Origin of the sequence: Corynebacterium canis (assembly GCF_030408595.1) — a bacterium.
Lineage (GTDB): Bacteria > Actinomycetota > Actinomycetes > Mycobacteriales > Mycobacteriaceae > Corynebacterium > Corynebacterium canis.
The window spans coordinates 1,037,557-1,095,227 of the sequence record NZ_CP047080.1 but is presented as its reverse complement, the minus strand read 5'-3'; the positions used below and the strand labels follow the sequence as shown (position 1 = coordinate 1,095,227).

Here is a 57,671-nt window from a genome sequence, read left to right as displayed (position 1 = left end):
CGCACATGTGGGCGGACCACACGGCGGCCAGCGACGTAGCATTACGAGGCACAAAGGAGCAAGCATGAACACCTGGAAACTCTTGTGGAGGCTCTCCGGATCCGCCCGCACGGCCGCATTCGGAGGCGTGATTTTGCGCGTGCTGCAATCGCTATGCCTCGGCTTGGCATACAGCGCGGCGATCATGGTGGTGATGCGCATCGTAGCGAACGAACGTTTGAACTCAGGGCAAATCAGCCGCGCACTCCTGCTCTGCGCCATTTCCCTGGTAGGCCAATTAATCTGCGGATTCTTCGCCGCGCGACTGTCTTGGCTCGCTTCCTTCCAGGCCGTAGCGGAAATGAGACTCGCGCTTCTCGACCACATTCGCACGGTCCCCATCGCGTCGATAAGTCGTACCCGCAGCGGCGACCTCGGCACCCTGCTTAGCACAGACTTGCAAACCGTCGAAAATTTCCTTAGCGAAAGCTTTCCGCGTCTCGGGCAAGCAATCGGCCTTCCGCTCATCGTCATCATCGCGCTCAGCCTGCAAGACCCCGTACTCGGCATCGCGTTCGGAGCCAGCATCCTAGCGGCCCTCCCAGTAGCCATGTGGTCAGGCAAACGTATAGGCGAACTCGGCGATGAGCGCCAACGTGCACAAGCCGCCGCAGCCTCCCGCATGATCGACACCGTACGCGGCATGCCCATCCTCCGCGTCTTATCGACGCCGCGTGCCGTGCTCACCTACTTCAATGACGCCGTCGACGACTTCCGCCGCATCAGCGTCATCATGGTATACCGAATCGTCGTGCCCTCCGTCACCACATCATTAGTGATCTTCCTAGGCGTCCCGCTCGTGCTCAAAGTGGTGGGAGCGCGCTCGCTGCCAAACGAAGAATTCCTCCTCGCGGCTGCCGTGCTCGTGCTGGTATTAAACGTGTACCAGCCGCTGATCGGGATTATCGGCACCGCCGAAAGCTGGAGATTGTGCGAGGCCTCGCTGCGGCGTGTCCACGCGATCCTGCAAATCTCCGCCCAACCAACGCCCACCGGTGCCGCGCCGGAAATCACAGATACCACCATAGAGTTCGAAAACGTAAGCTACGCGTATCCTGACGGAACTCACGCCCTAAACGACGTTTCCTTTACCGTCCCAACCGGCAAAATGCTGGCAATCGTCGGCCCCTCCGGTTCCGGAAAAAGCACCCTACTGAACCTAATCTCCCGCTTCAACGACCCCACCGCGGGCACCATCCGCATCGGCGGTGCGAACATCACTGACATCCCATCCGAAAACCTATTCGACCTGGTGAGCGTAGTGTTCCAAGGCGTCCACCTGTTCCCCGGCACCGTCGCCCACAATATCGCCATCGGCGCTCCCGATGCCTCCAAAGAACAAATCATCGCAGCCGCGAAGGCCGCCTGCGCCGACGAATTCATCCGAGAACTTCCCAACGGATACGACACAATCCTTGGCGAAGACGGTGCCGGACTTTCCGGCGGCCAGCGCCAACGCCTCTCCATTGCCCGCGCCCTACTCAAGGACACTCCGATCGTGATCCTCGATGAAGCCACCTCCGCCGTTGACCCGGGTGCCGAGCTCGCGATCAACAAGGCCCTATCCGAACTCCTGACCGGTCGCACCGTAATCGTGGTCGCCCACCAACTTCGCACAATCACCGCCGCCGACGAAATCCTCGTACTTGACAATGGCTTTGTCCGCGAAACCGGAACGCACGAAACCCTCCTGAAACAGGACGGCCTGTACGCCAACCTTTGGCGTAGCCTCTCCCGAGCCGAAGAATGGACCATCAAATCCCAGCCCTAATCCACACAGCCGTAATTCACAAAGCCCCGAAACGGAAACGTCTTCCCGCTTTCCGACCGCCACAGCCGCCCATTGCCGAGAAAGATCATGCGCCACCCATTCTTCCATTCTAAGACCCTTTAAAGGCCCCGCCCATAGGCCACTATCCCCAATCGCAGATACACCCTAATTGTCAAGTGCACAACCTATCCCAAAAGCAAGAGTTGAACGGTGTCTACCGATATTTTTTACATCAAAATCCCGAAATCTGTGTAAAACATATCGCACCAGGCCACTCAGGCCGCCTCGGATGATGAAAATTACACTTAAATCCGCGTTTCGTGTGTAAAAAACTTCATGCGCAGCACACAACCTATCCGCGAGGGCCCCTCGGCGGCCATTTTGCCAGCAATCCACGCGGGAAATCGGAAGACCGCGCAGGACATCGGCGCACCATGTGGCGGATGTGGCGAAACTAGCTTTTCGTTGCAGGTGAGGCGAAAGAGATCCAAAGAGGAGGATGTGGCGGATTGAGTCGCCTGTGGCAGATGAGGCAGATCGAGCGGTCGGCCACCACAGCTTGGCAACCAAACAGTCTGGGAAGCAGCAGCCACCCCAAACGCCTCTCACCGGCGGGCGCGCAGCAGGGCGCAGCCAAAGTTGCAGCGCCACCTAGCCACCCCAAGCACCTCTCACCGGCGGGCGCGTAGCAGGGCGTAGCCGAAGGCGAAGCGGGGCGTGGGCACGTCAAAGCTTCGAGCAAGTTTGCTAATCGCGCCGATTTGGGCTCCCAATTCGGCGGCCGCACCGGCAAGCAAGTCGCGCTGCAGGGAAGAGGTGGATGTCGGCGGCATGGCGGCGGCAAATGCCATGGTGTCGGCGACGATATCGGGCGGCAATGCGACCCCGGCGCCGCGGGCGGCGGCTTCGACTTCGGCCATGAGGCAGCGGAGTTCGTGGGCAAGGAGTTCGTCGGCAAGCATGTCGCCCAGTGGCTTCCCGGTAAGCGCCCCTAGCAGGCTAAATGAGGAAACGAACATGGCTTTCGCCCAGATATCTTGCCAAATATCGGGATGCACCACCGCCGCCACCCCGGCCGCGCTGAGCCGCCGGGCGAATTCTTCGGCCAGCTCGCTCCGTTCGCCATCCCAGGTGCCAAAGGTGAGGGAAAGCGGCCCGCCGTGGAATTCCACCACCCCGGGCCCGGTGTGGTGCAGGAATCCTCGCACTACGCCGGGCCACACACGACCAGGTTCGCCAACTAGTTCTAAAGCCGCGTGGGGCGCACCGACCGCGTTTTGCAGGGTAATCACGGTCGCCCCAGGGCTCAACCCGGCCAACCCGGCGAAGGCATCCGTGCCGTCCAAAGCCTTCGTGGCTACGAGCACGATGTCACAGTCACCGGCGGCGGCGAGGGAAGGATAGGCGGGGATGGTAACGCGGCGCGGGGGATGCGGGACGTCGATAAGCGTCATGCCGGTTTGCTGCAGTACGTCGAGGGTTTCCCCGCGGGCGACTACGGCTACGTCTTCTCCTGCCTCGGCAAGCCGGCCCGCGAAGTATCCGCCGACGGCCCCTGCCCCTATAACCACGATGCGCATGGTTAAAGTCTAGCGTTTACCTGCGTTAACGGCGGCGCCGGGTTGCTGAGCCTAGCATGGGTCGCATGCCGCATTCAGAACCGTATATCACAGATGCTGCGTCTGTTTCCGCTGAGTTAGGCGTGGATCCGGAGGTTGGTTTGTCTGCCGCCTCCGCCGCCGAGCGCCTTGCGGAACATGGTCCCAACGAGCTCCGGGCGAAGAAGCCGGTGCCGCTGTGGCGCAAGATTTTGAAGCAATTCCAGGACCCGCTGGTTTACCTGTTGTTCGTCGCTATGGCCATCGCTTTGGCCGCGTGGTGGGCGGAGGGGGGTGAGAGTGTGCCCGTGGATACGATTGTTATTGGCTTGATCGTGTTGGCTAATGCTGCGTTGGGCTTTAGCCAGGAGTCGAGGGCGGAGTCTGCGGTGGCGGCGTTGGCTTCGATGACGGCCGCGACTTCGACGGTGTTGCGTGATGGCCGGCAGGCGCAGGTGCCGTCTGCGGAGTTGGTGCCGGGCGACGTGTTGCTGCTCGCTGAGGGCGACGCCGTGGGTGCCGACGCCCGCCTGGTCACCGCCACCAGTTTAACGGTACAGGAGGCCTCGCTGACCGGCGAATCGGAGGCCAGCACAAAGGATCCACGCACGTTGGAGGGCACGATCGCTTTGGGGGACCGCGCCAATATGGTGTTTAAGGGCACGGCGGTGGTGCAGGGCGTGGGCACCGCCGTGGTGACAGCGACGGGCATGGATACGGAGATGGGTTCCATCGCCGATATGCTCGATCGGACGGAGCAGGAGGAGAGCCCGCTAGAGACGGAGGTAGCCCGGGTTTCGCGGCTGCTGGGGGCGCTGGTGGTGGCGATTGCGCTGCTGGTGATGGGCACGCTGGCGGTGTTGTATCGCGTGGATTCGGCCGAGGACCTGGTGGATATTTTGCTGCTGGGGGTGTCGTTGGCGGTGGCCGCGGTGCCGGAGGGTTTGCCGGCGATTTTGTCGCTGGTGTTGGCGATTGGCGTGCAGCATTTGGCGCGCCGGAACGCGATTATGAAGAACCTGCATTCGGTGGAAACCTTGGGCGCGGCGAGCGTGATTTGCTCGGATAAGACGGGCACGCTGACCCGCAACGAGATGACCATTCAGCGGGTGCTTACCGACGCCGGGGAGGTCAAGCTTTCCGGCGTCGGCTATGACCCTGCAGCTGGCGGCGTGGAATCGGGATCGGAAGCCGCGCTCGAACTGGCTCGCGATGTTGTGTTTGGCGGCGCGGTGGCCAATAACGCCCAGCTGGACGCGGATGGGATTATCGGCGATCCGACGGAGGCGGCCTTCTTGGTGGCGTGGCCGAAGCTGGCGGATGAGCGGGATCCGGGCGCGCTGCACCGGCGGGCGGAGGTGCCGTTTAATTCGGACCGGAAGATGATGTCCGTGCTCACCGATACGCACGTATTTTCTAAGGGCGCGCCGGATGTGCTGGCGCAGCGCTGCGCCCGGCTGCAAACCGCGGCGGGCCCGGTGGAATTCAGCGCGGAGCACCGGCGGAAATGGGCCGAGGTGATCGAGGACCTTTCCGCGCAGGGCTACCGCACATTGGGCGTCGCTGGGGGCGATGCCGCCGGCGACGAGCTCGTGGAGGATGGCCTGACCTTCCTCGGCGTGGTGGCGATCATCGACCCGCCGCGCACGGAGGCGATGGCGGCGCTGCAGCAGGCGCACGATGCGGGGATCCGCACGCTTATGATTACCGGGGACCACCCGGCGACGGCGCACAAGATCGCCACGGATTTGGGGCTGACCAAGACGGATCACGCGCTTTCCGGCCTGGAGCTGGACCAGCTGGATGAGGAGGGTTTCCGCGCGGCCGTGCAGGAGGTGGATGTGTACGCGCGCGTCACGCCCGCCCATAAGCTGCGGATAGTGGATATGCTGCAGGAAAAGGGCGCCGTGGTGGCCATGACCGGCGACGGCGTCAACGATGCCCCGGCGTTAAAGAGCGCGGATATCGGGGTGGCCATGGGGATCACTGGCACGGAGGTGACCAAGGAGGCCGCAACGCTCATACTTGCGGACGATAACTACGCCACGATCGTGGCCGCGGTGGATCGCGGGCGCGGGATCTTTGACAATATCGCCAAATTCCTGCGCTACCTGCTCAGCTCCAATATGGGCGAGGTAATCACGGTGTTCTTCGGCGTGGTGCTGGCCACCTGGTTGGGTCTCAGCCAGCCGGGCTCCGAGGAGGTGGCGTTGCCGCTGCTGGCCACGCAGATCCTGTGGATCAACCTGGTCACGGATTCGGGCCCGGCGCTGGCGATGGGTGTGGACCCTGCCGACGAGGACATTATGAAGCGCCGCCCGCGCGACCCGAAAAAGCCGATCATCGATCGCGATATGTGGAAGCGGGTGCTTTTCGTGGGTTCGATCATGGGTGCGGCCACGCTGCTGACCATTGATATCTTCCTGCCGGGCGGTTTCGTCGAGGGGCACCACACCCTGGATACCGCCCGTACCGCCGGCTTTACCGCCCTGGTATTCGCACAATTGTTTAATGCGTTTAATGCGCGTTCCACGTTCCGCTCCGCATTCCACCGCATGTTCAATAACCATTGGCTGTGGGCGTCCGTCCTATTGGGCATCGCGCTGCAAGTGGCCGTGGTGAATCTGCCGGTATTGCAAACGGCCTTTGGCACCACCGCGCTGAGCTTGGAGCAATGGTTCGTGGCGATCGCGATGGCCTCGACGGTGCTGTGGGCGGAGGAATTGGTGAAAGTGGTGCGGCGGGCGCGGCGTCGAGAAGCGTAGTACCGCTGGAGTTCTGCGAGCTTGTACACTTCGGGTGAGCAAAGAACCTAACTACCCCTGGAGTGTGACCATGCCCGGAGGACTCGCGGCACTGTTGGACGATGTCGCCCTGATTGCAAAAACCGCCGCTGCCAGCGTCGATGATGTCGCTGCGGCGGCGGGACGTACCAGCGTCAAGGCCGCCGGCGTGGTAGTTGACGACGCCGCCGTCACCCCCCGCTACGTCCACGGCGTCACGCCCGCGCGCGAACTGCCCATCATTTGGCGCATTGCCAAGGGTTCCCTGTTTAACAAATTGGTGATCATTCTGCCGGTGGCGCTGCTGCTGAGTTGGCTGGCGCCCTGGCTGCTCACGCCGATATTGATGCTCGGCGGCGCGTACTTATGCTTCGAAGGATCCGAAAAGGTGATCGAGAAGCTCGCCGGGGAGGAAGAAAAGGCGGAAACCGCCATCGAATCGGGGCCGGACGCGGAAAACAAACTGGTCAAGGGGGCGGTGACCACGGACCTTATCCTCAGCGCGGAGATCATGGTCATTTCCCTCAACGAAATCGCGGCGGAATCGCTGGGCATGCGCACCGCCGTCCTCATCGCCGTGGCGTTCGGCATTACCGCACTGGTGTACGGCGCGGTGGCATTGCTGGTCAAAATGGACGATGTCGGGCTAAAGCTCGCCGCCCGCGAATCCAATGGCGCACAGGCGTTCGGCAAGGGCTTGGTCGCGGCGATGCCGAAGGTACTGACCACCATCGCGGTGATCGGAACCTTTGCAATGCTGTGGGTTGGAGGTCATATCCTGCTCGCAGGTTCCGCCGAATTGGGCTGGCATGCCCCCTATGATTTCGTTCACCATATGACGGAGGCGGTGGAACACCTCGGTGGATTTGTAATGTGGCTGGTAGACACGTTCTTTTCGCTGATCGCGGGGGCGATTATCGGCGGCGCGCTCGCTGGCATCATGCACTTTATCAAGCACCGGAAGCAGCAGCACTAGCACCCCATTTCACAGTCAAATCTAGTGTGTACTTCCCATGCATTAGAATTTCAGTAATAGCCAAGCCATCCATCATCCACCTAAGGACCACGGCACCATGACGCAGGACGCGCTGAGTTCTCCGAGCGAGATTGCTGAGCAGAAAACCGAATCAGATTTCTGGTGGCACCTTTCATTCGGTGCATTATTAGCGGCATCGGCGATAACCTTCGGACTGTGGGCTTATGGTTCCATCGGCCAAACCACCCACTACTGGGTTTTGGCCTTGACCATTATTTTTGGCCTGTTTATGGCCTTCAATATCGGCGGCAACGACGTGGCCAATTCCTTTGGCACCAGCGTGGGCGCCAAAACGCTCACCATGAAACAGGCGCTGGTTATCGCCGCTATCTTCGAAGTCGGCGGCGCCATCCTGGCGGGCGGCGAGGTCACGGAAACGGTGCGCAATGGCATCGTGGACCTGCACGGGGTGAACCTGCAACCCATGGACTTTGTGTTCATTATGATGGCCGCACTGCTCGGCGCGGCGTTGTGGTTGCTGATCGCCACGCAAATGGGATGGCCGGTATCCACCACACATTCGATTGTCGGCGGTATCGTCGGCGCGGCCGTGACCATCGGGCACCGCACCAATACCGGCGGCTGGAATATCGTGCAATGGGACCAGATTGGCGAAATCGCCATGTCTTGGATCCTCTCCCCGCTGCTCGGCGGCATCGTGGCGTACTTTCTGTTTTTGGCCATTCAGCGGGGGATTTTGGTGTATAACCAGCGGGCCGACGAGCAGCTGGAGGAGATCCGCCAGGAGCGCGCGGAGCACAAGAAACGCCACAAGGCATCCTTTGAACGCCTGAGCGAAATGCAGCAATTGGCGTACACCACCGCCATGGTGCGCGATGCGGAAATTTCCCGCCGCCGCGGCTTTGACCGGGCGGATTTGGAAAGCGACTACTTCCGCGAATTGTACGAGCTCGACGACCGCGAACAGAACGTGAATGCATTCCGCGCCCTGCAATTGTGGGTGCCGCTGCTGGCGTCCCTAGGCGCCATGATGATCACCGCGATGATGCTGTTTAAGGGGCTGAAAAACCTGCACCTAAACATCGATAACGTGGGCAATATCATGATTATCGGCATGATCGGCGCGGGCGTCTGGATGGCCGTACGTGTGTTCGCACGCACCATTCGGAACATGGAGCTCAGCCGCGCCACCTTTATCATGTTCAGCTGGATGCAGGTGTTTACCGCCGCCGCATTCGCCTTTTCGCACGGTTCCAACGACATCGCCAACGCCGTGGGCCCGATCGCCGCGATTCTCGACGTTTTGCACACCGGTTCTATTAACGCCAAGGCCGCCGTGCCGCCGATCCTGCTCGTATGCTGCGGCGTTGCGCTGGTTTCCGGGCTGTGGTTTATCGGCCGCAAAGTGATTACCACCGTGGGCTCCGGGCTGACCCGAATCCACCCTGCCAGCGGTTTCGCCGCAGAATTGGCCGCCGCGACCGTGGTCATGGGGGCGTCCGTTTTGGGCCTGCCGGTGTCTTCTACCCACATCCTGATCGGCGCGATCCTCGGCGTTGGCATGGTCACCCGCTCTGCGAACTGGGGTTTGATGCGCCCGATCGCATTGGCGTGGGTGATTACGATCCCCGCAGCCGCCGGCATCGGCGCGCTCGGCGTCCTGGTATTGCGACTGATTTTCGGGTAGCCGCATGTACTCCGACCTGCACCGAATCCTCGACTCGATCGAACAGCAGGTCGCCGAGCTCCGCGCGCGCATTGAACAACTCGAGGCAGACAGCGTATCGACGCCCCCGCCTCCCGGAGCGCAGCCTGTTAGCCCGGCGCTGGGTGGTGCGCAGCCGGTTGGTGCGCAGCCCTCGTCGCCCGGCGCGGCGTCGACACCCGCAGCGCCACCGGTCACGGCGGTGCATGCGCGGGCGTCTTTGCAGGCGAAGATCGAACTATTCGAAACTCGGTTCCAAGGCCGGCGGGATGTGTACGCCTATAAGTGGGAGCACGGGGATCGGAAGGGTTGGAGCCCTTCGGCGAAGTATCGCGGCAGCACCGAATACCGCCCGCTTACCGAATCCGTGTTTGATAAGCATTTGCGTGGGGAGCTGTTTATCGGGATTTATCCGATGCTTACCGACGACACCACCTTCCTGCTGGCCTGCGATTTCGATGACGCGCATTGGCGGGACAACGCCCGCGCCTATGCCGCCGCGGCCCGCGCGCTGGGTGTGGATAGTTTGGTGGAGATTTCTTCCTCCGGCGAGGGCGCGCACGTGTGGATTTTCTTCCAACAGCCGGTGGCGGCGCGACTCGCGCGGGGCTTAGGTTTCCGCATTTTGCGGGACGCGATGGCGCAGCAGCCGAACATGGATTTCTCAAGCTACGATCGCTTCTTCCCGGCCCAGGACAGTTTGCCAATACGTTCGAAAGGCCGGGGGCGCTTGGGCAACCTGATCGCCCTGCCGCTGCAAGGAAAACATCGCAAACAGGGCACGACGGTATTTGTAGACCCCGAAACCTGGCAGCCCTATCCGGACCAGTTTTCGCAGCTGGCGAGCGTCCAGCCGGTGGACTTTCATTCCTTGGAGTTCGAAGCCCCGGTCATCGGCCCCGCCGCTGATCTTGGGCGTGGTGGGGAGCTCGGGCGTGGCGGGGAGCTCGGGCCGCGGCCGAGGCGTCGGACGTTGCGCACCGATGCCACCGTGCGGCTGACCGTGGATTCGCACCTGCGTGTGCCGCTGGAGGACCTGCCCGCGCCGATCATCGCGGCGTTGAAACACTTGGCGTGCCTGCCCAACCCGGAGTTTTATCGCCGGCAGGCGCAGCGCTACAGCACCTTTTCCATCCCGCGCTTTGTGGTGCGCTTTCACCAGGAAGGCGATACCCTGACGCTGCCGCGCGGCCTTGTGGACGAGGCCACGCAGCTGCTGGAATCCGCCGGCGCCACCGTTACGGTCAAGCGAACTCGCGCTCGAAAACGCATTGAGGTGGGGTTCTTTGGCACGCTCCGCCCAGAGCAGAGCCGCGCGCTCAAAGATTTGCTGAAGCACCGGACCGGCGTGGTGGTGGCCCCGCCTGGCTTTGGCAAGACGATCCTCGGCTGCGCCGCCATCGCCGAACGCGGTCTTCGCACGGCCGTTCTGGTCAACCGCAAGGAGCTTATCGAACAATGGCGCACCAGCATGGCCGAATTCCTGCATGTGGAGCCCGGTCAGCTCGGCGGCGGAAAGCGCAAGCTCAGCGGCGAGATCGACATCATTATGATGCAGAGCCTGGCGCATCGCGACGCCGACACCAGTCCGCTGGACGCCTACGACCAGATCATCGTCGACGAGTGCCACGCCGTCGCCTCCCCCGCCACCGAGGCCGCGCTTGTGGATGCCCGCGCCCCGTATTGGCTGGGCCTCACCGCCACCCCGTTCCGAGCCGATCAAATGGACGAATTGATCACAATGCACCTGGGGCCGATCCGGCACACCGCGCAGCCCGAAACCTCCGCCGCCCGCCGCGTGATCGTCCGCACCACGGAATTCACCACCGAGGAACCTGCCGACGATGGCGCCTCCATGAACGCAATCTACCGCGAGCTCGGCGCCGACCCCACCCGCAACGAGCTCATTGTCAAAGACATTTGCGACGCCGCGGACAGCGGACGCACCTGCATCGCACTGAGCAATCGAATCGAACATTTGGAAAGCCTGCAAGAGCTTATCTCCGCCCGCACACAGGTGCCGGTGCACCTGCTGCACGGGCAATTGCCTCCGCAGCAACGCAAACATACGTTGGAGATCCTGCGCGCCAGCACCGAACCCTTTATCCTGCTGGCCATCGATAAGGTCGCCGGGGAGGGGTTTGATCTCCCCCAGCTCGATACCCTGTTCCTCACCGTGCCCGTGTCCTTTAAAGGGCGCATTATCCAACAGACCGGGCGCGTGACCCGCAGCGATACCCCCGCCCTGGTCTATGACTATGTGGACGAAAACGTCCCGTGGCTCAAACACATGGCCGGACGCCGGCAACGCACCATGTCCAGCGAGGGCTTCGAGCAAACCCAAGAGATGCTGGACCTCTAACCTGAAGTGCCGCTAAACTATCACATGTTCTAGGGCGACCACTGGTGCGGCTGGTGGTGGCCGCGGCGTCGCAAAGCAACCAACGAAAGGGTATTCGGATATGCGGACGGTTCGAATGTGTGCACTAGGCTGTGCAATCGTGGCGCTCAGCGCGTGTTCGGATTCCGCCAGCCATCGAACAACCGTGCCCATGACCACGGGCGGGCCCACCACCGCGGTGGGGTTTTCGCCGGCGCCGAAAACCTCGAGCAGCCTCCCCGAATCGGAGGAGCCGGAGCACCATATGCAGGGGGTTCCCAGTGAAAAGTTTATTATCGACGGCTTCCATGTCTTTGATTTCAATACCGGCGGCGACGCCGTGGGCCATTGCAAACTCATGAGCGATACGTTCACATGTTCGGGAATCCCCGAGGAGCGGGATGGGGACACAAACGAGGTGACGGTGGCCCCAGAGGGAATCGAATTCAGTATCGGTGGCGGCCCGTATACCGCGCAGGATCCGGTGGACCTGCAACCCGGCGAATTCATCGAGGTAGAAAGTGTACGTTGTTCGATGATGGACGCCAGCAAATTGATCTGCAGCGGCCCCGGCGGCGCCATCAGCATCAATGGCCCGGAACAAATCGTGCACGAAGAAACCGGCAATTAGCCCGCGAGCAGCAACAAACTCAGCGCCATAACCGCCATCCCCGCAACCACCCCATACACCGCAGTATGGTGGCGTCCGGTGGCTTGCGCGGTAGGCAATAATTCATCAAGAGAAACAAAGACCATAATGCCCGCGACCGCCGCCAATACAATTCCCATTGTGGTCGAACTAAGCCATGGCATAAGGAGCGCAAAACCGACGAGAGCGCCCAGCGGTTCCGCCAATCCAGAAAGGAACGTCCACAGCAACGCCTGCCCGCGCGAACCCGTGGCCTGGCGCAGCGGCACGGCCACGGCGATGCCCTCGGGGATATTGTGAATGGCAATGGCCACGGCGATCGGCACTGCGATCGTGGCATCCTCCAAGGCCGCGACGAAGGTGGCGAAGCCTTCCGGGAAATTATGGATCGCGATGGCAACGGCCGTCATAATGCCCATTCGCATCAAATTTCGACGCTGCGGTGGGTTGGCGTGCGGGCCATGATGCTGCGTGATTTGCGCGGGTTCGTGCGGGTTTACGGGCTCCGGAACCAGCCGATCGATGACCGCGATCAGCGCGATACCCAGGAAAAACGCCAGCACCCCGGCGGGGGCGCCTGCCGCGGACATGCCCTCGGGAAGGATCTCCACCAACGAAACATAGAGCATCACGCCCGCCGAAAACCCGAGCGAACCGGCGAGGAACGCATCGCCGGGGGTGCGGCGCAGCACGCTCACGATCCCACCGATACCTGTGGAAAGGCCAGCGAGCAACGTCAGCGAAAGCGCAAACCAAAAACCTGCGGGCATACCAACAGTTTAATATCAAGCTAAGCGTTGCGGGGCGCGGCGCGATCCACGATCACACGGGGGAACAAGCGCACGAATACCACCATGCCGACGAGCTCCACAAGCGTTTGCGTGACCACCCACCAGGGCAGCAAATGCTAGGGAATCCGGCAGCGCTAGGGCCAGCGGCAGCACCACCAGCGAATTGCGGGTAGAACTGGAAAACGCCAACGCGCGACGCTCGGGAGCGGCCTGCGCGGAGGCTTTACCCGCGATGCTGGCCAGGATGGGCATCAGCACCAGAAACGCAATATAGATGGGCACCACGCGCAACAAGGATTGCAGGTTGGCAAAGGCGGCGCCGAATTGGGAAGCGACCACCAGGAACAGCACCACCATCATGAGCGGCACCATCAGCGCTTCCATCCAACGTTTTACGGTGCACGAAAGCTCGTTATCATCGGTCACCTGGGTGAGGATCGAAAGCCCGAGCGGGATGACGATCAGCAGCAAAAACGCCTCCACGAACGGGCCCCACTGGATCGTATCAATGATCTTTGCGCTACCAAATAAGGTTAAATACACCGGCAGGAACACAATCTGCAGCAGCATTAATATCGGCGTCGCCGCAAGAATTCTGCTCCAACTACCGCGGGCCAGGCGGGTAAACACGATCACATAATCCACGCACGGGGTGAGCAGCACCAGCATCACGCCGATTAATAAAGCCTGGTCATCCACCAATTGGCGGGTCAGCACAAACACCACGCCCGGGACCGCGAGGAAGTTCAAGGCGATCAGGGTGACCATAAAGCGGACGTCCGCAAAGGCCTGGTGGATCCGCTGAAACGGGACCGCGAGGAAGGTGGCGTATAACAAGAGCATGAGCGCCACATAGATCCAGCCTTCGAAGAGCCTGCCGGGCAGCAGATAGCCGACGAGCGCACCGAGAAATATTGCAAACAAATACAGCGATACTTGGTACCGTTCCAGCCACAACTCCACCATGACTCCCTACCGTTTGCGCATCAAGCCCTCGGCAGCTCATCATAGTCGAAGGTTAATCATAATTGGCGAGTGTCCAAGCATTTATATATTCGTCGACGACATTGCCATGCCAGCACTCCGAACGTTCGTTCCAAGTTAGCCATTGCTGATTGACCGAGTCGAGGTTCTGATACACCGCCTCATCCACCAGCAGCGGGTGATCCGCGTGCGTCAACGAGGCTTGCGACGCCAATGTAGCGGCGCGGTTGATCACCTCACCGCTGTACACAGCACCGCCATTGCTTGGCGACAAAGCCAACGGGCGATTCATGCAAATATCGCCCCAGGCCAAACCGAAACCCACCTCGATCGGCGACAACTCCCGATATTGCAATTCCCGATTCAAAATTATAACCATGGAATGCGCCACTCGCGCGCAATAGAATACGCGATCAATATCCTCGCGCAGCGGCGTCCGAAATACCGCCCACATTTTATCCCCCACCACATTTACGTCCTGACAATGGCACTCCCCCGCACACACCGACACCATTTCACCCATAAAAGCGCTATACAGTTTTGCCACCGATGAAGAATCCATCAGCAAGGGCAAATCCTGCGAACTCCGAATATCCACAAACAGCACAGCTGCAGTGGCGGCGACGCCCTTATAAAACGTCAATGCGCTGGGCGTCGGCAAGGAATCTAACGTGGGATATTCCAATTCAGTTTGATCCAAAATGGTTCTTATCCGCTCCGCACCGTGCACAAAATTATGCGCTTTAAATTCAGGTTCCATGGGCGGGTCCCCTCGCTGTTCTCGTGCATTGCGTACCTAACATTCAATCTACGCCACGGTAGGGGAATTACAGCCAAAAACGGCACTATTGGCGAGTCGTGTCGCCGTCACACTCCTCCGAAATAACGTAATCACGTTCGATCCCCGCGGTAGCCCTGCCCCATTCGCTGGCCGCCACCCGCGCCTGATGCGCCTGAAACGCGGCGCGATCCACAAAACGCTCCGCAACATTAAACACCAGCGGATTCTCCGAAGCCTCGACCTCAAAAGATAAACAGCCTGGCTCTTGGCGGGTCAGGAACACATGCTGCGGCAGGTGGCGGCGCACCACGGCAGCCTCGGCTTCATTAGAACAAACAAGCTTGCCTTGTAATGTGACGTTGCGGCGCACCTGCGGACCTCCCAATACGATTACTTACCCGGAAAATATACCGAGAGGTTTTGGTGGGGCGGGGTATCGGCGTAGACACCTAAGCGAACATTGCGCTGCATGCGCCAAATATCCCAAGTGCCATAGATGGCGAAAAACAATTTGCACAGCGGCCATTCGCCAAAACGATAGTCGCGGGCCCGGACGACCCTCTTGCTGAGTTCAGGATGGATTCTTCGCAAATACATTCGCGCCTTCAATGCGTGGTGCGGGCTGGACACAAACTTTATCTGCCCAGCCCGTGCGATCAACGGTACGGCGTTTTGCACATTTTCCCAGGTGGTCATGGACCGCCCTTCCAGCGTGCAGCGGCCACGGTACCCAAGTTCTTTGACCGCATAGCGCGCCATCAACTCCGCCTCGGAAACACCGGTGCCCACGGTATCGCCGCCGCAAAAAACGATCCAAGCTTCCTCGGGGGCAACCGTGACGGAACGCAGCGCGGCGCGCACACGCCACCGGTTTAACGCGTTCGCCCGATGCGGATTTGCGTTGCGGTACCCGAGCACAATAACCACCTCGGGCCCCTGATCAGGGGCACCCAGTTTCCTCCGCGAAACCCACCAACTGATCGCCTCGCCCCACACAAGCAGGCCGGCAAACACAACAACGAACGATTTCATAGCGTTTGAATCACCGAACCAGCTTTGCCAAATGCGCCGTAAATACCGCAATCCGTATCACCCACCTGCAGATTCTTGTAATTGACGCTCCCATTTCCTATCAAACAATAGCTGGCGCGTTACCAAATTGCGATGTTTTACACGTGCCGAAATTATGCACGACAACTGCACGCACGAACACGATGCATAGCGTCCAATGCTCGGTCCCTCAGCCCTTCATAAGAAGCGAATAATTGCCCCCGCAGCAACGCCCACAACGCGGATAAAATGCACATGACCCGTCATGCAAGCACAATGGGAAATCATGGGTAGGTCCAAGCAATTCATCACACTCATCGCGTTTGCAGCTGCCGTTATCCTCGTTTTGGGAACCACCGTGTTCCTCACAACCAAAGACAATTCCAACCCAAAACACATCGCCGTGCCCACGTCCGAAACCACACCGGAGGCCACGGCGAATTCCACCGCGCGACACGCCGAGCCCCCGGCCCCAATGCGCGGCGTGACATTGGATTCCATTGAGCACTTGGATACCGCCGTACAACTTTTGGAATCCAGCCCAGAGCAACTCACGGTGCGGCTGGTCATGGACCCTGGCGAGAGCCTGGCCACCTACGATCGCGCAATCGACGCCTTGGATCCGCACGTGTATGTGATGGCGCAGATCCTTGATTCGGAGGAAATGTCCAAGTTCAGCGAGCAAGATATCCGAAAACGCACCCAAGAAGCCATCGACACTATCGGCGATAAGGTCGACGTATGGGAAGTTGGCAACGAGCTAAACGGCGCCTGGGTGGGATCTTCCCCCGCAGAGATTAATTCAAAGGCAGTTGCGGCATACGAGGTAATCAAACAAGCAGGCGGCAACACCGCAATAACCTTGAACTATTGGTCCTCGCACGATTGCTATTCCCACGATTGGGAGGCCACCCTACCCTACGCGCAACGCATGCCCGAAAGCCTGCGCAATGCGGATTACGTCTTCCTATCCATTTACGAAACCGCATGCAATCCGCCGCAGCGTCCCAGCGTTGCGGATATTGCGAAAACGCTGAATTCGCTCGGTGAGATTTTCCCGAACGCACGCCTCGGAATCGGTGAAACGGGGGTGCAAAACACCAGCGATGGCATGCCTAGCGACGGCACATTGGCCCAAAAAGAAGAGCTTGCGAATTACTACTACGGCATGCAATCCGAACTGGAGTCCGAAGTCGGCGAACGCTACGTAGGTGGCTATTTCTGGTGGTATTTCCATAACGATGCCGTGCAACCTGCTGCCGAACAAAAAACCGAATCATTATGGCCAACCATCCAGCGGCTCACAGCAAACCTGTAGCGCGACGGCGGCGGGTGCGGTCGGGGCGTCGAAAAGCGGGCGCCACAATGCAACAATTTTTGCAACAATAAAAGTATGCGTCACATAATTTGGGATATGGGCGGAACCCTCATCAACACCTACCCTGAGGTTGACGGCGTCCTGTGCGAAGCTGCGTTCGGTGATACCGAGCCCGAGCACCTGCGTTACGTGAAAACCTTGACCCGCCACTCAATCGGACATGCTATCGAAACATTGTCTGCCGAATGTAATGTCGATCCGCAAACGCTGGAGGACGCGCACTCGCGACTTAAGGAACGTTGGCGGACGCACCCCGCGCCGGTCATGGATGGGGCCCGCGAAGTAATGGCACGTATTAGCGAACTCGGCGGGCTTAACTTGGTGGCCACGCACCGCGACCGCACCAGCGCATCAGACCTGCTGAACGCGCACAACCTCGTCATGGATGACATGGTGTGCGCGCCCGACGGGTTGGAGCGCAAGCCGAGTCCAGCCATGAATCTGCTGCTAGCGGAGCGTCACGGCATTAAACCGGCGGAAATTCTGTGCGTCGGCGACCGGCCCATCGACGTCGTCGCCGCGCGCGCAGCGGGCATGACAGCGGCACTTCTGGTACGCCCCGGCACCTCCGTCACCCTGCCTGACGACGCCCCCGGCGCCCTCGTTGTCGCAAGTTTGCGCGACTTACTGACCCTCCTCGCCTAACGCGCTTTTCGACGCCGCGGCCAGCTGCGACACCCCGCACGGCCGCGGCTTTTTGGACGCAATATCGTGCTGCAAAACAGGTACACTGAACACGGAACGTGCCCCACCATCCCCTATTTTGAGGATCAAAATAATGCCCGTATGGGAAAAGTTCACCACCGTAGCCGAAATCGCACCGGAAACAATTGAACACTACCGCGAGCTGGTGCCGCCGCTCATCGTGCAGGCGTATACAGAGCACGGCACCGGTTTCATCGGCAACGGTCTACTGCGGCTTGTCGACCCCGCCTACGCCAGCGAACACCTCCGTGAAATCGCCCACGTTGGCGATCATGTGGTACCTATTCTCACCACCGCATTTGGCGACGTAATCTACTGGGTGGAGCCATTCTTTTTCCTCGCTTCCTACCGGTGGGGCGTGGTGGATATCCTCGCATATAAAGACGATAATTTTGTGCAATTGGTGACAAAGCAGGACTTCATCAACAACGTTCTTTCCGGGAAACTTTACGAACAAGCTGTGCAGCGCTTCGGCGGCGCGCCGGACCTGAACACCTGCTACGCGCACGTGCCGCTGCTCGGGCTCGGCGGGCGCGAGGACGTCACCATGCTGGATCCCTGCGATATGTGGATCCACCTGCAACTAATCCTGCAAACCTGTGGCTACCCGCGCGAGGTGTGGCGCGAGGAGACCCGACACGATTAGGAGTGTATTGGTTTTTGGAGTGTCGCCTGGGTAACGTGTGGTCCGCGTCGGGGATGGCCCTCGTAGGGGCTGGCCCGCATGGCGCGTGGTCCGCATCGGGGCCTCGCGGGGTTTCCAATGCAGGCAATGGAAAGCCGGCTTCGATGAGCAGGAGATCCTTGCAACGTTCTGCCTGGGGTAGGTTAATCGCCGTTGCAAGAATCGAATCGATGCGCTGGGCAAGCTTGAAGGCTTCGCCCCTCGGCCGCCCAATCGTGGGAAGATTGCGGCAGCACCCCGCAGGAAGCCGCAAATCAAAAGGTTGGGCACTTCACATGAAGTTTTTTACACACGAATCGCGATTTCTGTGTAATTTTCATCATCCTGGGCCGCCCAGCGCCGCCGCCGCGATATTTTTTACACAGATTCGTACCTTGCCATTGAAGATGTGAACTTTCGGAAGCTTCCCCGTGATGGTCATGGGGATGAGGAAGGAAGGTTCAAGATGTCTGTACAGATCCCTCCGGTAGATCCGGACCGGACGTTTACTGCGGAGCAGCGCCGGGAGATCGTGTTGGCCCATGCGGAGACCAAGCATGGTCTGAAGGGAGAGTTCCTCCGGGCGGCCGGGGTGACGCCGCGGCAGTTGTATTTGTGGCGGCGGCAGCTTGCGGCGGGCACGCTCGACATCGGGTTAACACCGCGAGAAAATATTCCTATGAGTGATGAAAATATCGTGGAGTTTTCTCGGCTGACACAGCGCAATCAGGAGTTGGAGGCGCTTAACGCCGAGCTGGGGGCGGAGCGTGCGAAGCTGGAGACCGAGCGCGCGAAGTGGGAGACTGCGCGCGCGAAGTGGGAAACACGTCACGCCAAATTGGAGGCGCGGATCGCTGAATTGGAAAAGGTGGTTGCGGATAAGGATGCTGCCACCACTGCGCATGCCAAGGCGGTGGAGGCGATGGGAAAAGCTATCGCCGCCATGCAAAAATATACCGATCGTTGATGCGTGGTGGCCGGAAACTTTCCCCAGAGCAGCAAGCCGATTTCGATGAGTTCGTTAAGCTTGAAGACCATATTTTAGAGTTGCTTGCGGCGGCTGGCTATACCCAAAACGCGGCATTGAAGCTGCTTGGGCTTGCGAAAACAACCCTGTATTACCGGCGGCATCCGCGGCCGAAGAAACCACCACAACACCCAAAGGCCGCGCCGCCGAAAACGATTAGCGCCCCGGAGCGTCAACGTATCGCCGCATTGCTTCGCGACGGTCGTGAGCAGGGATTATCGGTCTATAAAATCTTTTTCAGCCATGTCGATTCCGAGGAGCCCTTGCTCGGCTCATTGCGGACGTTTTACCGCGTGAACAATGAAATCAAAACGGTGCCAGCACCGCTGCGCCACGGCGCGCCACGGGCGCCGCAACCACCACGAATAGTGACCGCGACACGGCCCGGCGAAGTCCTGTGCTGGGATATCACCTGGCTCCCCGGATCCTTTATGACCAAGGGATTTCACCTCTACACCGTGCTGGACTTGCACTCCCGTAAAATCGTCGGCCACACCGTACAACTGCGCCAAGACAAACACATCGCCACCGACCTCATCGCCCAAGTCATCGCCGCCGAGCAGCTCAACCACGCCAAGGTCCGAGTCCTGCACACCGACAACGGTGCTGTCATGACCTCCACCCAAATGCGCCAAATGCTCGACGCCAACGGCGTAGAACTCTCACTCATCCGCCCCGGMGTATCCAACGACAACCCTTTCGAAGAATCCTCCCACCGCACACTCAAACACCACCGCTACGCCTTAACCAGCTACCCCAATATCAAGGCCGCCGCCAACACCATGGCCTCCATCATCGACGCCTACAACAACCACGACCCACACAGCGGCCTCGCCGGATTCACCCCACAACAGGTCTACACCGGCGAATGGAAACCACTACTCAAACACCGCAAAGCAAAGGAAGAAATCTACTACAACACCTACCCCCAACGACGCCCACCACGATCCATGTTCCAACCACCACCAGCCACCGTCGGCATCAAAATCGGAACACCACCACCAACCCCACAAAACCAAGTACAATAAAACCAAGAACAATCAAAGAAGTTCACAACTCAATGGCACGCGGCGATTTCCGGATTTTGATGTAAAAAATATCGGTAGACACCGTTCAACTTCCGGTGCGGGGATAGGTCGCGGACAACACACCGCCTTAAATGGCGCCAACTTACGAAAATTTGAATATCCAAGTAAGGGTACGCCGCTTTAAGCCCTTAAAACGGCCAGTACCGGCCTTGCCCAATTTGATTGCCCCAAACCTACATGTCCGCTCACACCAACAACGCTACCCGCCAGATAATCCCCACCGTCAAACAGGTAACCCCAACCGCCAACCGCACCGTGACCCACACCGCCGATCGCAAATTAATCCCCATCTTGCTGGAAAAACGTCACCCCCGCGCAGGGCTATTGGGCTACCGCAAGCATGTCCCAGAGATTAGGCTGAAAACCACCGGCGGTTTATAGAAAACGGAGGGTGATCATGCTCTTCCAACTTCTTGATGCACTTCATTCCTCGCGCCAGCGTCAGCTACGCGCAACGGCAGCAATGCTCTGCACACTTGTTCTATGCGCTGGGTGCGCAGCGCCAACGACCACGCTGAACCCGTTTGCCGCAATGCAGACATCAAACACCGAAGCGACCCAACCCCCGACGGCAGACGACGTCGGTGACGCTACAGATGGCGAACCCATCCATCCAAACGGTTTCTCTCAATGGGAGATCGACTTCCGCCTCGGCAGGACCTTCGCGAATACCTCGATCAACTCGCCGCTGTGGCTAGCGCCTGCAAATACGTCAAACTACATAGATTTTTCGTATAAGGCCGGCATTGATTCCGTGGTGTTCACTGGAGACGATGTGCGTTTTCTTGGCCCCACCAATGACACACGCTCGTTTATAGTAAATGTTGATTCTTCGTTGAATTACTACAATTCCGATACTTATGAATACGAAGGTTCATTAGGCGCGGAGGCATGCAGCGCAGTGACTCATCAAGGTTACGCATATTGCGCAGATCCTTTTAGCAATGCCCTCTTAGTCGTAGATGCGGAAAACCGCTTGATTCACTCGACAATACCGTTCAGTTTCCACGCATGGGATATTGAACTCATTGGCAGTAAACACCAATTGGACCTGCTGCTAGTGAGGGGTGACGGCGGGCAAACTTTCCTTACCAGCATCGACAATCAAGAAAACATAAAAACCGCTAATCGTCTCGATGCCAGTGCGCATTGCGGCATGACCAACCAGGATGAGGTCGTGCTGTGTAGTGAACCTGACGGCAAAGAAATCCGTCTCAATGCATTTCATATTTGGCCGACCGTTTGGGGCTGCAATATGAAAACAGAAGGTCGAGTTCTCACCGGCACCCACGGTTGGATCGTCGCTTCTGATAAGAAGTTGCAGTACTACCTCTCGGATTGCACGGCTGTGACTGAAGCGCCCATCACCGATCATTTGTCCATAGACGCATACCCGTGGCAAACACCGCTTCAGACTGGTGACAGCTCCCCAGACCCGAAGCTTGAGCTCGAATCCATTCTCGAACAGCCCCTGCAGCTATACGACTCCGGTCACCGCGCAAAGCTCACACAGGTTGGCAATTCGCGGAGCTTCACCACCATCGGAGGGAAAGACTCATCGATTACCCTTGCCCCTGACCAGCGAATTGTTTCGATTGATATGCGCGGCCATTTGCTCCTCACCGCAGGCGAATACGACCTCAAGGTCACAAACGCTGAAACAGGCCAGATATTATTGAACGCCCCTCACGCGAATCACCATTTCGTGACCATTCGCAATCACTGGTTCGCTTCCCTTGCCCCCAATGGAATGGGCCAAATGCTCACCGTCTTTGTCCCGATCGAACGCGCCCGCGGCTAACCACCACTAAACCCCACCACACTCACCACAACCGCACCCCACCACCCAGTTACGCAAATTACCCTGCGGCGGAAGGAATTCATTCTCCCCCACCGCAGGGTTTCATTGTGCGTGCATTATTCAAGCATTACTTGCGCGCGATAATGGCCTGTTCGCGGAATACCTGCCATTTGCCTTCTTCATTTTTGCGCAGCATAAGGTTAAATACGCTCTTGAATCGACCACCGCCGGGTTCCATTGTGCGCGTACCAACCACAAAGCCGAGGCCGTCGTGCACGTCTGCCACAACGATTTCCACATCGGTTTTGATCGGCTTGCTGCCTTTTTCACGACCAGCCTTGAAAAAGGCCATGTTTTGATCATAATCAAAACGCACGGTTTGATTCTTCGGCTGAATCATTACGGTTTGCAGGTCGCGCGCGTAAGCGTCTTGGAGCTCTTCCACACGGAAGTTGCAGCCATCGTCGATCAGCTTTGTTACCGTCTGCACCAGCTCTTGGTCTAGCTCTACGTTTTCGCTCATTCGTTATTCCTCGGAAGTGTCTTGGGTTTCCGTACAAAGGATAGCGACTTTCCGTTCTCCTGTCCGCTCGAACTCACGGAAAACCTGCGGCACACCTCCCTGCCAGCGCAAACACATCGGTTGTGCACATTCAAATACCCCTATTGACGTGCCCAAACGCGCCCCGCCGGCTACCAGAAATCGACGCCGCGCAATTCCACCGGACGTCCCGCCGACGTTACGCGCAAACTTTCGATCTCCCCGTCGGTCACGGCTTCCGCCAGCGGCACCCGCACGGTTCCAAGCTGATACACACCGTTATCGAACTCCGAATACCGATCCACCAATGCCGGGTCCGTCTCCGGAATCGCATATTCGAACTGATTGCCGTCTCGCAGCCGAAGCGTCACCGTGATCGCCGTGCCCGCAGCGTCGTAAGTCCCCGACGGCGACACATGCACCGCCATTCCGCGCGCACCGGCCACGTTCACATCCGCGTGACCGTCTGTGATGTAATTCACCTCCGCAACGATATTGACGACGCCGCGTTCCGCCACCGCGCACCCCTGCTCCACCGGCTCCGGATTCATCGGATCCGCATTCACGCACACCTGTGCGGTTCCACCGTCTACCGGCCGGAATTCATTCGGACCTATGTGCGCCAGGGCCTCGGGCGTGCTTGCCAACCAGCGCGCCTCCACATCCGCAACTTTGTTCGGCAAGGGTTGTGCCGCCGACACCGTAAGTATCGACGCCGCGCCCCGCACCGTCGCGTTCAACCAATCCGCTGCCAGCGCGCTGACGATCCGCTCGTGCTCCGCAGCATCGGGACACTCCCGCACATCGCAACCGATCATGCCCCCAATGCCGGCGGCGGCCGCCTCCCGGTTAATCAGCATATGGCCAAACCCCGGCAGTGTGACCACCGAAGCCGGCTGTTTCCGCTGGTCAAGTAGGTGATGCCCCAGCCAAAGGTTTGCCGAGGCACCCACATCTGAGTCCCCCTCGCCCACCAATCCAAGATATGGAATATCCGGGGGCGCCGGAGAGATATGCTCCAAATCAAAGGTGTCATAGGCCGCCCCATACGTAAATACCGACTTCACCTTCCCCTCCCCAAATACGTCCACCGCCGAATCCACCATTGCCGCGGAACGCGAATGCAGCACCAACCCCACGGAATCCAAATCGACCGGTTGCGGAAATCCATTCGAATCTTGCTTCAGGCCTTCCATAAACCGGCTCACCACGGCTTTCCACATTTTGTTCTGATCGTAAGTATCGCTCACGTCCACCCCTATGAACACGCCTCCGAAATCCGGAATCACCGACACATATCCCTGCTCGGCGAGCGCCTCCCCCAAATACGTCATTCCCCGATCGAAGCGATGTTCCCCAATCCCCTCTGTGCACGGATATGCGAATATTCCATCGGCACAATTCGGGGCACGCAGGTGACTCATCACCACCACGGGCATCGGCCCGTTCGCCTGCTTCGGCACCACGACCACGCCGCGCGCCGGGGCGCTGAAACCCACCTCGGAAACATTGCCGAAATCGACGTCGATAATCGTCGCGGTGCCCGCAGCGTTTTCCGTCTCCGTGCGCGGGGCGACCTTCCTGTCTGCGGCCGCGTGCGGACCTTCAACCACCGGCTCGGCGATCGTCGGCGAAGATCCACCGTCCGAATCGCACGCACTCAAACCGAATGCACAAGCGACGATCGTCACTGCGAATATTTGTTGGAAGCGACGCCCCCGCAACCTCATATCACTCCTCGGCGCTCTCACTAAAAAGACTAAAGTACTCGACCCTTGGGAAATGCCCCATCAAATCCCGAATCTTAGCGTAAACGAGCATACTCAGCTCATCCGGGCATTGATCCACATCAGTGGTACGTATCTTGAATTCTGTTTTTGTCAGGATATATTCAGGGTCGTCCGCGCTTGCAGTATACAAACTGTTCCACGACTCGATCACGCCAAATTCATCGCTAGAAGGGAAGGTGACTAATGCGCCAATATTGCCTCCGGGGAAAGCTTCCTCCCTTAACTTTGAAAGAAGGAGCTTTCCAAATTTCTCGGCCTGCGCGGCGCTAGAATACAGGTAGAGTTCTTCAACATATTCCTTAACCACGTAAGCACAATCACTTTCTTGTTCGATTTGAGGGTTAGGCGGACGCTCAGGAAATTTAGCTCTCCGCCGGACCTGCGAAAGTCCACTGAGCTTTATCATAAGCCCAGCGGCGATGCAGCAACTTGCACGCTTTGGGGTTACCCGCGCTCGACAAGGTGTTGGCAACGACAGGTAGCAAAGACGAGACCGGACAACGCGACAACCACAGGCAAAAACCCATGGCCAACAACCTGCGGACCTGCAGAAAGACAGCGCATAGCTTCCTATAGGCCAACCGGGGTTGCATCTATAAGTGCAACCCCATAGGGTCGGCATAGCAACTTGCATAACGCGAATCCACGTGACCAGCACACGAAAGACCGCACCTCACCCTCAATGTCATGGCAGGAGATGCAATCATGACTACCACAATTCCCAAGAACCAATCTGTCATGCTCACAAACGAGGAGCGTTTGTCCATCACGCATTTCTTGGATGTTATCGGAGGCGATGCAACATCATTGGTGGGCCCCCGAGGCGACGAAATGCCGGATGAACTCAAGAAGCTCCTTAAAACAATCCTGGATGCAGTTCAAAGTGGACAATCAATCTCGATCTCCACGCTGCCTAAAGAAATTACAACAACAGCTGCGGCTTCAATGCTGAATGTATCACGTCCGACTGTGATGAAATACATTAGAAGTGGACGACTCAACGCGCGAAAAGTCGGGTCACACCACCGACTCAATTCTCAGGAAGTACTCGACCTGCTTGAGGCGAGAAAGCAAGAGCAGCGAAAAGCCGTATTTGACTTGATTGATTTGGAAGAGTCATTCGATTAACAGACACGACGAACAAGTTACCCCTTCTAGTTTCCACGGAAGGTTATTATGTTTGACGATGTAATCCTCTACCAAAGGCTTCGCTATATGTGGTGACGCACCACAGCACGGGGGTGTTTTTGTTCGCACAAACAAGCCCCGTGAATAAACCTCCTGCACTCCCAAGTCCTGATTTCGAACAAGGTTCAGGCTGAGGATGGCTCGTGGAAAGCACTCGACGGCCGGCCTGTTTTCGCCCACCATCAGGCAATCAGCGCCCGCTATGACGTCGCACTCTAGGACCTGCTCAGCGAACGACTCGGTCTCAAATTCAGACCGACCCCTCGCGAAGACGGCAAAGCACCCGTGTGGGAAGTAGTTGGCGTTCCGACGGAACTGCTGACCATGTTCTCCATGCGGCGTGCGCTCGCGCGTCCCGTCTACGACAGAATGGTCGCCGACTTCACCGAACGCTATGACAACGCCGGTCGAAACTTGCCGCAAAAAGATGTGGCGGGCAGCGATCCTCGAAACCCGCGACGCGAAATAGCCCGCCGAATCGCTTGCGGATCTCCATGCGTAGTGTGCCGAGAAAGTACCCAAGCACGACCACAGCCGCGACCTCCCCGATGCCGCAGACAGCGCCGCGACCCACGCACGCGAGTTTTCCACCGGACCCAGCGCGGCGCCCCTCCCTCCGGCTTTCGCCGATGCCATCGACCACATGACGCAGGCTGACCACTCACCCACCACTGGACCACTGACAGCAGAGTCTCCACCACCGCCGGTGCCGGAACGATCTGATGATGCCGACAGCAGCCTCTAGGTCTGCGCATGGCTGCTCGGCGTGACCCCGTCTAACCTCGCAGTGCGGCTGAACTCAGACGATCTCCTCGATCTGCGGGACCTTCTATTGCTCTGCCAACTTTTCATCAAAGGCCATCCGAGCGGAAACTACCGCATCGCGATGTGACTCAACACATTCTCTAACGAGCTGAAGCGGTTCAGACAACGTTCGACCTAAGTCGGTCAGACTGTAAACCACCGTCACCGGAACAGTCGCAAATACCTCCCGATCAACGATCCCGTCGCGTTCAAGCGCGCGAAGCGTCTGCGTCAGCATCTTCTGCGATACACCCGGGATTGACCGCTTGAGCTGGTTAAACCGGTGCGGCCCCTCATCAAGCCGCCCGATAATCAACGGCGTCCACTTGTCCGCAATCCGGTCAAGAATGCTCCTGCACGGGCACTGATTCGAATACACATCTCCACGACCACATGCCTTAGTTTCCATAAGGTACTTATACCACTACTGGGTTCTTAGGGCAGCGAAAAGTGCGTTCTTGTGCAAAAACAGAACGTGTCTGAAACTGGGCGCAACCGGTTAGGAAATCTCCACCGGTTCACACTTCCTTAAGAAAGGAAACCCACTCCATGGTTGAAACCATGCGCCAAGTCCAGCTCCACAACTGGGGCAGCCCCGACGCACTCACAATCGCCGAAGCCACTGTTCCGGAGCCGACCCCCGGAAAACTGCTGATCAAGACCTCATCGATCGGCATCAATCCCGTCGACTGGAAAACTCGTGCTGGCAATGGCATCGCTGGCCTTCTTCCGAAGTCCCGTCCGATCGTCCTTGGCTGGAATGTCGCAGGAACCGTAGTCACCACCGGTCCCGATGCCACTGGCTTCAGCGTTGGCGACGAAGTGTATGGGCTCATCGGCTTCCCAGAGCTGGGCAGCGCATACGCAGAATATGTTTGCGTAAGGGCCACCGACGTTGCCCACGCGCCCGCCACAATGCCAATCGAAGACGCTGGCGCAGTCCCTCTTGTAGCGCTCACCGCCTGGCAGGCACTGCATGACATCGCCAAAGTCAAAAAGGGCGATCGAGTCCTGATTCATGCTGGCGCCGGTGGCGTCGGCCATGTCGCCATCCAACTGGCGGCGCACGCTGGCGCAAAAGTCTACGCCACTGCCTCACCTCGGAATCACGCCATCCTCTCTGATCTCGGCGCAATCCCTCTGGACTACACCGAGGACAACTACGGACTTGACCTGCCGGCCTTCGATGTCGTCCTCGACACGATTGGTGGCCAGACCTTTAATCATTCCCTCGACCTAGTGGCACCGTCGGGGATCATCGTGTCCGTTCCCGACCCCTCTAACCTCCATGAGGCCCACGCCCGCGGAATTCGAGCTGAATGGGTATTCGTCCACCCCGATTGCCATCAACTCCGAAAGATCACCGAACTCATCGACGCATCAAACCTGCGAATCAACATCGACCGACGCTACACCCTCGATGAAATCGCAGCGGCACACGCCTACGGCGAAGAAGGCCACGTCCGAGGAAAGCTTGTTGTCACTCTATAGCCGCTGCCTGCTACGCAAAGAGGAAATGCAGCGCCGTCATCACAAGCAACTCGCCGCAGACTGCCGTTGCGCGAGCAACACTTTCTCACGGCTCAACACTTCGGATGGTAGCCGAGCACACAATCGACATTATTGAGTCAGCTCACTCAGCCTGGATTCGCCAGAACTACCAAGCCAACGGTTATCAGAACCCGTTCGGCCACCAGCTTGAAGAAGCTGGTGATCTCTCCTCAATCATCGCCCGCGGGCATTAGGTACTCGAACAATGCGATTCACGGTTCAGGGAAGCGTCCGCCATCCCCCAGTTGGCCACCGCGCTCCCCGACCGCATCGCCACGAACACCGAGACGCACTCTATCGAGGAAACACACCGGACGCTCGTCCACGAACATGCGACTGCACTCGGCTTTCCGCATAGCCATTCTTCGTCTGCCGCGACCACGCACTTCAACTCGAAGGAACTCATCGCCGAACTCCGCGTGACGACCCCAGCCGATGATGGCATCTCGTCCGCACGCTTTCTCACCGCTGCTTCCGCATTTCTCCTCCGACGCAGACAGGCCGGACTCTCAATTACCGTTGATGAAGCGATCGCCGTCCGTGTGGCCTATACGATACTTCACAGTGGACAGCAGTTCAGCGAACCCTTCCCCATCTGGGGAACAAGCGGGTTTCGTCATTACCAGACTTACATGTCACTGACCGACCCCGGCACCGGGCACCTAGATGGCACTACTTTGAAGGCAAGCCATCTCCACGGTTCAATCGTCCACGTCGAGCACCTCGAACGAGGAATCAGTCGACGTCGCGAGGATCTTGAGCCGTACAGAATCCCGTCCCGAAAGACAGTCTCGCGCGTGCGCCTTCATGCGGGCAGTAGCGCACCGACATCAACCTACATTGGCCGACCGATGTTCGACGGCAACGTGGATGATTCGATGCTGAAGACAGCTCACACCTTCGGCGGCGCAGCCAGCTCCCTGTTCGCCGACGGACTTACAGAGTGCAAACTGTCCATCGAGTCCATGACTGCGACCCAAGCGATCATCTTCATGCGCTCGATGACAGCGGCGACACAGTTCGATCGGACCTCTCAGGTCCTTTCCGCCGCCTTTAACATCAACACCCTAATTGTCGATGATCGCAGCGAGACCGTCCGCCAGAATGGGGGACAACCGCTAGTGATTCGAGATCGAATCGAAATTGGGAAGCATTTTCTTCGCGGGTGGGTTGATCAAACGACTGACCGTACGGCCTAGTTAGCGCCTTTGAGCCTGGCACTTGGTTAGGTCAAAGCTAGGTAGCGTGGTTCATATTGACAGTGCGGCCTCGGAGTTTGCTTGGCTAACGGTCAACTCTCCTGACTAAACGGGTAGTCGTGAGCGCAGCGGTAGTCTATGAAGTATGCCACTACCGAGAGTTCGGACGGTTCCGACCGCCTCAGGTGCGACGGCGGTGCAGGTGATCTGGCGGTACGTCGATAACAAGCCGGTGTTGGATCATGTCGGTTCGGCGCATTCTGATGAAGAGCTCGCCGTATTAAAAGCGCAAGCACAACGGTTGATTGACGGGGACACCTCAGACCAACTCGCCCTTAACATTGGTGTCGTGCCGGCAGCCGCCGTTGCTGGGACAGGCTCGGCGGAGCAACCACTGGTGGTCACCAGTGAACGTGCCGGATTATTGCTTGATGCCATTCGCGGTGCATTCACCCAGCTTGGGCTCGGAACGGCGTCTGGTAATGACCCAGTGTTTTATGATCTTGTCACCGCCAGGATCATTTCCCCTGCCTCAAAGCTTGAATCAATCGAAACGCTGGCTGAAGTCGGAGTACAATCCGCGTCCTACAGTACGATCCAGCGGTGCCTTCCCCGGTATGCCACCGACGAGTTCCGCGCCCAGCTCACCCACGCCTTGGCCACCCACGCCGGTATCGGGCATGGAGTGCTGGTGTTCTACGACGTGACCACGTTGCGTTTCGAAACCGACCAGGAAGACGAGGTACACACCCCCGGGGATTCGAACCAACGCCTCGAAAAACCCCAGATCACGGTGGGCATGTTGACTGATGCCACAGGGCTGCCGTTATCGATCGGGGCCTTTGAAGGCAACCGGGCGGAAACCCAGACGATGCTGCCGATGATCCAGCGGTTGGCAAAAGCCTACAACCTCAATGACATCACTGTGGTAGCCGATGCGGGCACGCTTTCTGCCAGCAACAAGAAAGCCATTGTTGATGCAGGTCTGGCCTACATCCTAGGAACGAAAGTACGCGATATCCCCCACCCGATAGCCCAGTGGCGCAAGCAACACCCAGACCAAGATTACACCGACGGGCAGATCTGGACGCTTGCCGCCCCCAGCGACCACGCCCCTGACGAAGTACCACGCTCGGTGACCTACTACCAATACTCCTGGGATAGGGCACGGCGCAGCCGCAAAGGAATCAACAAGCAACTAGCAAAAGCGCAACACGCGGTCGACGGCAAAATCCCAATCACACGCAACCGGTACCTAGATCGCAAAGCCCCGACCACGAAGGTCAACTACGCGCTCGCCGATCAACACCTCGCCCTCGCCGGGATCAAAGGCTACGAAACCAACCGGAGTGATCTCACCGCAGAGCAAGTCATCGGGTTCCACCGGCAGTTGTTCAAAATTGAGCAATCGTTCCGGATGGCAAACACCGACCTGAAAGCCGGCCCGATCCACCACAGCAAGCAAGATGCAATCAACGCCCACCTCACCATCGTGATGACAGCGATGGCCTGCGGACACATCCTAGAACAGGCATCAGGGATACCGTTGAAACGCCTCGTGCGCACCCTGAAAAAATACCGTTCGATCACCCTCGACATCGACGGCCAAACCATCCACGCCCGCACGCCCATCCCCGACGACCTCGTCGCAATCATCGAACGGCTCCCAAAACCTGACTAAATTGACCTAAGTTCAAACACACGGGTGCGGCCTTGTAGGAGATCGACCTAGTGGCTGTGTGAGGCGTGATTTGGTGACGGTTCCTGTTGGTAGATATATGGTTGTTGAGCTTTGGTTTTGGGTACCGTTCAGGATTTGTTCGACCGCCGTGTACGCACCGCAGCCGGGTTGGGTACCATCGACCCTACCCCCGGCAATATTTGTGCAGACTGCCGGCTTGCGGAAGACCATGTCAGGATGGTTGGAATTGGCGGGACAAAATGTCTAGTCGAACATAACCTAAGTGACACACAGTGTGTTGTACACTATCTGGCCAGGTGACAGGAAGCACGGTCGGCCGTGCTCCGATTACTATCCCGAATGGCTCGCAAGCATCACCGGCGGACTCACCACCCGCCATTCCAGCAAAACCTCCCACGAACGACACCACCAACCCTCAGCGAGACAGGAGCCCACCACACCCACGCCCAAAAGAAAAATCTCGGCTAGGCCAACTTCCTCTCATTCAAAAATAAACATGCATTTCGATCCAGACAAGCGAACCAATTCGAATACATCCCAGAGCACGCACACGATTTAGGCCTGTGAACCAAAGGCTCTAGATACACTGAACTTGGACTCCGCCGCGTCGCCACGGTTAAAAACGTTAGGTTCGGACTGTCGCCCTCGTTTCTCGAACGTTTCCCGAAGCGTCGGTCCACGTGACTATGCAGTTGACTGCGTTGGGTGAGCCCATGGCGAGCAGTAACGGGAACCGCGCTTCCCGATTGGGCAGGATAGTTCCAAGAGAACCTTCCTCACGACGTACTCGAAACAGCGCGTTCTCCGGCAGACCCACGAGTTCAAAGTCCACATCTGTGGCTGGCCCCTGGGAAGTATTGTGAAGCACGAGTGACCAGTGCTGCTGCGTGCTGACGCGGCCCTTGCTGTCGGTTTTCAAACTCTCGCGCACCTCGGCGCGAGGCCAGACCCCCTCAGACAGGTTCGATACTTCGAACTCCACATCCTTTGAAGACTCGACCGATTGCTGGAACTGCGCCGTTGCACGGCTGAGGAAGTTATTGACATGACCGATAAGAGTCCCGTCACTGCTGTACTCAAAGACGAGCGCGGACTTGCGCAGCTCTTCTAGGTAAGAGGCGAGCCTCTGTCACTCGTCAAGCGCCGCGCCATTTAGCGGCATGCGCGGAGCTGCGTTGACAAAGACCGCTGCCGATTTCCCTGCCTCAACTAAAACCTTGATCTCCTCGGCAGTGCCCGATTCAGCCTCGCCAGTCGGCGTCCCAAGGCGATCTTGAAACAGCGCCACGGCAAGATCAGCCTCTTCGACAATCTGATGATTGAGAATCGCCTGCGGCCGCTCGCCGAATTCGGAGACGGCATGCTCGGTCCAAGACGCGGGCAGAACGGTGAGACCGACATGACGACCGAGGTTGAGGTTCCACTGGCTTATGGTTTTGCGAATAACGGCCATGTCCTCTTGTGGCACATCGCCTAGGGCGGAGATTAGAAGGTGGGCGCGAGCGTGGGATACGCCATGAGTCAGGGTCCTTGGTCGTCAGAGAATAAGGGAAAGGGTCGCATATGGCACGGAATTCATCCGCCATCGATGGTCCGTAAGACTGGGCGCTGGTCGACATCACCGAGAAGGTCTCGGACCTGCCGGGGACTAATCTTGAGTGCCTCGGCCAGAGTTGAAATGCCAGCACCGTGGTCACCGGTGAGCTCGGCGGCCTTCCTAAGCAGGCTTGGAACCTCGCCAGGGTAGGCGCTCGACGGGTCGGCCAACGGATCATTGACCATCGCTAGGCGCTGATAGGCCCTGCGCGCAGACGAATCCGTAGTACGACCGCGCTCAACCATCCGACGCACCAGCGAGTGCGAAGACACACCCCAAGTCCGTCCCAGACGGTCGAGGACAGCAAGGTCGAGACGCTTCGGCAAAACCGCATCCATGGACGCCGCAGGAGTGAGAAACGCCGCAGCAAACTCATCGGCCTCCTGCTCGACTGCGGCGCTGTGCTCGCTGGAGTCGGCGTGCAGCAACAGATGCCCGATTTCGTGGGCGATGGAGAACCGATGCCGAAACACGTTCTCCGTCCGGCGCGGCGTCGTGACGATGATCGGCCGGTCCACGATGATGACCGAGAACGCATCCACAGCGTCAATCTCGCCGCGAGGACGGACCACGACGACGATGCCGTGCGACTCTGTTGTGGCAACTAAGTGCTTAACCGGACCGTCAGGGAGACCCCAGTGGTCTCGCAAGAGTGCAGCTGCCTCTGCGGGCGAGCTTCCGGAGGCAACTGCCGGAAGGTCGACTTCGGGTAGCCTGACATAACGTTCGAGGGCAAAGGTTAATTCCCACACCAGCGTCGCCGTCGCCAACGCCTTCTGGCGGTCGCTCACCCGTGCCGAACGCAGGCTGCGGAAATGCGCTTCGACCGTATCTATACGCGCCAGCGGACGGCCAACGCCGAAGAAGCCGGGAAGGACGTCCAGTGCCTTCGCCAAGCGGTCGAGAACTTCGGCGCGAGGTGAGTTCACGCCAGCCTCGTACTGGCCGATCGCCGCAGCAGAGACGCCCACCTCTGCTGCTAGGTCGGACTTGGTCACCGACCGACGAAGGCGTGCCTGAGTCAGGCGCGCAGGCTCAAAGCGGCCATGCATATGTGCCGAGCCCGAAACATCGAACAGACTCGGGGTGTCATCATGCATTCGGACCGATACCTTCCTGTTTACGTGGCTCTACAACTGGCTCGACCGGTGTGCCCGCGGCGAACGACTCGACGTCGAACGCATCGGACTCGATAGCGGGTTCTGCCTGCCAGATAGTCTCCTCACCGTGGTAGCTAAGCTTGCGTGTTTCTAGGTTGAGCTCACCAATCGCCCACGTGATCGCACGCAGCTGCTCCGGCGAAGAGTAAACTTTGACAATCACGACCGGCATCTTGCCGTTCACCGTGGTCATCTCTGCCGCCAAGTCAGCCAACCAGCCGGGTTCAGCTCCGGACTGCGGGGCGGTCAGCGTCGATGTGTTAATGAAATCGAGGTCGAACAGCGGCGGCTCTGGGGGCAGCGCTCCGAAGCAGGCCATTCGCGTCGGGCTTTTCGCAAAGTCAGCGGGATCGGCCGAGTCAGGAACACGCCACGGATAAATGAGGCAAAGGTTGACGATCGGCACCTTGTAACCACCCGGAAGAAGCTTGTGTAGGTCGTAACCTCGTTTACTGAAAGCTTCCTGCGTGTCGGCGAGCAGGTCGGACCACATCGTCGAGTATCCACGTGTACTTCGAGTATACGCTACCTGGTGAGCAACAGCGGCATATTCGTGCCGGGTTCGCACGACGTCAACAATTAATTCCTTGGCCTTCTCCGCGTGTGGGCCCAACGCATCGGCGGGTGAGTTTGGGATCATCGTAACCTCCGGAATCCGTATCCCGAGCCGCGGGTTCGGCCAAGACAATAACTTTATTATGGCACACGATTCACGCACTAACACTTCAGTGTGGAATTACGGAGTGTTACGACCGTGATCACGCGGGCTCTGTGGGCGGATCAGGCCCTGCCAGAACGTTGAGTCGCGGGAGTAATCGGCAACAAGCCGAGGGAGGATCGAGACGGCGACGCCACTACGGACTGCCATGTCATCGAGTGAGGCGATCACGTCGAGCACGGACCGTGGCTCGAATTGTCCGGCTTTCCGCTTTGCCTTGTTCCGCACGTTATTCGGGGTCGGCCCAGCATCAAGGACAGAATGGTTCCACAGGCGGCTGTAGTGCGAGCGGCGGTTACGGAGGTAGACCAGCGCCCGCACGCGGTAGGCGAAACCGGCCTTCGCAATGCCTGCGCTCGTCGCCACAGTCTCGGCGAGACAGCCTCCCGCGCCTCTCTCGATGACCTTCGACAACGTGCCGAACGACCAGGCTTCAACGGCCGACCACACGGGCAAATTGCCGTAGTCGGCACCCGCCTCACGGTAGCGGAGAATGTGACGTTCCTTACTCCGGCGGATGTCATAAAGGCAGGACTCGACGGTCGGCTCGTGATCGGGAGCATCTGTGTAGAAGCTCTCCTCGAGATATCGACCGTAGACGCCGTGCTCGTCCGCGATGACGTGGGCAACGTGCGAGCGAAGCATGAGCTCAACATGCGCAAGCGGCCGGACGAGCGCAATGCGCAGCGCCTCATCAGCGTCGTAGGCGGCTCGAATCTCGTCGAAGGTGACGCCCGGACGGAAAACATCGTCGCCGAGGTGGGGAGCCTTCTGAAAATAGCGCGCATAGCCAGAGAACCGGTAGTAGTTCGTAGCGGCTAGGAAACTAGCGCATGCAGACTCGTCAGCAACAGCGGGCCTCGCCCAGCCATGAGGGCAACTTGCTCGTCCCAGGACAGACTTGTCTTAAAACAGCACCTCAAAAAAAGGGCCCCTCCCATTTGAGCTTCTTCGAGAGGCTTGGGAGGGGGTCGATTGATTCCACTATAACTGACCGCAGCCGACAGCCGCTAGTAGGGCAGGCGTTAGAGCGCGAACCTCCACCCCCACCGCCTCTGAATTTGAATCCTTTCCGCAGATGCACCAGGTGAAGAAGCGAGTAGAGGCGGCCGTGTTCATGCAGCCCATTCCAACCAACAACCATGAAACAACGACGGCGGCAGAACTCGCCCTACACATTCTGTTCGTTGATGTCTAAGGTCGTCACGCCGCGTCCCTGTTTGCTTATCAACGCCCCGCCCTGCTCAACGTCGCCGCATCGCACTGCACTCAGTTAGTGAATTTATAGTGCTTGACCTAGAGTTTCACCTCGGGTTTCAGGCGCCGTCCTAAATTTTTTCAAAACAATTTCTTAGCCCCTCAGCCGGTTTCGGTATCACAAACCATACCCTGATGGCATGGATGCAGCCTGCGTGCCGTACAAGTGCTATTTCGGGGCGGCCTAGGTTGGCGAGACTATCTTTGAATTCGAACACATCCTTAACACCCGCGCGAGTATTGTGCACCATATCTGTTGCACAGCGACCTGCATAGCTAGTCTTGCTCAGGAATACTTTCCAGTCCTGACCAGCGCAAACACTGGCAGCTTGCGTGCTGGCATGGGTAGAATAGATGGTGTCAACAAAGGTCAAGTTGCTCGGGAATTCACACACACTGTTCACCGCATCAGCGGTAGCAACAGGTTCAAGCAGTATTCAGCATTCGGTTTTGTCGGGAGGTGCATGGCTTATGAATTTAACGCCAGCACAAGGGCCATAACCACACACCACACCCGCCCAGCCCCAAATCCCCCAAGGACACGGGGCTCACACCCACACCCAAAACAGGAAATAACGGGCTTCTACATCGACTTGGACAATGAGGACCTACAGGCGATGCCGCAGACAATCGCGATGCTATTCATCAAGGACCACAACCGGATGAAGCTCGTGGCCAAAACGCCCTACGACACGAGCAACAGCATATGTTTCTGTCGGGCTCCCACCCTGAGGGCTGGGCTACAACATCCCCACGGCGACTACTCCGATAGCACAGAAACATGAGTACCACCGTTATCGCGGGCGCTCACCGAAACATCCACTAGCCAGCTTCGCGGGCCAACTGGTCGGCGTAGCCGATCAGGCTCGTGACAAGCATGAGTGCTTGAATGCAGTTTCGCTTGCTGAACTGGCGCGAGGAAACGCCGTGGACGCTCGCGTGGCGCGAGTAGTAGTACGGCACCTTGTCGCCCTTGTTCTTCCAGAATTCCTCGTGCGCATTCCAAATCGGCAGCCAGATGAACGCATCTCGGACCCCCATCTCCTCGATCGCCTTTGGGACGTCCGCACCCTTCTTGCGATTCGTGATGTCCCGACGGTCTTGCAAATCGGGATAAAAGCGATAGATCAGCGTGTCCAACGTGACGGTAAACATGGACTGAGCCGAACGATAGTGGCCGGCGCGCATCGCGCCAAGACCGTCGAGGACAAAGCTCAGTTCGCCGCTAATCACCTCGTGATCCGCCTGCTCCAGTACAGCGGCGCAGTCGTCCATGAGCGACTTGTAGCAATCGCCAAGCACACGTCCTCGCCCCGCACGGTCCTTCGCCCGCAGCAGCCGCAGCGCCAAGCGTCCCCGTGGTACGAGGTAGAGTGGAATGCCCTCCTGCTCAACGAACTCGCGAACCTGTCCGGCAGTGATCCCATCAGCATGCTCCTTGAGGTTGGGAGGCAGCAAAGCACGGTTAAAGCCCCGAATCGCCTCCGAGTTAAACAGAGACCCGAGCGACTCTCGCAAGACCGCCATTGCCTTCGTCTGCTGCTCGGAGAGCCGCTTAAACGCCTCCAGAGTCTCGGGGTCGAGAATCGGAGTATATAGTGCAGCCAGATCGAGCGGCGGTATCGAGAATGCCGGGACACGGACGACCATCGACTCCATCTGCTTTCGGAACCGCTCGATCGATGCGGTTACCTCTCGAGTGATGGCACTGTAGTCGGAATTAAATGAGCGCATCTGCTCCTGCAGGCGCAGACTCACCGAGTAAGCGTCCATATTCGGCAGAAGCGCCCGCGAGAAACTCGCTGGCATCTCGAAACCCTCGCCTCGATCCGTACCGTCGCTCACGTAGAACCTCCGCTTTGCGCTGACGCGCCGTCTAGTCTCCGATGAACCATCGAGATCATCGTCAGCACTTCGAGTAACTCGTCCTTACCGATCGGTCGTTTCAACCGCAGGTCGTGCGCCGTCGGGTTCCGGTAGAGACTGTTCAAGCCCTTCACAGGATTTGCGAACCCGGACTGTTCATCCCTTTCGGTCTGCGGGCGCAGAGAGTTGATCGGGAGCTTTGGCTTGCCAGACTTCCCGAGCGCCAAAGCTTCATCTACGAGCGAGGCTCCGTCGCTCGGCAAGCCCGTCAGGCTCCGGAGGCGATCGAAGATGCTCTTGGTCGCCTCCGGACAGGCATGGGAACATGCCTTCCTCAGAACCTCTACGGAGCAGTACTGGAGTACCCACGTATAGCATTTGCGTTGGCGGAGCTCATCGTAGATCGACGTTGCGATGCGAGACGCGTCATCTAGGATCTGGGCAACTGCACCCTCGCCAACTTTACCTTCGTCGCTGATACGCACTCCGACGAGGGAGAGACGCTCGTTTAGCAGTTTCTTACGGCGAGCGAACACCGCTTTCTGGGTGTAGTACCTCACCGGCTCCATCGCCGTTTCGATGAACGTGCTAGTGCCTTTCGAGCTCTGATCCTTGTTTTGACGAGCAACGAAGACGTCGGCCAGCCGGTCGCGTTTGCTCTTCGACGGGCTCGGATCCTCCATGCCCAAGCGATGGAGCAGTTCGCCAATCTCGCGGCGAGTCAAACCCTCGTTAGTGTCGGCGAGTACGTCTGCGATCGCTTTAACCTTCGGGTACGACCAGGGCTGGGGAAATGCGGCCATGTCAAATCACCGCCGCGCGTCGACGAGCAGGCGCAGACGAAGCATGCGCTGCCAGCTCAATTCTTCCCCCAGAAGCAAACCCACGGAGCTCTACACCTTCTTCACTACGCTCGATTTCAGGTACATCTGCCCGGCTCCCAGAACCTTGGCCTCAATATCATGGCCGTTTACTGGTTCCGCCAACAGACGAATTCCCGTAACCTTGGTGCCAATCTTGATGTCGCTGCCACCCTTGACTTTCAGGCTCTTGATGATGGAGACGCTATCGCCGTCAGCAAGCACATTACCAACGGCATCTTTAACCAAGGACGCAGCGGCCTCCGATTCTGCCTCACCCGGCACCCACTCGTAGCCGCACATCGGGCAGATAATGGAAGTACCGGATTCATAGGTGTACTCGCTGCCGCACTCTGGGCATGGTGGGATATTAGCGTTGTCAATGTCTGACATGGGAGTCTCCAAGGGTGAGTTTTAATTCATGGATATTACTAGTTTTGCCAGTAATCCTATAACCTGTCGAACACAATCTGGGGCTTGGCGCAGTCTCGCGGGCTAACTAAACGCTCGCATAACGGGAGTAGACCTTCGGCGCGTCGACGCCTTTGTGATTCCAGAGCTGCTCACGGAATTGCTACCCAGGTCAGCCATGACAGGCGGTACTTTACTCTTGGCTTCACAACTCGGGCAAGAACTATAGCTTGAAATGTCAGGTCATCGATTCCCAGATAAGCCCTCGGTATTGACCGCCTTCAACAACGTTGCATACGACATCGATTCCGCACCGCCAGAGCCCACACCTCACGCCCCTGTACGATCTGCCTTGCCGCGCAGGATCTGCCTTGCTTTCGGGCCGGATTTTCCTGGGAAAACGCGGCCGCGCAGGATCTGCCTCAGGCACATCTGCACACGGCTGACCGCACCGCCTAGTTAACGCTCCTAGCGGCTAGAGAACTAGCGCCCGCAGACTCGCCTTCAAACGGGACACCTCAAAAAAGAAAGCGGCCCCTCCCATTTGAGCTTCTTTGAGAGGCTTGGGAGGGGATCGATTGCTTCTTACTATAACTGCCCCAGGCAACCACTAGTAGAGCAGCCGCTAGAGCGCCAACCTCTACACATTGAACTTAAACTCCACCACGTCCCCGTCAGCCATCACATAGTCTTTGCCTTCTTGGCGCACTTTCCCTGCGGCTTTGGCTTCGGCCATGCTTCCTGCGGCTACTAGGTCGTCGAATGACACCACTTCCGCTTTGATAAAGCCGCGTTCGAAGTCGGTGTGGATCACGCCGGCGGCTTTGGGTGCGGTGTCGCCTTTGTGGATGGTCCAAGCGCGGGCTTCTTTTGGCCCTGCGGTGAGGTAGGTTTGCAGCCCCAGCGTGGCAAATCCGGCGTGTGCTAGGGAGTGCAGGCCGGGCTCGGTTTGGCCTACGGATTCGAGGAGTTCGGCGGCTTCTTCGGCGTCTAGCTCCAGCAGTTCGGTTTCGGTTTTCGCGTCCAAGAATACGCAGTCGGCGGGCGCCACCAATGCGCGGAGTTCGTCCTTGCGGGCTTCGTCGGTGAGTACGGCTTCGTCGGAGTTGAATACGTAGAGGAAGGGCTTGGCCGTCATAAGGTGTAGTTCGCGCACCAGTGCGAGGTCGATTTCGCCGTTGCGGCTGGCGGTGTACAGGGTGCGCCCGTCTTCCAGGATCGCCTGGGCTTGTTTCGTCGCTGCGACAACCTCGGCGAGTTCTTTGTCTTTTTTGGCTTCCTTTTCCAAGCGTGGCAGCGCTTTTTCCACGGTTTGCAGGTCCGCGAGGATAAGTTCGGTATTGATCACGTCGATATCGGCGCGGGGGTCTACCTGCCCGTGCTCGTGGATCACGTTTTCGTCGGCGAACGCACGTACTACCTGGCAGATGGCGTCGGCGTCGCGAATATTTGATAGGAAGGCGTTGCCGCGGCCTTTCCCTTCGGAGGCGCCCTTGACAATGCCGGCGATGTCTACGAATGTGACGGTCGCGGGCAGGATGCGTTCGGAGCCGAAGATTTCGGCGAGTTTGTGCAGGCGTTCGTCCGGCAATTCCACCAAACCTACGTTCGGTTCGATGGTGGCAAAGGGGTAGTTTGCCGCGAGGACTTCGCTGCGGGTCAGGGCGTTAAATAGCGTGGATTTGCCCACATTGGGCAGTCCGACGATTCCAAGGGTAAGGCTCACGGGTTTTGATCCTATCAACCTTCCAGTTTGCAGCTAGGCTCGTGCTATGGATAGCGGCGTGCCTTCGGGCCCACCTGGGCCTATTCGAGATTTGATGTCTTCGCTCGGCGGCGGGGAGCCGAATCCTCCTGCGCGCGCCCAGAGCGCTGTGGGGTTTGCGGTTTTGCGGGGCTATCAGCGTCGCTGGTTGCGTTTCGACGTCCTGGCTGGCATCACCGTCGCAGCTTACCTAGTGCCCCAGGTCATGGCGTATGCCACGATCGCCGGGTTGCCGCCGGTGGTTGGCCTGTGGTCGGCGATTGTTCCGTTGGTTCTGTATGCGTTTGTGGGGACTTCGCGGTGCATGTCGGTGGGCCCGGAGTCCACGACGGCATTGATGACGGCCGCGGGTATCGCGGCGCTGGCGGGACCGAACGCGAATGCGGAACGGACCGCGCAGATGGCGGCCTTATTGGCGCTAACGGTAGGCGCGGTCGCGATCGTGGGTTTTATTATGCGGCTGGGCTTTATCTCGGAATTTCTTTCGAAACCGGTGCTGGTCGGCTATCTGGCGGGCGTGGCCGTGTTGATGGTGCTCAGCCAGCTGGACACCATCACCAAGATTGATGCGCGGGGCGATCATGACCTGGTGGCCGCCTGGGACCTAGTCCGACGCCTAGGGGAAGCGCACCTGCCCACATTGCTCTTGGCGGCGGGATGCATTGTGGCCCTAGTCTTATTGTTTCGGTTTTTGCCAACCTGGCCGGCCCCGCTCATTGTGATCGTGGTTTCCACGGCAATCGTGTGGGCCGCGGGCCTGGATGAGCAGGGCGTCAAGGTCATCGGGGAGCTGCCCCGCGGGGTGCCGAACTTGGGCCTGCCCGCGCTTGGCGATATCAATGTGGTGGCGTTGCTCAATGCGGCGATCGGGATCACGGTGGTGGCGTATTCGGACAATATGCTGACGGCGCGCGCGTTTCGCCGGGGCAAGGAGCCGCGCATCGATGCGAACCAGGAGCGTTTGGCGTTGGGCCTGGTGAATATCGGTACGGGCCTTACCGGCGGGTTCCCGGTGAGTTCCAGCGGGAGCCGGACGGTGCTGGCGCGGGTGATGCACGCGCGGACGCAAGTGTATTCGCTGGTTGCCGCCGCCGCGGTGGTGCTCACCCTGCTGTTTTTGGCGCCCGCGCTATCGCATTTCCCGGCGGCGTCGCTTGGCGCGATCGTGATCGTGGCGGCGGGGAAGCTGATCGATCCGGGTGAATGGATTCGCATCGCAAGGTTTCGCACTAGCGAGCTATTGTTGGCGCTCACTACGGCCGTCGCGGTGGCCACGCTGGGCGTCCTGGAGGGGATCGCCATCGCCGTGGCATTGAGCATTATTGATCTGCTGCGCCGCCTGACCAAGCCTAACGATGGGGTGCTCGGGTACGTGGATGGCTTGGCGGGGATGCACAACGTGGTGGATTACGACGTCGCAAAGCAAGTGCCTGGTTTGCTGGTGTATCGCTATGACTCGCCGCTGTTTTTCGCAAACGCTGACGACTTTGTTACGCGCGCTTTGGCGGCTATCGACGCCGCGCCCTCCCGCGTGCGGTGGTTTTTGCTCAACGCCGAGGCGAACGTGGAGATTGATCTGACGGCTATCGACGCTGTGAATGAGCTGCGAAAGCAATTAAAACGGCGCGGCATCGTGTTCGCCATGGCGCGGGTCAAACGGGAGCTGTTTCGGCAGTTTGAAGACGCCGGTGTGATCGATCGTGTGGGGCGGGACCGCATCTTCCCTACCCTCCCCGCAGGTGTGCAAGGGTACGCCGATTGGGTGCTTGAGCAGCGGAAACTCCGCGGAGAGTGAGTTCCGCCACCCAAATGTATTCCAATATATGGAACGCTATGCTAATATCTGCCCACAGCGTGAGATGATTTTCGGAATTTCCTGAGTTTCGCTGCGAAGTTCTGTAAGTTTTCTACCGGTATCCATACCATCGACGGAAAGGCCGACCATGGCTGAATCACCTCGTCGCGAAGTATTTTCCACCCGCATCGCGTTCCTGCTCGCCGCCATCGGCTCCGCGGTCGGCCTCGGAAATATTTGGCGCTTCCCATACGTCGCTTATGATAACGGCGGCGGCGCGTTCCTTGTCCCCTATCTGGTGGCGCTACTGACCGCAGGTATCCCCCTGCTCTTCCTCGACTACACCCTGGGCCACCGCTTCCGCGGCTCCGCCCCGCTGGTGTTCCGTCGCGTGAAATCCTGGGCGGAACCCATCGGCTGGGTGCAGGTAGGCATCTCCTTCTTTATCACCATCTACTACGCCGCCATTATCGCATGGGCCGGCCTGTACACGGTGAAATCCTTCAATATGGCGTGGGGCGATAACCCGCAGGACTACTTCCTCAAGGACTTCCTGCAGATGGACCCCTCCGTCACCTTCTCCTTCTCCATCGTGCCGCAGATCGCCGTGGCGCTGGCGCTGGTGTGGGTGCTGGCGATCGTGGTCCTGGCCATGGGTGTGGACGAAGGCATCGGCAAGGTGTCCAAGATCTTTATGCCGATCCTGACCGCGCTATTTATCATCGTGGTGCTGCAGGCGCTGTTCCTGCCGGGTGCGGCGGCGGGCCTGAACGCCTTCTTCACGCCCGATTGGGGCGCGCTGTCCAATCCGAGCGTGTGGGTGGCGGCGTACGGCCAGATCTTCTTCTCCTTGTCCGTCGGTTTCGGCATTATGTTGACGTATTCGTCCTACCTGAAGCCCCGCACGAACCTGACCGGCACGGGCCTGGTCACCGCCTTTGCAAACTCCTCCTTCGAGGTGCTGGCGGGCATCGGCGTGTTCGCGGCCCTGGGCTTTATGGCCTTCCAGCAAAACACCGAGGTGCAGGACGTTGCCACCTCCGGTATCGGCCTAGCGTTCTTCGCCTTCCCCACCATTATCAATCAGATGGCGCTGGGCCCGATCTTCGGCGTGTTGTTCTTCGGCAGCCTGACCATCGCCGGCTTTACCTCGCTGTTCTCCCTGCTGGAGGTTGTTGTTTCCGCGGTGAAGGACAAGCTGAACCTGCCGCGCAAATCCACCGCCATCGCCGTGGGTGTGGTCATGGGCCTGCTGTCGCTGGCGCTGTTTTCCACCACCTCCGCGCTGGTCACGCTGGATATCATGGATAAGTACACCAACCAGATCGGCATCGTTTCCGTCGCGCTGATCACCATCGTGCTGCTGGACTGGGTCATGCGCCGCATCGACGAGTTCTCCCTGCACCTCAATGCGGTGTCTTCGTTTAAGGTGGGCACGGTGTGGCGCATCTGCGTGGTCAATGTGACCACCATCGTGCTGGGCTACACCCTGTTGCAGGAGCTTATTAGCCTGATCCGGGAACCGTACGAGGGCTATTCGATGTCCCAGCTCGGCTGGTATGGCTGGGGCGTGCTGGCGGTGATCGGCGTGTCCTCGCTGCTGCTGGCGTTGATCCCGTGGCAGAACGGCACCAGCCTGATCGGCCCGCCCGGCTCGGACTTCGGCGTCGACCCCGATAGCGAACGCACGATCGATCGTCCCCGAAAGTACACCCCGCGCCGCGCCGCCGGTTTCGCCGCCGAGCAGTACACCGACACCAACGGCCTGAGCTAACCCCGGAAAGGAAGAGCAATGAGTGGCATCGCAATTATGATGATGGTCCTGTTTATCGTGGTGATCTGGGGTGGCCTCATCGTGAGCATCTTGGCGTTGCGCCGCAACCCGGACGAAATGTCCGGCGAACTGGGCACCTCGGAATACGCTACCGATGATGTGTTGATCTCACACGAACACGATCACTAAAACAAGCGGGCCTCCTTCGGGAGGCTTTTCGCGTTCTTTGGCAATATGGATAGCGTGAACGATAAGGATTTCCGGGGCGAGGCCACCCAGGCGTTTCAGGAGCTGGAGGCGCATGACTCGATTGACCGGTTCGAAGTCATCGCCGAAGGCATGAAAACCTTCACCTGGTGGTGCCTGCGCCTGCTTGTGATCGCGGCCACGTCGTGGGTGACGTGGTACGTCATGAGTAAGTTTTGGCGCGGCCTGCTCCCCATCTTCATCGCTTTGATCTTGTCTTCGGTGCTGTGGACGCCCACCGGCTGGATGCAGCGCCGCGGGGTGCCGCCCGCGTTGTCGGCGATTATTACGATCCTGGGCACGCTCGCGTTTTTCGGCGGGCTGATCGGTTTGATCGCGCCGAGCATTGTGAACCAATCGCAGACGTTGTTTTTCCAGGCCTTCGAGGGTGTGCAGCGCCTGCAATTGTGGTTGCAGGGCCCGCCGCTGCATATCAATGGCGAGGATCTAAACGGCTGGTTTTCCGACGCCGCGACTTGGCTGCAGCAGCAATCCGGCACGATCGCCGGCGAGCTGTTCGCGGGTTTGGGCGTGGCGTCTTCGGTGCTAGTCACCATCGGTATCGTCTTGGTGCTCACGTTTTTCTTCCTCAAGGACGGGCCGCGGTTTATGCCCTGGTTGCGTGAGGTGACGGGCCGCCGGGTCGGCTGGCATCTGACGGAGTTGTTTACCCGCGCGTGGATTACGTTGGCGGGGTTTATTCGCGCTCAGGCACTCGTGTCGTTTGTCGACGCCGTGTTTATCGGCCTTGGGCTGGCATTGCTCGGCGTCCCCATGGCCTTGGCGTTGGGCACATTGACCTTTATCGCGGGGTTTATCCCCATCGTGGGTGCGGTAGTTGCGGGCGCATTGGCCGTAATGATCGCCTTTGTGTCCCACGGGACCACCACCGCCTTCCTGGTCCTCGGCCTGGTGATCCTGGTGCAGCAATTGGAGGGCAATATCCTGCAACCGATGGTGCAATCGCGGGCGATGAACCTGCATCCGGTGGTCATTTTGATTTCGGTGACCTTGGGCGGAAGTTTGTTCGGTATTATCGGCGCGTTCTTGGCGGTGCCCACGGCGGCGATGCTGGCGGTGCTGCTGCGCTACTTGAGCGACCTGATCGCACTGCGCTCTGGGGAGAAACGCGCGGCGGACATCGAATTTGCCACGTTGGTGGGCTCGCTGACCGCACAGGAAGGTGAAGAAGCCGGCCGGAAAATGCGGGCGGCGCGGCGCGAAGACACGGCCACCCCCAGCTTATCCAGATTGCAAGATATCCTACATGTATTTCGCTCCTGACCCCGGTAGAATAACGCCCCGTGACTCAACACTATCGAACCTCGCCTGATCGCCTCCCCGCCGCCGCCCGCTTTGGGGTGCCGGTGTGGTCCGCGACGTCGATAATCTTTGCCTCGCTTATTACGGGCGCGTTGTTGAGCATGAACTTTAAGGAGCTCGGCGCGGAATTCTTGTGGTGCTTCGCGGCCGGCGCCATCGTGGCGGTGCTGTTCGTGGAGCCGCGCGGGCTGTTTATCACCACGGCGCAGCTGCCATTTGCGTTCGGGGTGGCCATGCCAATTACGGCGTGGCTGGTGGGGCGGATGCTTCCCGGAGCGGATGGGCCGATCACGCGCACGGAGATCATTACGGCCGTGTATCCCCTGACGGAACAATTCCCATTCCTGATGACGGTGACGGTGATTACCGTGGTGATTGCCTTCGCGCGCTGGCTGCTGGCGCGCAATGCGCAAGTACGTGCGGTTCGCCGGACGGCCGTCAAGCAACAAAAGGTGCGCAAAATCAACCAGGAACGCGCGGAGCAGGCCAGCCGGGCGCGCACCTCGGTACGGACCCGCCGCACGCATCGCGCACAATCCCAATCTTCCCAGGTGACGGTGCAGGAATTGATGCGGCAACGGCGGGCGGCCTCGCGGCACGACGACCTATATCGCTAGCGTCTCGCTAGCGTTTCGCAGGGCCCGGGGTACTCGGGGTACTCGGGGCGGGGCACTCGGGGTACGCGCGGTACTTGGGGCGGGGCAAAACGGGACGCGTCGCATACGATCCCACCCAATTGCTGCACTATTGCTACCAGCCACGTGCAAATCTGCCTGAGGCAGATCTAGCGCGGGCTGCATTTCCCCAGGATAATCCGCTTTGAAACCAAGGCAGATCCTGCGCAGCCAGGCAGATGTGACATGTTGAGGTGCGCGGGACGGTGTTTCCGCAGGACACCGAACTTGCCCTGTCGGATCTGCCTGAATCAGGGCAGGACGACGGGTTCATTTCGCGAAGCTCAACCCTCATCGTCTGGGAAGTTCCGCTGGCCCCTGCCTGCCGATAGGTTGTGTGCAGCCGTTGACCTGCGATCGTCCGGAATTTCTTCGTAAGACCCCCGAATGAAGAATAGAAAGACGAGCCCAGGTCAGCGGTTGCGCACAACCCATCGGCACCTCGGCCACAACCGGCGGCAGGGAGGTTGTGTCCAACCGATCGGCGCTTTGGTGATTTGGAGCAGTGAAATCGGCTGCCACTCTCCCGCGCTCAGGCAGATTCGACACGGCGGCCGCCGGTTGGTGGTGTTTCCGCAGGACGCCGAACTTGCCCTGTCAGATCTGCCTGAGGCAGATGTGGCGGGGCCGATGGTTCGGGAACATTCGACCTTGCATGTGTGGAACGGCCTTGCCAACAGCTTGCCCTGATAGGTTGTGTGCAGCCGTTGACCTGCGATCGTCCTGAATTTCTTCATTGGGCACCTCAACGAAGAATAAAAAGACGATTTGCAGCCTTTTTGGGCCAGATTCGTCCTGAATTTCTTCGTTAGACCCCCGAATGAAGAATAGAAAGACGAGCCCAGGTCAGCGGTTGCGCACAACCCATCGCCGCGATGGTCGTGGCGCACAACCCATCGGCAGGTGAGAGCACACCCCATCGACAGATGAGCACCCCCAACAACCTATATCGCTAGCGTTTCGCCCGATCCGCGGGCCGCAGCACCCGGGGCAGGGCAAATACGAGCTTTTCGGCGGCGGTGGTTACTTCTTCCACGTTGGTATAGCCATGTTCGGCAAGCAGTTCGAGGACCTCGCGCACTAGGATTTCCGGCACGGAGGCGCCGGAGGTGACGCCGATGGTGTGCACGCCTTCCAACCATGCGGGGTCTACCTGGGTGGCGTAATCCACCAGGTAGCTGGCCTCCGCGCCGTGCTGCAGGGCCACTTCAACGAGCCGCTTTGAGTTCGAAGAGTTTTGCGAACCGACAACGATCATAAGCTGGCATTGCTCGGCGATCGCCTTCACCGCCACCTGCCGGTTCTGGGTGGCGTAGCAAATATCGTCGCTGGGCGGGTCCGCCAGGTGCGGGAATTTCGCCTTGAGCAGCCGCACAATCTGCATCGTTTCATCGACGGACAGGGTGGTTTGGGAAAGCCACACGAGTTTTTCATCGTCGGGGAAGCTGAGGCGGTCCACGGATTCCACGCCGTCTACAAGGTGTACCACGTCAGGGGCCTCCCCCGCGGTGCCTTCCACTTCTTCGTGGCCTTCGTGGCCGATCAGCAGGATTTGGTATCCGGCGCGGGCGAAGCGCTTGACCTCGTTGTGCACCTTGGTCACCAGCGGGCAGGTGGCGTCGAGGGTTTGCAGGGATAGTTCGCGGGCTTCCGCATGCACGGCTGGGCTCACGCCGTGGGCGGAAAACACCAGGTGGGAGCCTTCCGGGACTTCGGTGGTTTCGTCTACAAAAATCGCGCCCCGCTTTGCCAGGGTGTCTACCACATACCGGTTATGGACGATTTCCTTACGTACATATACTGGCGCGCCGTATTTCTCTAGGGCACGTTCCACGGTTTCCACTGCGCGATCCACGCCAGCGCAATAGCCGCGGGGTGCAGCAAGCAAAATCTTCTTGGGTGCGGTCATGCGATACAGAGTAACGAACAACACCTACAATGGGTGCGTTCACCCACGAGGAAAGTGAGTTTTTCAAGGTGGCTAACACTCCCGAACACCCGTGGCCCGTCCGCGAAGTCAACGCGAAGGTGAAGTCTTGGGTCGAAAGGTTGGGGCATATTTGGGTGGAGGGGCAACTCACCCAGGTAAATATGAAGCCCTCCTGGAAGTTGTCGTACCTGACGCTGCGCGATACGGAGGCGGAAGCGAGCGTGCAGGTCACGTGCGCGACGGCGTTGTTGCGCGGGGCGTCGTTACGCGACGGCGACCGCGTGATTGCCTACGCCAAACCTGCGTTCTATGCCGGCCGCGGCTCCTTTTCGTTGTGGGCTACGGAGATTCGCCCGGTGGGCATTGGGGAGCTCCTGGCGCGCATAGAACAATTGCGCAAACAGCTCGCCCAGGAAGGGCTTTTCGACGCCGCGCGCAAGCGGCCGCTCCCCTACCTTCCGCGCTGCGTGGGGCTGATCACCGGGCGTGGTTCGGCTGCGGAGCGGGATGTGCTGAGCGTGGCCAAGGATCGCTGGCCGGAGGTGCGTTTCGAGGTGATCAATACCGCGGTGCAGGGGGCGGGCACGGTTCCGGAGGTGATCGCCGCGTTGGAGACCCTGGACGCAAACCCCGAGGTAGACGTGATTATTATCGCGCGCGGCGGGGGTTCGGTGGAGGACCTGCTGCCGTTTTCGGAGGAGGCCTTGCAGCGCGCGGTGGCCGCGGCCCGCACCCCCGTGGTGTCTGCAATCGGGCACGAACCGGACAATCCGGTGCTGGATAATGTCGCCGACCTGCGCGCCGCCACCCCCACCGACGCCGCCAAGCGCGTGGTGCCCGATGTGGTGGCCGAACGCGCCCTGATCGCGGAACTGCGCTCCCGTTCCGCGGCGGCGTTGCGCGGCTGGGTGGAGCGCGAAATGCGCGGCTTGGCGGGGGTGCGCAGTCGGCCGGTCTTGGCGGATCCATACACGCCCATTCGGCGGCGCGAGGAGGAGATCGAGCAAGGCCTGCGGCTGATGCGGCGGGATATCGTGCAATTGGTGCGGCGTGCGGAGGCGGAAACCGCCGCGCTGCGGGCCCGCATCGGCAGCCTCGGCCCTGCGGCCACATTGGCGCGCGGCTACGCCATCGTGCAGGTGGGCGCCGACGTGGTCACCTCGATCGAGCAGGCGCCGCCGGGCAGCCAGCTGCGCATCCGCGTTGGCGATGGCTCGATCACCGCGGCGTCTATTGGCACAACCCCCGCGAACTAAACCCCCTAGCTGACTAATTTAAGGACTATTGCGATGAATAATATCGGTTCCGGCACCCCGCAGCCGTTTACCCCCGTGGATGAACTTTCCTACGAGGCCGCCCGCGATGAGCTGGTGGAGATTGTCAAGATTTTGGAGCTGGGCCAGATGAGCCTCGATGAATCCCTGGCGTTTTGGGAGCGCGGCGAGGCGCTGGCCAAGCGTTGCGAGGAGCATTTGGCCGGGGCCCGCGCCCGCGTCGAGGAGGCGATTGGGCGGGCGGAGGCCGATTAGGAGATAGCGATCGGCTGCGCCCGCACCGCCGCGCTGGCCAGCTGTTCGAACTCTTGGTCGCCGGCGGTGCCGAGGATAATAAAGCGCACATCGCCGAGGTCCGCGATCCAGGTATCGTCACCGCTGCCGTCGGTTGGAACAAAGTGGCGGAAGGATTGGCCGGCGACGGTGACGGGATCCACCTCGTCCGAGGGTTCCTTGATGGTCTTGATCGCCTTGTCTACCGGGGCGTCCGTCTGGGTGAGCTGCAGGTAGGCGCCGTCCTTGGTGACCCAACCGATCACAGGTGCGGGCTGTTGGTTCACGCTGGTGCGGCGGGCGGAATTGGCGGTCCAGCCTTCCGGGACCTCGGGCAGCCGGACGGGGAACTTCATGGCGCGGGCTTCGAGGTCGAGAAATTGGCGCGCATCCACGGCGCGCACCGGCCCGTTTTCGGGTGCCCCCGGGTTGAACGAACACAACCCCGTAAAGCCCACCGAGAGCAGCATGAGCACCAGCAGGACCAACAAGGTCATTGAAATGTCTTTCCCGTCTTGGAACATACGGGGTTTATTCTCTGCCACTCGAACAGTATGGCAGAAGGCCCCAATTCGGGTGGAAAAAGGGGACAATCTCGGCGGCACTAATGCAACAATAGAAAGGCAGGCTTGAGCCGGACGCATGTTCGGCTAGCCGTGCTACCAATGTGATTTCACCCGTTTTCAGGAGGCCGCCAGTTATGAATACATCGCACCGAGAAGCTCCGGATCGCAACCTCGCCATGGAGCTTGTCCGCGTGACCGAAGCAGCGGCGCTCGCATCCGGTCGTTGGGTCGGTCGGGGCATGAAGAATGAGGGTGATGGTGCTGCCGTTGACGCGATGCGCCAGCTGATCAACTCCGTAAATATGCGCGGCGTCGTGGTCATCGGCGAAGGCGAAAAGGACGAGGCCCCGATGCTGTACAACGGCGAAGAGGTGGGCACCGGCGAAGGCGCCGAGGTGGATATCGCCGTGGATCCGGTGGACGGCACCACGCTGATGGCCGAGGGCCGCCCGAACGCCATTTCCGTACTAGCCGCCGCCGAGCGCGGTTCCATGTATGACCCGTCCGCTGTGTTCTATATGAAAAAGATCGCCGTGGGCCCGGAGGCTGCGGGCAAGATCGATATCGAGGCACCGGTTGCGGATAATATTCGTGCGGTGGCCCAGGCAAAGGGCATCACCCCCTCCGATGTGACCGTGGTGGTGCTGGATCGCCCCCGGCACGATGCGCTGATTACGGATATTCGGCGCGCTGGCGCGAAGGTCCGCCTGATCCGCGACGGCGATGTGGCCGGCGCGGTGGCCGCGGCGCAGGCTACGAACTCCGTGGACATCATGATGGGTATTGGCGGTACCCCCGAGGGTATTATCACCGCCTGCGCAATGAAATGTATGGGCGGTGAGATCCAGGGCAAGTTGCATCCCCGCAATGATGCGGAGATCCGCAAGGCGCTCGACGCCGGCCACGAGCTGGATCGCGTGCTCACCATCGATGACCTGGTTTCTTCCAATAATTGCTACTTCGTTGCCACCGGCGTGACCAATGGCGATATGCTGCGCGGCGTGAGCTACCGCCAGAACGGTGCGACCACCCGGTCACTGGTCATGCGTTCGAAGTCGGGCACGGTGCGGTATATCGAATCCGTGCACCAACTGGCAAAGTTGCAAGAATATTCTGTGGTAGATTACACCCACAAGTAACCCCTTATTATGATCTAGGTCACTAGACTAGGGTTATTCGGCACCGCCCACACGGTGCCGATTTTTTTTGGGCATACTAGTTTCTGTGCCGTGTTGGTCACGGTGTTTTCCATGAACTTTCAACGTAGAAGGTGGACTATATGACCGAGCAGGAATTCCGCATTGAACATGACACCATGGGCGAAGTGAAGGTTCCGGTGAACGCTCTGTGGCGTGCCCAAACCCAGCGCGCCGTCGAGAATTTCCCTATCTCCGGCCGCGGCTTGGAGGCCGCACAGATTCGCGCAATGGGCCTGCTCAAAGCCGCCTGCGCCCAGGTAAACAAGGACCGTGGCCTGCTGCCCGCTGAGAAGGCGGACGCCATTATCGCGGCGGCCAAGGAAATCGCCGATGGCAAGCACAATCGTGAGTTCCCCATCGACGTGTTCCAGACCGGTTCCGGCACCTCTTCGAACATGAACACGAATGAGGTGATCGCGTCGATCGCAAAGGCGAACGGCGTGGACGTGCACCCGAACGACGATGTGAATATGGGGCAGTCCTCCAACGACACCTTCCCCACCGCCACCCACGTGGCCGCGACCGAAGCCGCGGTAAAGGACCTCGTCCCGGGCCTGAAGAAGCTGCACGCTTCCCTTGCCGCAAAGGCTAAGGAGTGGGAGAACGTGGTCAAGTCCGGCCGCACCCACCTTATGGATGCCGTTCCGGTGACCCTCGGCCAGGAGTTCGCCGGTTACGCCCGCCAGATCGCGGCCGGCATCGAGCGCGTTGAGGCCACCCTGCCGCGCCTTGGCGAATTGCCTATCGGCGGCACCGCCGTGGGTACCGGCCTGAACACCCCGGCCGATTTCGGCGGCAAGGTCGTCGCCGAGCTGGTCAAGCTCACGGGCGTGGAGGAATTGCGCGAGTGCGAGAACCACTTCGAGGCGCAGGCGAACCGCGATGGCCTCGTGGAGTTCTCCGGCGCGATGCGCACCGTTGCGGTGTCCTTGAACAAGATTGCGAATGATATCCGGTGGATGGGTTCCGGCCCGCTCACCGGCCTCGCCGAGATCCACCTGCCCGACCTGCAGCCCGGCTCCTCCATCATGCCCGGCAAGGTCAACCCGGTGCTGTGTGAGACCGCCACCCAGGTCGCGGCGCAGGTCGTGGGCAATGACGCCGCCGTGGTGTTCGGTGGCTCCCAGGGCGCCTTCGAGCTCAATGTGTTTATCCCGGTGATGGCGCGCAACGTGCTCGAATCCGCCGCCCTGCTGGCCAACACCGCCCGCGTGTTCGCGGAGAAGCTGGTGGACGGCATCGAACCGAACGTAGAGCGGATGAAGACGTTGGCCGAGTCCTCCCCCTCTATTGTGACTCCGCTGAACTCCGCCATCGGTTACGAGAACGCCGCCAAGGTGGCCAAGACCGCGCTGAAGGAGGGCAAGACCATCCGCCAGACGGTGATCGATATGGGCTTTGTCGATGGCAAGACCCTCACCGAGGAGGAATTGGACAAGCGCCTCGATGTGCTCGCGATGTGCAACACGGACCGCGATAAGTAAGGCCAAAGGTTGATAGAAACCCCCTCGCTATGAGGGGGTTTTTCATGCCCCGCCCCCTTCCCGCCCCCGTCCCGCTGTTACACACCTTGGCCGCTAAACAGGCGTTCGGAGCGCAGGAGATAGTCGGAGAGCAGGATGCGGGCTTGCTCCACATCGTCGCGCTGTAACGCCGCCAGGATTCGCCGGTTTGTGTCAATAAAGGGCTTGTGCGCGGATTTCCAATCCGAGGTTGAGAGGAAAAGCAGCCGCGCCTGCGTCAGTACCACCCGCGAGAGTTCGCTGAGCCGCTGGGACCCCACGAGGTCCACGATTGCCTGGTGGAAGTCCGAGTTTGCGGCCCCCACGTTCGCCCAGTCGCTTGTCGACGCCGCGGCTTCCGCAGCGTCGCACGCCTTTTCCATGGCGTAGAAGCACCGGGTGGTTACTCGGTGATCACGGTACACGTGGTCGAGGGCGCCGAGTTCCACGAAGCGTCGAAAAGCGTAGACGTCGGGGATGTCTTCGGTGATGGTGCGTACGAACACGCCGCGGTGTGGGATGTGTTCTACTAACCCGTCGCGGGCGAGGACTCGAAATGCTTCGCGGAGGGTATTGCGGGAAACCCCCAATTGGGTGGAGAGCGCGATCTCTGCAAGCTGTTCACCGGGCCGCAATTCGCCCAGGTGAATCTGGTTCGTAAGGAGTCGCGCGAGTTGATCAACCGTTGCTTTGCCCATACTTCACAAGAATATCTGTATTTAGCAGTGTTCAGATAAACATTGAAAATCGATTGTGTGCCGGAACACAGTTTCTTATACTTTAGAGGTTGTTGAACAAATCTATAGCAGGGAAAGGATGGCTTATGGCAAGCAAGGCCACGCGCAGCGCCCTCCTCGGTGCGATCTTCCTTATGGCTACCAGCGCCATCGGGCCGGGATTTTTGACGCAGACGGCGGTGTTTACCAGCCAACTCGGGGCCGCATTCGCCTTTGCGATTCTGGTGTCCATCGTGCTGGACATCGCCATCCAGCTGAACGTGTGGCGGGTGGTCGGGATTTCCGGTCTGCGCGCCCAGGAGCTGGGAAATCGGGTGCTGCCGGGGCTGGGGTGGGTGCTTGCCGTGTGTATCGCGGTCGGCGGCATCGTGTTTAATATCGGCAATATTTCCGGCGCGGGGTTGGGCACCAACGCACTCATGGGTGCGGATGTAAAGGTGGGCGGCGTGGTCACCGCGGTCCTGGCCATCGGCGTGTTCCTGTTTCAGCGTCTGGGCGGCGCGTTGGACAAGCTGATCGTGGTGCTGGGCCTGCTCATGATGCTGCTTACGCTGTATGTGGCCATAGTTTCGAACCCTCCGGTGGGCGAGGCGCTGCGGAACACGGTGTGGCCGGACGAGGTGAATTGGGTGACCATTACCACCCTGGTCGGCGGCACCGTGGGCGGCTATATCACCTACGCCGGGGCGCACCGCATGCTGGATAGCGGCCGCACCGGCGTGGAACACGTACGCGATGTGGCGGTGTCTTCCGTGACCGGCATCCTGCTTACCGGCGTCATGCGCGTGGTGCTGTTTTTGGCGGTGCTGGGCGTGGTCGCGGGCGGGATCACGCTGGCGGGCAACAATCCGGCTGGCGACGCTTTCCAGGCCGCGGCCGGGGACCTGGGCCTGCGTTTCTTTGGCATCGTGCTGTGGGCCGCCGCGCTGAGTTCAATCATCGGCGCGAGCTACACCTCGGCGACCTTCCTGGTTTCCAATGCCCCGGAGCGTCGGCGGTTGCAAAACTGGGTGACCATCGGGTTTATCTGCATTTCCAGCGCCTTGTTTATGGCGCTGGGCACCGCCCCGAAACAGCTTTTGGTGTTCGCGGGCGCGTTCAATGGCCTGGTATTGCCAATCGGGTTGACGCTGGTGGTGTATGTGGCGGCGTTCCGGCGCAAGGACCTGCTTCATGGGTATAAGTACCCGGCGTGGCTGCTGGGTATCGGCGTGTTGTCCACGCTGATCGCCTGGTGGCTGGCCTGGACGTCGTTTGCTAGCGTTTTCCAAATGCTCAGCGCCTAGTGTCGTGTAAGGAGCTCTCATGCATATTGATCTGAATAGTGATCTCGGCGAAAGCTATGGCTCGTGGACCATGGGCAACGATTCCGCCCTGCTGCGCGTGGTGAGTAGCGCGAATGTGGCCTGCGGTTTCCACGCCGGCGATCCCCTTGTGATGCGGCGGACCTGCGCGAAAGCGCGTGCGCACGGGGTGCGGATTGGGGCGCATCCGGGGTACCGGGACTTGACCGGCTTTGGCCGCCGCGCCATGGATTACGACGCCGCGTCCCTCACCGCCGAGACCATTTACCAGGTTGGCGCCCTCCAGGCGGCCGCCTTTTCGGTGGGCGCCGCCGTCGAATACGTCAAGCCGCACGGCGCACTGTACAACCGAATTGCCAGGGATAAAGCGCAGGCCATGGCGGTGATCGAAGGGCTCTTGCCGTTCCGGTTGCCGCTGATGGGTCTGGCTGGTTCGCCGGTGTTGCAGTGGGCCCAAGAATCCGGCTTGCCGACCATCGCCGAGGCCTTTGCGGACCGCCACTACTTGCCCGACGGTTCACTCGCCTCGCGGAACCTCCCCGGCGCGGTGCTCGATGCCGAACAGGCGATCGAACAGGCCATCGCCATTGCCACCGGCAAGCCGGTGACCACCCAAACCGGGGAGGAACTGGTGGTCAAGGCGGATTCCATCTGCGTGCACGGCGATAACCCGCACGCCCTCGAGGTGGTGCATCGAATCATCGACGGGTTGAAGGCGCACGGCGTGGTGGTATCCAATGGACGTTAAACCCTGCGGCGATACCGCCGTGCTCCTGGACCTCGACGAAGGGGATGCGCAATCCACGCTGGCCGCGGTGATGAACGTGCACCGGCAGATCCACCAGCTGCGGCTGCCCGGGGTGATCGATATCGTGCCCGCCGCCGCGACGGTGCTGATCACGCTGGATACCGCCCTGCTCACCCCGCAGGATGCCGTACGCGTGTTCGGGGAGTTGCGGGTCGAAGGGGTGAGCGAAACGCGGGGCACCGAGGTGGTGATCCCGGTCCGCTACGACGGCCCCGACCTGGCAACCGTCGCCGAGGCTACCGGGTTGAGCGTGCGCGGGGTCGTCGATAAGCATTCGGAGACGCAGTGGCTGGCCGCGTTCGGTGGCTTCGCGCCCGGGTTTGTGTACCTCGTGCCCGCGCGCGAGCTGTGGAATGTGCCGCGTCGCAGCCAACCGCGGGCGCAGATTCCCACCGGTGCGGTCGGGCTCGCGGGCGAGTTTTCCGGCGTCTACCCGCAATCTTCGCCGGGCGGGTGGCAGATCATCGGCACGACGCAAACGCCCATGTGGGACGTGAATCGCGCGCAACCTTCATTGATTCAACCGGGGGATACGGTGCGTTTCGAGGCGACCAATGCTTGAAGTGATCGCCACCGGGCCGCTCGCGCTCTTCCAGGATCGAGGGCGCGCGGGATTCGCCGGCACCGGTGTCAGCCCTTCCGGGTCCTTTGACAGGCTCAGCGCGGCGCGCGCAAACCACGCGGTAGGCAACGCCGCAGAAGCCCCGGTGATCGAAATCCTGATCGGTGGTTTTCAGGCGAAAGTGCTTGCGGATACCACGGCGATTATCACGGGGACGGCAAGCACGGTGACCATCACCGGGGCGCGCACTCGGGAAAGCTACACCAATACCCTGCTGGACCTGCACGCTGGCGAGGTGATTACGCTCGGGTATGCCTCGTACGGGCTGCGATCCTACCTCGCGATCCGCGGCGGCTTTCGTGTGGCGACGACGCTGGGGAGTTCCGCGACGGACGTGCTGAGCAATCTTGGGCCGCCGCCGATCAAGGCCGGTGACCTGCTGCTCCCGGGGAATTTCGCGGCGGGCGAACACTGGTGGCCGAAGCTGCGCCAATTGCCGCCGCTGTGGCACCCCAAGCGGCACGAGGAACTCAAGGTGGTGCTGGGCCCGCGCTCGGATTGGTTCTATGCGGACGCGGTGCTGGATTTTCTTACCCAAGAGTTCGAGGTCACGGCGGAATCGAACCGCATCGGGCTGCGGCTGCACGCGCCCCGCCCGCTGGAGCGATCCCGGCGCGACGAATTGCGCAGCGAGGGCATGGTGCGGGGCTCGGTGCAGGTGCCGCCGAGCGGGCACCCCGTTGTGTTTGGGCCGGACCACCCCGTGACCGGCGGGTATCCGGTGATTGCGGTATTGACCTCGCGTTCCTGCGACCGCGCGGGGCAGCTCGCGGCGGGCGATAGGGTGCGTTTCCGTATTGGTTAGCGCCCGGATTGGCGTGAGGAATTCGCCGTGCGGCCGCGGGTGATGCCCACGAAGTCCTGGATCGCGTCACAATCCTTGTCTTTGTGCCACACCACCGCGATGGTGGTGGGGGCCCCATCGGTGTAGGGGCGATGCGCAACCCCTTTAAAGTTCATGCTGCGCAGCAGGGGACGCGGGGCGATCACCACGCCCACATTGGCGGCCACGACCTGCGCGGCGGCCCGCACCTCGGCCACATC

Annotated in this window: 54 protein-coding genes (2 of these 54 only partly in view); 32 read left to right on the top strand and 22 right to left on the bottom strand. The window is 59.7% G+C overall.

Features of this window, described 5'->3' with window-relative positions; translation table 11 throughout:
* A protein-coding gene (locus CCANI_RS04865) for an ABC transporter ATP-binding protein (protein ID WP_146324490.1) crosses the window boundary here: on the top strand, positions 1–68 show its 3' portion. It extends 1,726 nt beyond the left edge of the window; the window shows 68 of its 1,794 coding nt (coding positions 1,727–1,794); its start codon lies off the left edge, out of view; it ends in the stop codon at positions 66–68.
* Positions 65–1,810, top strand: a complete 1,746-nt coding sequence (locus CCANI_RS04860) for an ABC transporter ATP-binding protein (RefSeq protein ID WP_146324489.1) — start codon at positions 65–67, stop codon at positions 1,808–1,810. The genes CCANI_RS04865 and CCANI_RS04860 overlap by 4 nt, the downstream gene beginning before the upstream one ends.
* A 671-nt stretch (positions 1,811–2,481) precedes the next feature.
* On the opposite strand, the gene CCANI_RS04855 is transcribed toward CCANI_RS04860, so the two are convergent.
* Positions 2,482–3,390 carry a 2-dehydropantoate 2-reductase gene (locus CCANI_RS04855; RefSeq protein ID WP_146324488.1) on the bottom strand — a complete coding sequence of 303 codons (909 nt, stop codon included), beginning with the start codon at positions 3,388–3,390 and terminating at the stop codon, positions 2,482–2,484.
* A gap of 65 nt (positions 3,391–3,455) precedes the next feature.
* Between CCANI_RS04855 and CCANI_RS04850 the strand changes: the two genes are divergently transcribed.
* The 5 genes from CCANI_RS04850 to CCANI_RS04830 all read left to right on the top strand — a co-directional run bounded on the left by CCANI_RS04850 (position 3,456) and on the right by CCANI_RS04830 (position 11,904).
* Entirely contained in the window at positions 3,456–6,173 is a 2,718-nt protein-coding gene (locus CCANI_RS04850; RefSeq protein ID WP_146324487.1) for a cation-translocating P-type ATPase, read from the top strand.
* A gap of 70 nt (positions 6,174–6,243) precedes the next feature.
* Entirely contained in the window at positions 6,244–7,167 is a 924-nt protein-coding gene (locus CCANI_RS04845; RefSeq protein WP_146324486.1) for a DUF808 domain-containing protein, read from the top strand.
* Positions 7,168–7,264: 97 nt separating this feature from the next.
* A complete protein-coding gene (locus CCANI_RS04840; protein WP_146324485.1) occupies positions 7,265–8,875 on the top strand; it encodes an inorganic phosphate transporter in 1,611 nt (536 codons plus the stop codon).
* 4 nt (positions 8,876–8,879) lie between these two features.
* Positions 8,880–11,255, top strand: a complete 2,376-nt coding sequence (locus tag CCANI_RS04835; protein WP_146324484.1) for a DEAD/DEAH box helicase — start codon at positions 8,880–8,882, stop codon at positions 11,253–11,255.
* Positions 11,256–11,394: 139 nt separating this feature from the next.
* A complete protein-coding gene (locus CCANI_RS04830; protein WP_146324483.1) occupies positions 11,395–11,904 on the top strand; it encodes a hypothetical protein in 510 nt (169 codons plus the stop codon).
* Here CCANI_RS04830 and zupT read toward each other — a convergent pair.
* The 5 genes from zupT to CCANI_RS04805 all read right to left on the bottom strand — a co-directional run bounded on the left by zupT (position 11,901) and on the right by CCANI_RS04805 (position 15,510).
* Entirely contained in the window at positions 11,901–12,692 is a 792-nt protein-coding gene (gene zupT, locus CCANI_RS04825; RefSeq protein WP_146324482.1) for a zinc transporter ZupT, read from the bottom strand. The genes CCANI_RS04830 and zupT overlap by 4 nt on opposite strands.
* Positions 12,693–12,707: 15 nt before the next feature.
* Positions 12,708–13,679, bottom strand: a complete 972-nt coding sequence (locus CCANI_RS04820) for an arsenic resistance protein (protein WP_342779838.1) — start codon at positions 13,677–13,679, stop codon at positions 12,708–12,710.
* A gap of 52 nt (positions 13,680–13,731) precedes the next feature.
* Positions 13,732–14,457, bottom strand: a complete 726-nt coding sequence (locus CCANI_RS04815; RefSeq protein WP_146324481.1) for an adenylate/guanylate cyclase domain-containing protein — start codon at positions 14,455–14,457, stop codon at positions 13,732–13,734.
* A gap of 85 nt (positions 14,458–14,542) precedes the next feature.
* The gene (locus tag CCANI_RS04810; protein ID WP_246118222.1) at positions 14,543–14,863 is read right to left on the bottom strand and encodes a putative quinol monooxygenase; all 321 of its coding nucleotides are present in this window, start codon (positions 14,861–14,863) and stop codon (positions 14,543–14,545) included.
* Positions 14,864–14,868: 5 nt separating this feature from the next.
* Positions 14,869–15,510 (bottom strand): YdcF family protein, encoded by a 642-nt coding sequence (locus tag CCANI_RS04805; protein WP_146324480.1) that lies wholly within the window; start codon positions 15,508–15,510, stop codon positions 14,869–14,871.
* A gap of 304 nt (positions 15,511–15,814) precedes the next feature.
* Between CCANI_RS04805 and CCANI_RS04800 the strand changes: the two genes are divergently transcribed.
* The 7 genes from CCANI_RS04800 to CCANI_RS04770 all read left to right on the top strand — a co-directional run bounded on the left by CCANI_RS04800 (position 15,815) and on the right by CCANI_RS04770 (position 22,191).
* The gene (locus CCANI_RS04800) at positions 15,815–16,846 is read left to right on the top strand and encodes a glycoside hydrolase 5 family protein (RefSeq protein WP_146324479.1); all 1,032 of its coding nucleotides are present in this window, start codon (positions 15,815–15,817) and stop codon (positions 16,844–16,846) included.
* Between the two features lie 75 nt (positions 16,847–16,921).
* The gene (locus tag CCANI_RS04795; protein WP_146324478.1) at positions 16,922–17,551 is read left to right on the top strand and encodes an HAD family hydrolase; all 630 of its coding nucleotides are present in this window, start codon (positions 16,922–16,924) and stop codon (positions 17,549–17,551) included.
* Positions 17,552–17,684: 133 nt separating this feature from the next.
* Positions 17,685–18,257 carry a T6SS immunity protein Tdi1 domain-containing protein gene (locus tag CCANI_RS04790; protein WP_146324477.1) on the top strand — a complete coding sequence of 191 codons (573 nt, stop codon included), beginning with the start codon at positions 17,685–17,687 and terminating at the stop codon, positions 18,255–18,257.
* A 484-nt stretch (positions 18,258–18,741) separates the two neighbouring features.
* Positions 18,742–19,242, top strand: coding sequence for a transposase (locus CCANI_RS04785; RefSeq protein WP_146325764.1), 501 nt, complete (start codon positions 18,742–18,744; stop codon positions 19,240–19,242).
* Positions 19,242–20,330: a DDE-type integrase/transposase/recombinase gene (locus CCANI_RS04780; RefSeq protein WP_290211329.1), complete on the top strand. Its 1,089-nt coding sequence runs from the start codon at positions 19,242–19,244 to the stop codon at positions 20,328–20,330. The genes CCANI_RS04785 and CCANI_RS04780 overlap by 1 nt, the downstream gene beginning before the upstream one ends.
* Before the next feature lie 237 nt (positions 20,331–20,567).
* Positions 20,568–20,771 (top strand): hypothetical protein, encoded by a 204-nt coding sequence (locus CCANI_RS04775; protein WP_146325159.1) that lies wholly within the window; start codon positions 20,568–20,570, stop codon positions 20,769–20,771.
* Between the two features lie 16 nt (positions 20,772–20,787).
* A complete protein-coding gene (locus tag CCANI_RS04770) occupies positions 20,788–22,191 on the top strand; it encodes a hypothetical protein (RefSeq protein WP_290211541.1) in 1,404 nt (467 codons plus the stop codon).
* Between the two features lie 127 nt (positions 22,192–22,318).
* Here CCANI_RS04770 and CCANI_RS04765 read toward each other — a convergent pair whose 3' ends face one another.
* The 3 genes from CCANI_RS04765 to CCANI_RS04755 all read right to left on the bottom strand — a co-directional run bounded on the left by CCANI_RS04765 (position 22,319) and on the right by CCANI_RS04755 (position 24,829).
* A complete protein-coding gene (locus CCANI_RS04765) occupies positions 22,319–22,714 on the bottom strand; it encodes a nuclear transport factor 2 family protein (RefSeq protein ID WP_146325155.1) in 396 nt (131 codons plus the stop codon).
* 170 nt (positions 22,715–22,884) lie between these two features.
* Complete coding sequence (locus CCANI_RS04760; RefSeq protein ID WP_146325153.1) at positions 22,885–24,462, bottom strand: alpha/beta hydrolase; 1,578 nt, start codon at positions 24,460–24,462, stop codon at positions 22,885–22,887.
* A 1-nt stretch (position 24,463) separates the two neighbouring features.
* Positions 24,464–24,829: a hypothetical protein gene (locus CCANI_RS04755; protein ID WP_146325151.1), complete on the bottom strand. Its 366-nt coding sequence runs from the start codon at positions 24,827–24,829 to the stop codon at positions 24,464–24,466.
* Between the two features lie 380 nt (positions 24,830–25,209).
* Here CCANI_RS04755 and CCANI_RS04750 point away from each other — a divergent pair, with 380 nt between their 5' ends.
* Together CCANI_RS04750 and CCANI_RS13575 are read left to right on the top strand one after the other, a co-directional pair.
* Positions 25,210–25,650, top strand: coding sequence for a helix-turn-helix domain-containing protein (locus CCANI_RS04750; RefSeq protein ID WP_246118275.1), 441 nt, complete (start codon positions 25,210–25,212; stop codon positions 25,648–25,650).
* A 144-nt stretch (positions 25,651–25,794) separates the two neighbouring features.
* A complete protein-coding gene (locus CCANI_RS13575; RefSeq protein WP_146325169.1) occupies positions 25,795–25,929 on the top strand; it encodes a relaxase domain-containing protein in 135 nt (44 codons plus the stop codon).
* Positions 25,930–26,539: 610 nt separating this feature from the next.
* On the opposite strand, the gene CCANI_RS04745 is transcribed toward CCANI_RS13575, so the two are convergent.
* Positions 26,540–26,923 carry a winged helix-turn-helix transcriptional regulator gene (locus CCANI_RS04745; RefSeq protein ID WP_146325149.1) on the bottom strand — a complete coding sequence of 128 codons (384 nt, stop codon included), beginning with the start codon at positions 26,921–26,923 and terminating at the stop codon, positions 26,540–26,542.
* Positions 26,924–27,063: 140 nt separating this feature from the next.
* Here CCANI_RS04745 and CCANI_RS04740 point away from each other — a divergent pair, with 140 nt between their 5' ends.
* From CCANI_RS04740 to CCANI_RS04730, 3 genes are all read left to right on the top strand, one after another.
* Complete coding sequence (locus CCANI_RS04740; protein WP_146325147.1) at positions 27,064–28,005, top strand: NADP-dependent oxidoreductase; 942 nt, start codon at positions 27,064–27,066, stop codon at positions 28,003–28,005.
* Between the two features lie 305 nt (positions 28,006–28,310).
* On the top strand, positions 28,311–29,264 hold the full coding sequence (locus CCANI_RS04735) for a hypothetical protein (protein ID WP_146325146.1): 954 nt from the start codon (positions 28,311–28,313) through the stop codon (positions 29,262–29,264).
* A 145-nt stretch (positions 29,265–29,409) separates the two neighbouring features.
* A complete protein-coding gene (locus CCANI_RS04730; protein ID WP_146325144.1) occupies positions 29,410–30,945 on the top strand; it encodes an IS1634 family transposase in 1,536 nt (511 codons plus the stop codon).
* Between the two features lie 1,150 nt (positions 30,946–32,095).
* Here the strand turns inward: CCANI_RS04730 and CCANI_RS04725 are convergent.
* From CCANI_RS04725 to ychF, 8 genes are all read right to left on the bottom strand, one after another.
* Positions 32,096–32,419, bottom strand: a complete 324-nt coding sequence (locus tag CCANI_RS04725; protein ID WP_146325142.1) for a hypothetical protein — start codon at positions 32,417–32,419, stop codon at positions 32,096–32,098.
* A 122-nt stretch (positions 32,420–32,541) separates the two neighbouring features.
* A complete protein-coding gene (locus tag CCANI_RS04720; RefSeq protein WP_146325140.1) occupies positions 32,542–33,663 on the bottom strand; it encodes an XRE family transcriptional regulator in 1,122 nt (373 codons plus the stop codon).
* The gene (locus CCANI_RS04715) at positions 33,656–34,363 is read right to left on the bottom strand and encodes a hypothetical protein (RefSeq protein WP_146325138.1); all 708 of its coding nucleotides are present in this window, start codon (positions 34,361–34,363) and stop codon (positions 33,656–33,658) included. The genes CCANI_RS04720 and CCANI_RS04715 overlap by 8 nt, the downstream gene beginning before the upstream one ends.
* Before the next feature lie 96 nt (positions 34,364–34,459).
* On the bottom strand, positions 34,460–35,335 hold the full coding sequence (locus CCANI_RS04710; RefSeq protein ID WP_246118277.1) for an Abi family protein: 876 nt from the start codon (positions 35,333–35,335) through the stop codon (positions 34,460–34,462).
* Positions 35,336–36,520: 1,185 nt separating this feature from the next.
* Complete coding sequence (locus tag CCANI_RS04705; RefSeq protein ID WP_246118274.1) at positions 36,521–37,543, bottom strand: hypothetical protein; 1,023 nt, start codon at positions 37,541–37,543, stop codon at positions 36,521–36,523.
* The gene (locus CCANI_RS04700; protein ID WP_146325136.1) at positions 37,540–38,367 is read right to left on the bottom strand and encodes a TIGR02391 family protein; all 828 of its coding nucleotides are present in this window, start codon (positions 38,365–38,367) and stop codon (positions 37,540–37,542) included. Before CCANI_RS04700 ends, CCANI_RS04705 begins: the two co-directional genes overlap by 4 nt.
* A gap of 90 nt (positions 38,368–38,457) precedes the next feature.
* A complete protein-coding gene (locus CCANI_RS04695; RefSeq protein ID WP_146325134.1) occupies positions 38,458–38,817 on the bottom strand; it encodes a zinc ribbon domain-containing protein YjdM in 360 nt (119 codons plus the stop codon).
* 658 nt (positions 38,818–39,475) lie between these two features.
* Positions 39,476–40,561: a redox-regulated ATPase YchF gene (ychF, locus tag CCANI_RS04690; protein WP_146325132.1), complete on the bottom strand. Its 1,086-nt coding sequence runs from the start codon at positions 40,559–40,561 to the stop codon at positions 39,476–39,478.
* 46 nt (positions 40,562–40,607) lie between these two features.
* Between ychF and CCANI_RS04685 the strand changes: the two genes are divergently transcribed.
* From CCANI_RS04685 to CCANI_RS04665, 5 genes are all read left to right on the top strand, one after another.
* On the top strand, positions 40,608–42,395 hold the full coding sequence (locus CCANI_RS04685) for a SulP family inorganic anion transporter (RefSeq protein ID WP_246118273.1): 1,788 nt from the start codon (positions 40,608–40,610) through the stop codon (positions 42,393–42,395).
* 148 nt (positions 42,396–42,543) lie between these two features.
* Positions 42,544–44,169 carry a sodium-dependent transporter gene (locus CCANI_RS04680; protein ID WP_146325130.1) on the top strand — a complete coding sequence of 542 codons (1,626 nt, stop codon included), beginning with the start codon at positions 42,544–42,546 and terminating at the stop codon, positions 44,167–44,169.
* Positions 44,170–44,187: 18 nt separating this feature from the next.
* Positions 44,188–44,358: a methionine/alanine import NSS transporter subunit MetS gene (metS, locus tag CCANI_RS04675; protein WP_146325128.1), complete on the top strand. Its 171-nt coding sequence runs from the start codon at positions 44,188–44,190 to the stop codon at positions 44,356–44,358.
* A gap of 54 nt (positions 44,359–44,412) precedes the next feature.
* Positions 44,413–45,699, top strand: coding sequence for an AI-2E family transporter (locus CCANI_RS04670; protein WP_425457358.1), 1,287 nt, complete (start codon positions 44,413–44,415; stop codon positions 45,697–45,699).
* Positions 45,700–45,719: 20 nt separating this feature from the next.
* Positions 45,720–46,355 carry a DUF6542 domain-containing protein gene (locus CCANI_RS04665; protein WP_146325124.1) on the top strand — a complete coding sequence of 212 codons (636 nt, stop codon included), beginning with the start codon at positions 45,720–45,722 and terminating at the stop codon, positions 46,353–46,355.
* A 1,009-nt stretch (positions 46,356–47,364) separates the two neighbouring features.
* Here the strand turns inward: CCANI_RS04665 and CCANI_RS04660 are convergent.
* On the bottom strand, positions 47,365–48,321 hold the full coding sequence (locus CCANI_RS04660) for a 4-hydroxy-3-methylbut-2-enyl diphosphate reductase (protein ID WP_146325122.1): 957 nt from the start codon (positions 48,319–48,321) through the stop codon (positions 47,365–47,367).
* Between the two features lie 29 nt (positions 48,322–48,350).
* Between CCANI_RS04660 and xseA the strand changes: the two genes are divergently transcribed.
* Together xseA and CCANI_RS04650 are read left to right on the top strand one after the other, a co-directional pair.
* Positions 48,351–49,598, top strand: coding sequence for an exodeoxyribonuclease VII large subunit (xseA, locus tag CCANI_RS04655; RefSeq protein ID WP_146325121.1), 1,248 nt, complete (start codon positions 48,351–48,353; stop codon positions 49,596–49,598).
* Between the two features lie 33 nt (positions 49,599–49,631).
* Entirely contained in the window at positions 49,632–49,871 is a 240-nt protein-coding gene (locus CCANI_RS04650; RefSeq protein ID WP_146325119.1) for an exodeoxyribonuclease VII small subunit, read from the top strand.
* On the opposite strand, the gene CCANI_RS04645 is transcribed toward CCANI_RS04650, so the two are convergent.
* A complete protein-coding gene (locus CCANI_RS04645; protein ID WP_281285006.1) occupies positions 49,868–50,413 on the bottom strand; it encodes a DUF4245 domain-containing protein in 546 nt (181 codons plus the stop codon). The genes CCANI_RS04650 and CCANI_RS04645 overlap by 4 nt on opposite strands.
* A 176-nt stretch (positions 50,414–50,589) precedes the next feature.
* On the opposite strand from CCANI_RS04645, the gene glpX reads away from it, so the two are divergent.
* Both glpX and CCANI_RS04635 read left to right on the top strand, forming a co-directional pair.
* On the top strand, positions 50,590–51,594 hold the full coding sequence (gene glpX, locus CCANI_RS04640; RefSeq protein ID WP_146325115.1) for a class II fructose-bisphosphatase: 1,005 nt from the start codon (positions 50,590–50,592) through the stop codon (positions 51,592–51,594).
* A 140-nt stretch (positions 51,595–51,734) separates the two neighbouring features.
* On the top strand, positions 51,735–53,138 hold the full coding sequence (locus CCANI_RS04635; RefSeq protein WP_146325113.1) for a class II fumarate hydratase: 1,404 nt from the start codon (positions 51,735–51,737) through the stop codon (positions 53,136–53,138).
* Positions 53,139–53,215: 77 nt separating this feature from the next.
* Here CCANI_RS04635 and CCANI_RS04630 read toward each other — a convergent pair whose 3' ends face one another.
* Positions 53,216–53,854: a GntR family transcriptional regulator gene (locus CCANI_RS04630; protein ID WP_146325111.1), complete on the bottom strand. Its 639-nt coding sequence runs from the start codon at positions 53,852–53,854 to the stop codon at positions 53,216–53,218.
* Positions 53,855–53,979: 125 nt separating this feature from the next.
* On the opposite strand from CCANI_RS04630, the gene CCANI_RS04625 reads away from it, so the two are divergent.
* From CCANI_RS04625 to CCANI_RS04610, 4 genes are read left to right on the top strand one after another with little or no spacing between them, the layout of a single operon-like run.
* A complete protein-coding gene (locus CCANI_RS04625) occupies positions 53,980–55,179 on the top strand; it encodes an NRAMP family divalent metal transporter (protein ID WP_222432959.1) in 1,200 nt (399 codons plus the stop codon).
* Positions 55,180–55,198: 19 nt separating this feature from the next.
* On the top strand, positions 55,199–55,945 hold the full coding sequence (locus CCANI_RS04620) for a LamB/YcsF family protein (protein ID WP_146325109.1): 747 nt from the start codon (positions 55,199–55,201) through the stop codon (positions 55,943–55,945).
* Positions 55,935–56,567 (top strand): 5-oxoprolinase subunit B family protein, encoded by a 633-nt coding sequence (locus CCANI_RS04615; RefSeq protein ID WP_146325107.1) that lies wholly within the window; start codon positions 55,935–55,937, stop codon positions 56,565–56,567. Before CCANI_RS04620 ends, CCANI_RS04615 begins: the two co-directional genes overlap by 11 nt.
* Complete coding sequence (locus tag CCANI_RS04610; protein WP_146325105.1) at positions 56,560–57,432, top strand: 5-oxoprolinase subunit C family protein; 873 nt, start codon at positions 56,560–56,562, stop codon at positions 57,430–57,432. The genes CCANI_RS04615 and CCANI_RS04610 overlap by 8 nt, the downstream gene beginning before the upstream one ends.
* Here the strand turns inward: CCANI_RS04610 and CCANI_RS04605 are convergent.
* Positions 57,429–57,671 carry the 3' end of a type 2 periplasmic-binding domain-containing protein gene (locus CCANI_RS04605; RefSeq protein WP_146325103.1) on the bottom strand. 321 nt of this gene lie beyond the right edge of the window, so 243 of the gene's 564 nt are visible here — the last part of the coding sequence; the start codon falls outside the window, past its right edge — the gene reads right to left on this strand; it ends in the stop codon at positions 57,429–57,431. The two genes, CCANI_RS04610 and CCANI_RS04605, sit on opposite strands and share 4 nt — an antisense overlap.

Excerpts from the sequence above, each read along its gene's own strand:
- CCANI_RS04840 (WP_146324485.1), top strand. The coding sequence starts at position 7,265 with ATGACGCAGGACGCGCTGAGTTCTCCGAGCGAGATTGCTGAGCAGAAA.
- CCANI_RS04650 (WP_146325119.1), top strand. The coding sequence starts at position 49,632 with ATGAATAATATCGGTTCCGGCACCCCGCAGCCGTTTACCCCCGTGGAT.
- xseA (WP_146325121.1), top strand. The coding sequence starts at position 48,351 with ATGGGTGCGTTCACCCACGAGGAAAGTGAGTTTTTCAAGGTGGCTAAC.
- CCANI_RS04805 (WP_146324480.1), bottom strand. The coding sequence starts at position 15,510 with ATGAAATCGTTCGTTGTTGTGTTTGCCGGCCTGCTTGTGTGGGGCGAG.
- metS (WP_146325128.1), top strand. The coding sequence starts at position 44,188 with ATGAGTGGCATCGCAATTATGATGATGGTCCTGTTTATCGTGGTGATC.
- glpX (WP_146325115.1), top strand. The coding sequence starts at position 50,590 with ATGAATACATCGCACCGAGAAGCTCCGGATCGCAACCTCGCCATGGAG.
- CCANI_RS04795 (WP_146324478.1), top strand. The coding sequence starts at position 16,922 with ATGCGTCACATAATTTGGGATATGGGCGGAACCCTCATCAACACCTAC.
- CCANI_RS04845 (WP_146324486.1), top strand. The coding sequence starts at position 6,244 with ATGCCCGGAGGACTCGCGGCACTGTTGGACGATGTCGCCCTGATTGCA.
- CCANI_RS04635 (WP_146325113.1), top strand. The coding sequence starts at position 51,735 with ATGACCGAGCAGGAATTCCGCATTGAACATGACACCATGGGCGAAGTG.
- CCANI_RS04680 (WP_146325130.1), top strand. The coding sequence starts at position 42,544 with ATGGCTGAATCACCTCGTCGCGAAGTATTTTCCACCCGCATCGCGTTC.
- CCANI_RS04695 (WP_146325134.1), bottom strand. The coding sequence starts at position 38,817 with ATGTCAGACATTGACAACGCTAATATCCCACCATGCCCAGAGTGCGGC.
- CCANI_RS04820 (WP_342779838.1), bottom strand. The coding sequence starts at position 13,679 with ATGGTGGAGTTGTGGCTGGAACGGTACCAAGTATCGCTGTATTTGTTT.
- CCANI_RS04765 (WP_146325155.1), bottom strand. The coding sequence starts at position 22,714 with ATGAGCGAAAACGTAGAGCTAGACCAAGAGCTGGTGCAGACGGTAACA.
- CCANI_RS04835 (WP_146324484.1), top strand. The coding sequence starts at position 8,880 with ATGTACTCCGACCTGCACCGAATCCTCGACTCGATCGAACAGCAGGTC.
- CCANI_RS04615 (WP_146325107.1), top strand. The coding sequence starts at position 55,935 with ATGGACGTTAAACCCTGCGGCGATACCGCCGTGCTCCTGGACCTCGAC.
- CCANI_RS04850 (WP_146324487.1), top strand. The coding sequence starts at position 3,456 with ATGCCGCATTCAGAACCGTATATCACAGATGCTGCGTCTGTTTCCGCT.
- CCANI_RS04860 (WP_146324489.1), top strand. The coding sequence starts at position 65 with ATGAACACCTGGAAACTCTTGTGGAGGCTCTCCGGATCCGCCCGCACG.
- CCANI_RS04720 (WP_146325140.1), bottom strand. The coding sequence starts at position 33,663 with ATGCATGATGACACCCCGAGTCTGTTCGATGTTTCGGGCTCGGCACAT.
- CCANI_RS04800 (WP_146324479.1), top strand. The coding sequence starts at position 15,815 with ATGGGTAGGTCCAAGCAATTCATCACACTCATCGCGTTTGCAGCTGCC.
- CCANI_RS04645 (WP_281285006.1), bottom strand. The coding sequence starts at position 50,413 with ATGTTCCAAGACGGGAAAGACATTTCAATGACCTTGTTGGTCCTGCTG.
- CCANI_RS04740 (WP_146325147.1), top strand. The coding sequence starts at position 27,064 with ATGGTTGAAACCATGCGCCAAGTCCAGCTCCACAACTGGGGCAGCCCC.
- CCANI_RS04770 (WP_290211541.1), top strand. The coding sequence starts at position 20,788 with ATGCTCTTCCAACTTCTTGATGCACTTCATTCCTCGCGCCAGCGTCAG.
- CCANI_RS04660 (WP_146325122.1), bottom strand. The coding sequence starts at position 48,321 with ATGACCGCACCCAAGAAGATTTTGCTTGCTGCACCCCGCGGCTATTGC.
- CCANI_RS04745 (WP_146325149.1), bottom strand. The coding sequence starts at position 26,923 with ATGGAAACTAAGGCATGTGGTCGTGGAGATGTGTATTCGAATCAGTGC.
- CCANI_RS04685 (WP_246118273.1), top strand. The coding sequence starts at position 40,608 with ATGGATAGCGGCGTGCCTTCGGGCCCACCTGGGCCTATTCGAGATTTG.
- CCANI_RS04855 (WP_146324488.1), bottom strand. The coding sequence starts at position 3,390 with ATGCGCATCGTGGTTATAGGGGCAGGGGCCGTCGGCGGATACTTCGCG.
- CCANI_RS04750 (WP_246118275.1), top strand. The coding sequence starts at position 25,210 with ATGGCAGGAGATGCAATCATGACTACCACAATTCCCAAGAACCAATCT.
- CCANI_RS04775 (WP_146325159.1), top strand. The coding sequence starts at position 20,568 with ATGTCCGCTCACACCAACAACGCTACCCGCCAGATAATCCCCACCGTC.
- CCANI_RS04625 (WP_222432959.1), top strand. The coding sequence starts at position 53,980 with ATGGCAAGCAAGGCCACGCGCAGCGCCCTCCTCGGTGCGATCTTCCTT.
- CCANI_RS04620 (WP_146325109.1), top strand. The coding sequence starts at position 55,199 with ATGCATATTGATCTGAATAGTGATCTCGGCGAAAGCTATGGCTCGTGG.
- CCANI_RS04815 (WP_146324481.1), bottom strand. The coding sequence starts at position 14,457 with ATGGAACCTGAATTTAAAGCGCATAATTTTGTGCACGGTGCGGAGCGG.
- CCANI_RS04715 (WP_146325138.1), bottom strand. The coding sequence starts at position 34,363 with ATGATCCCAAACTCACCCGCCGATGCGTTGGGCCCACACGCGGAGAAG.
- CCANI_RS04760 (WP_146325153.1), bottom strand. The coding sequence starts at position 24,462 with ATGAGGTTGCGGGGGCGTCGCTTCCAACAAATATTCGCAGTGACGATC.
- CCANI_RS04785 (WP_146325764.1), top strand. The coding sequence starts at position 18,742 with ATGTCTGTACAGATCCCTCCGGTAGATCCGGACCGGACGTTTACTGCG.
- zupT (WP_146324482.1), bottom strand. The coding sequence starts at position 12,692 with ATGCCCGCAGGTTTTTGGTTTGCGCTTTCGCTGACGTTGCTCGCTGGC.
- CCANI_RS04725 (WP_146325142.1), bottom strand. The coding sequence starts at position 32,419 with ATGGCCGTTATTCGCAAAACCATAAGCCAGTGGAACCTCAACCTCGGT.
- CCANI_RS04700 (WP_146325136.1), bottom strand. The coding sequence starts at position 38,367 with ATGGCCGCATTTCCCCAGCCCTGGTCGTACCCGAAGGTTAAAGCGATC.
- CCANI_RS04630 (WP_146325111.1), bottom strand. The coding sequence starts at position 53,854 with ATGGGCAAAGCAACGGTTGATCAACTCGCGCGACTCCTTACGAACCAG.
- CCANI_RS04790 (WP_146324477.1), top strand. The coding sequence starts at position 17,685 with ATGCCCGTATGGGAAAAGTTCACCACCGTAGCCGAAATCGCACCGGAA.
- CCANI_RS04730 (WP_146325144.1), top strand. The coding sequence starts at position 29,410 with ATGCCACTACCGAGAGTTCGGACGGTTCCGACCGCCTCAGGTGCGACG.
- CCANI_RS04610 (WP_146325105.1), top strand. The coding sequence starts at position 56,560 with ATGCTTGAAGTGATCGCCACCGGGCCGCTCGCGCTCTTCCAGGATCGA.